This is a genomic window from Methylobacterium nodulans ORS 2060 (assembly GCF_000022085.1).
Lineage (GTDB): Bacteria > Pseudomonadota > Alphaproteobacteria > Rhizobiales > Beijerinckiaceae > Methylobacterium > Methylobacterium nodulans.
In genome coordinates this window covers 7194044-7250083 of record NC_011894.1, presented here as the reverse complement: position 1 = coordinate 7250083, position 56040 = coordinate 7194044, and the positions used below count along the sequence as shown (strand labels likewise).

Annotated in this window: 50 protein-coding genes (1 of these 50 running past the window's edge); 24 read left to right on the top strand and 26 right to left on the bottom strand. The window is 70.7% G+C overall.

Annotated elements, in window-relative coordinates; all coding sequences use genetic code 11:
* The 5 genes from MNOD_RS33855 to MNOD_RS33835 form a co-directional block, all read left to right on the top strand.
* On the top strand, positions 1-798 hold the 3' portion of the coding sequence (locus MNOD_RS33855) for a dienelactone hydrolase family protein (RefSeq protein ID WP_015933466.1). The gene continues 429 nt to the left of window position 1, outside the view; only the last 798 of its 1227 coding nucleotides appear in the window; its start codon lies beyond the left edge, outside the window; its stop codon occupies positions 796-798.
* A 101-nt stretch (positions 799-899) separates the two neighbouring features.
* Positions 900-1502, top strand: a complete 603-nt coding sequence (locus MNOD_RS33850; protein WP_015933465.1) for a glutathione S-transferase family protein — start codon at positions 900-902, stop codon at positions 1500-1502.
* A gap of 104 nt (positions 1503-1606) precedes the next feature.
* Positions 1607-1801 (top strand): hypothetical protein, encoded by a 195-nt coding sequence (locus MNOD_RS33845; RefSeq protein ID WP_015933464.1) that lies wholly within the window; start codon positions 1607-1609, stop codon positions 1799-1801.
* 197 nt (positions 1802-1998) lie between these two features.
* Positions 1999-2787, top strand: coding sequence for an SDR family NAD(P)-dependent oxidoreductase (locus MNOD_RS33840; RefSeq protein ID WP_015933463.1), 789 nt, complete (start codon positions 1999-2001; stop codon positions 2785-2787).
* Positions 2788-2940: 153 nt separating this feature from the next.
* The gene (locus MNOD_RS33835; RefSeq protein WP_015933462.1) at positions 2941-3681 is read left to right on the top strand and encodes a phosphorylase; all 741 of its coding nucleotides are present in this window, start codon (positions 2941-2943) and stop codon (positions 3679-3681) included.
* Here MNOD_RS33835 and hpnH read toward each other — a convergent pair.
* Both hpnH and ispH read right to left on the bottom strand, forming a co-directional pair.
* Positions 3604-4758, bottom strand: a complete 1155-nt coding sequence (gene hpnH / locus MNOD_RS33830; protein WP_015933461.1) for an adenosyl-hopene transferase HpnH — start codon at positions 4756-4758, stop codon at positions 3604-3606. The genes MNOD_RS33835 and hpnH overlap by 78 nt on opposite strands.
* 92 nt (positions 4759-4850) lie before the next feature.
* Positions 4851-5777: a 4-hydroxy-3-methylbut-2-enyl diphosphate reductase gene (gene ispH, locus MNOD_RS33825; RefSeq protein WP_043752846.1), complete on the bottom strand. Its 927-nt coding sequence runs from the start codon at positions 5775-5777 to the stop codon at positions 4851-4853.
* 419 nt (positions 5778-6196) lie between these two features.
* Here ispH and hpnN point away from each other — a divergent pair, with 419 nt between their 5' ends.
* Positions 6197-8845: a hopanoid transporter HpnN gene (hpnN, locus tag MNOD_RS33820; protein ID WP_015933459.1), complete on the top strand. Its 2649-nt coding sequence runs from the start codon at positions 6197-6199 to the stop codon at positions 8843-8845.
* Between the two features lie 325 nt (positions 8846-9170).
* Here hpnN and hpnK read toward each other — a convergent pair whose 3' ends face one another.
* From hpnK to MNOD_RS33795, 5 genes are all read right to left on the bottom strand, one after another.
* Positions 9171-10025, bottom strand: coding sequence for a hopanoid biosynthesis-associated protein HpnK (gene hpnK, locus MNOD_RS33815; RefSeq protein ID WP_015933458.1), 855 nt, complete (start codon positions 10023-10025; stop codon positions 9171-9173).
* A gap of 226 nt (positions 10026-10251) precedes the next feature.
* Positions 10252-11691, bottom strand: coding sequence for a hopanoid biosynthesis associated radical SAM protein HpnJ (hpnJ, locus tag MNOD_RS33810; protein ID WP_015933457.1), 1440 nt, complete (start codon positions 11689-11691; stop codon positions 10252-10254).
* A 47-nt stretch (positions 11692-11738) separates the two neighbouring features.
* Positions 11739-12926, bottom strand: a complete 1188-nt coding sequence (gene hpnI / locus MNOD_RS33805; RefSeq protein WP_015933456.1) for a bacteriohopanetetrol glucosamine biosynthesis glycosyltransferase HpnI — start codon at positions 12924-12926, stop codon at positions 11739-11741.
* A gap of 65 nt (positions 12927-12991) precedes the next feature.
* Entirely contained in the window at positions 12992-13681 is a 690-nt protein-coding gene (locus MNOD_RS33800; protein ID WP_015933455.1) for a Tgt2/MlaC family protein, read from the bottom strand.
* A gap of 5 nt (positions 13682-13686) precedes the next feature.
* Positions 13687-14772 carry a lysylphosphatidylglycerol synthase domain-containing protein gene (locus MNOD_RS33795; RefSeq protein WP_015933454.1) on the bottom strand — a complete coding sequence of 362 codons (1086 nt, stop codon included), beginning with the start codon at positions 14770-14772 and terminating at the stop codon, positions 13687-13689.
* A 426-nt stretch (positions 14773-15198) separates the two neighbouring features.
* On the opposite strand from MNOD_RS33795, the gene MNOD_RS33790 reads away from it, so the two are divergent.
* A complete protein-coding gene (locus tag MNOD_RS33790) occupies positions 15199-16263 on the top strand; it encodes an amidinotransferase (RefSeq protein WP_425277522.1) in 1065 nt (354 codons plus the stop codon).
* A gap of 57 nt (positions 16264-16320) precedes the next feature.
* Entirely contained in the window at positions 16321-16566 is a 246-nt protein-coding gene (locus tag MNOD_RS33785; RefSeq protein ID WP_015933452.1) for a hypothetical protein, read from the top strand.
* Between the two features lie 223 nt (positions 16567-16789).
* Here MNOD_RS33785 and MNOD_RS33780 read toward each other — a convergent pair whose 3' ends face one another.
* The 8 genes from MNOD_RS33780 to dxs form a co-directional block, all read right to left on the bottom strand.
* Complete coding sequence (locus MNOD_RS33780; protein WP_015933451.1) at positions 16790-17680, bottom strand: DUF3313 domain-containing protein; 891 nt, start codon at positions 17678-17680, stop codon at positions 16790-16792.
* A gap of 329 nt (positions 17681-18009) precedes the next feature.
* Positions 18010-19041, bottom strand: a complete 1032-nt coding sequence (locus tag MNOD_RS33775; RefSeq protein WP_015933450.1) for a TIGR03885 family FMN-dependent LLM class oxidoreductase — start codon at positions 19039-19041, stop codon at positions 18010-18012.
* A gap of 103 nt (positions 19042-19144) precedes the next feature.
* Entirely contained in the window at positions 19145-21109 is a 1965-nt protein-coding gene (gene shc, locus MNOD_RS33770) for a squalene--hopene cyclase (RefSeq protein WP_198157673.1), read from the bottom strand.
* Between the two features lie 144 nt (positions 21110-21253).
* Positions 21254-22570, bottom strand: a complete 1317-nt coding sequence (gene hpnE, locus MNOD_RS33765; protein WP_015933448.1) for a hydroxysqualene dehydroxylase HpnE — start codon at positions 22568-22570, stop codon at positions 21254-21256.
* Complete coding sequence (gene hpnD / locus MNOD_RS33760; protein WP_015933447.1) at positions 22570-23421, bottom strand: presqualene diphosphate synthase HpnD; 852 nt, start codon at positions 23419-23421, stop codon at positions 22570-22572. The genes hpnE and hpnD overlap by 1 nt, the downstream gene beginning before the upstream one ends.
* Entirely contained in the window at positions 23418-24302 is an 885-nt protein-coding gene (hpnC, locus tag MNOD_RS33755; RefSeq protein ID WP_015933446.1) for a squalene synthase HpnC, read from the bottom strand. Before hpnC ends, hpnD begins: the two co-directional genes overlap by 4 nt.
* Positions 24299-25342, bottom strand: coding sequence for a hopanoid-associated sugar epimerase (hpnA, locus tag MNOD_RS33750; RefSeq protein WP_015933445.1), 1044 nt, complete (start codon positions 25340-25342; stop codon positions 24299-24301). Before hpnA ends, hpnC begins: the two co-directional genes overlap by 4 nt.
* Positions 25343-25518: 176 nt before the next feature.
* A complete protein-coding gene (gene dxs / locus MNOD_RS33745; protein ID WP_015933444.1) occupies positions 25519-27483 on the bottom strand; it encodes a 1-deoxy-D-xylulose-5-phosphate synthase in 1965 nt (654 codons plus the stop codon).
* A 436-nt stretch (positions 27484-27919) separates the two neighbouring features.
* On the opposite strand from dxs, the gene MNOD_RS33740 reads away from it, so the two are divergent.
* From MNOD_RS33740 to MNOD_RS33720, 5 genes are all read left to right on the top strand, one after another.
* Positions 27920-28150, top strand: coding sequence for a hypothetical protein (locus MNOD_RS33740; protein WP_015933443.1), 231 nt, complete (start codon positions 27920-27922; stop codon positions 28148-28150).
* Between the two features lie 2 nt (positions 28151-28152).
* A complete protein-coding gene (locus tag MNOD_RS33735; protein WP_043749912.1) occupies positions 28153-29025 on the top strand; it encodes a DNA/RNA non-specific endonuclease in 873 nt (290 codons plus the stop codon).
* A gap of 22 nt (positions 29026-29047) precedes the next feature.
* Positions 29048-29314: a hypothetical protein gene (locus MNOD_RS33730; protein ID WP_015933441.1), complete on the top strand. Its 267-nt coding sequence runs from the start codon at positions 29048-29050 to the stop codon at positions 29312-29314.
* Positions 29315-29531: 217 nt separating this feature from the next.
* The gene (ettA, locus tag MNOD_RS33725; RefSeq protein WP_015933440.1) at positions 29532-31184 is read left to right on the top strand and encodes an energy-dependent translational throttle protein EttA; all 1653 of its coding nucleotides are present in this window, start codon (positions 29532-29534) and stop codon (positions 31182-31184) included.
* Between the two features lie 150 nt (positions 31185-31334).
* A complete protein-coding gene (locus MNOD_RS33720; protein WP_015933439.1) occupies positions 31335-32489 on the top strand; it encodes an IS110 family RNA-guided transposase in 1155 nt (384 codons plus the stop codon).
* Positions 32490-32925: 436 nt separating this feature from the next.
* Here MNOD_RS33720 and MNOD_RS33710 read toward each other — a convergent pair whose 3' ends face one another.
* Complete coding sequence (locus MNOD_RS33710; protein WP_015933438.1) at positions 32926-34095, bottom strand: polysaccharide biosynthesis/export family protein; 1170 nt, start codon at positions 34093-34095, stop codon at positions 32926-32928.
* Between the two features lie 235 nt (positions 34096-34330).
* Here MNOD_RS33710 and MNOD_RS33705 point away from each other — a divergent pair, with 235 nt between their 5' ends.
* Together MNOD_RS33705 and MNOD_RS33700 are read left to right on the top strand one after the other, a co-directional pair.
* A complete protein-coding gene (locus tag MNOD_RS33705) occupies positions 34331-35620 on the top strand; it encodes an alpha/beta hydrolase (RefSeq protein ID WP_015933437.1) in 1290 nt (429 codons plus the stop codon).
* Between the two features lies 1 nt (position 35621).
* The gene (locus tag MNOD_RS33700; protein ID WP_015933436.1) at positions 35622-36422 is read left to right on the top strand and encodes a Cof-type HAD-IIB family hydrolase; all 801 of its coding nucleotides are present in this window, start codon (positions 35622-35624) and stop codon (positions 36420-36422) included.
* A gap of 1 nt (position 36423) precedes the next feature.
* On the opposite strand, the gene MNOD_RS33695 is transcribed toward MNOD_RS33700, so the two are convergent.
* The gene (locus MNOD_RS33695) at positions 36424-37002 is read right to left on the bottom strand and encodes a tyrosine phosphatase family protein (protein WP_015933435.1); all 579 of its coding nucleotides are present in this window, start codon (positions 37000-37002) and stop codon (positions 36424-36426) included.
* 336 nt (positions 37003-37338) lie between these two features.
* Here MNOD_RS33695 and MNOD_RS33690 point away from each other — a divergent pair, with 336 nt between their 5' ends.
* Positions 37339-38418 (top strand): TRAP transporter substrate-binding protein, encoded by a 1080-nt coding sequence (locus MNOD_RS33690; RefSeq protein ID WP_015933434.1) that lies wholly within the window; start codon positions 37339-37341, stop codon positions 38416-38418.
* A 2-nt stretch (positions 38419-38420) separates the two neighbouring features.
* Here MNOD_RS33690 and MNOD_RS33685 read toward each other — a convergent pair whose 3' ends face one another.
* Together MNOD_RS33685 and MNOD_RS33680 are read right to left on the bottom strand one after the other, a co-directional pair.
* Positions 38421-38612, bottom strand: coding sequence for a hypothetical protein (locus tag MNOD_RS33685; protein ID WP_015933433.1), 192 nt, complete (start codon positions 38610-38612; stop codon positions 38421-38423).
* A gap of 927 nt (positions 38613-39539) precedes the next feature.
* Positions 39540-39797, bottom strand: coding sequence for a DUF2934 domain-containing protein (locus MNOD_RS33680; RefSeq protein ID WP_015933432.1), 258 nt, complete (start codon positions 39795-39797; stop codon positions 39540-39542).
* Between the two features lie 246 nt (positions 39798-40043).
* Between MNOD_RS33680 and MNOD_RS33675 the strand changes: the two genes are divergently transcribed.
* From MNOD_RS33675 to MNOD_RS33640, 8 genes are all read left to right on the top strand, one after another.
* A complete protein-coding gene (locus tag MNOD_RS33675; RefSeq protein ID WP_015933431.1) occupies positions 40044-40679 on the top strand; it encodes a cation diffusion facilitator family transporter in 636 nt (211 codons plus the stop codon).
* Between the two features lie 43 nt (positions 40680-40722).
* Positions 40723-42036, top strand: coding sequence for a replication-associated recombination protein A (locus MNOD_RS33670; RefSeq protein ID WP_015933430.1), 1314 nt, complete (start codon positions 40723-40725; stop codon positions 42034-42036).
* Positions 42037-42193: 157 nt separating this feature from the next.
* Positions 42194-42688: a ParA family protein gene (locus MNOD_RS49585; protein ID WP_015933429.1), complete on the top strand. Its 495-nt coding sequence runs from the start codon at positions 42194-42196 to the stop codon at positions 42686-42688.
* Positions 42688-43017, top strand: coding sequence for a hypothetical protein (locus MNOD_RS49580; RefSeq protein WP_015933428.1), 330 nt, complete (start codon positions 42688-42690; stop codon positions 43015-43017). Before MNOD_RS49585 ends, MNOD_RS49580 begins: the two co-directional genes overlap by 1 nt.
* Before the next feature lie 137 nt (positions 43018-43154).
* Positions 43155-44528: an RluA family pseudouridine synthase gene (locus tag MNOD_RS33655; RefSeq protein WP_015933427.1), complete on the top strand. Its 1374-nt coding sequence runs from the start codon at positions 43155-43157 to the stop codon at positions 44526-44528.
* A gap of 178 nt (positions 44529-44706) precedes the next feature.
* Positions 44707-45060, top strand: a complete 354-nt coding sequence (locus MNOD_RS33650) for a hypothetical protein (protein ID WP_043749910.1) — start codon at positions 44707-44709, stop codon at positions 45058-45060.
* A 32-nt stretch (positions 45061-45092) separates the two neighbouring features.
* Positions 45093-45752 carry an HAD-IA family hydrolase gene (locus MNOD_RS33645; RefSeq protein ID WP_015933425.1) on the top strand — a complete coding sequence of 220 codons (660 nt, stop codon included), beginning with the start codon at positions 45093-45095 and terminating at the stop codon, positions 45750-45752.
* Between the two features lie 49 nt (positions 45753-45801).
* Complete coding sequence (locus tag MNOD_RS33640) at positions 45802-46590, top strand: ATP12 family chaperone protein (protein WP_015933424.1); 789 nt, start codon at positions 45802-45804, stop codon at positions 46588-46590.
* Between the two features lie 784 nt (positions 46591-47374).
* Here the strand turns inward: MNOD_RS33640 and MNOD_RS33635 are convergent.
* The 7 genes from MNOD_RS33635 to MNOD_RS33605 form a co-directional block, all read right to left on the bottom strand.
* On the bottom strand, positions 47375-48349 hold the full coding sequence (locus MNOD_RS33635) for an HpcH/HpaI aldolase/citrate lyase family protein (protein WP_015933422.1): 975 nt from the start codon (positions 48347-48349) through the stop codon (positions 47375-47377).
* 35 nt (positions 48350-48384) lie between these two features.
* On the bottom strand, positions 48385-51147 hold the full coding sequence (locus MNOD_RS33630) for a phosphoenolpyruvate carboxylase (RefSeq protein WP_015933421.1): 2763 nt from the start codon (positions 51145-51147) through the stop codon (positions 48385-48387).
* Between the two features lie 85 nt (positions 51148-51232).
* The gene (gene sucD, locus MNOD_RS33625; RefSeq protein WP_015933420.1) at positions 51233-52126 is read right to left on the bottom strand and encodes a succinate--CoA ligase subunit alpha; all 894 of its coding nucleotides are present in this window, start codon (positions 52124-52126) and stop codon (positions 51233-51235) included.
* A gap of 23 nt (positions 52127-52149) precedes the next feature.
* A complete protein-coding gene (locus tag MNOD_RS33620) occupies positions 52150-53328 on the bottom strand; it encodes a malate--CoA ligase subunit beta (protein WP_015933419.1) in 1179 nt (392 codons plus the stop codon).
* Between the two features lie 128 nt (positions 53329-53456).
* Positions 53457-54080, bottom strand: coding sequence for a methenyltetrahydrofolate cyclohydrolase (gene fchA, locus MNOD_RS33615; RefSeq protein ID WP_015933418.1), 624 nt, complete (start codon positions 54078-54080; stop codon positions 53457-53459).
* The gene (locus MNOD_RS33610; protein WP_043749909.1) at positions 54080-54943 is read right to left on the bottom strand and encodes an NADP-dependent methylenetetrahydromethanopterin/methylenetetrahydrofolate dehydrogenase; all 864 of its coding nucleotides are present in this window, start codon (positions 54941-54943) and stop codon (positions 54080-54082) included. The genes fchA and MNOD_RS33610 overlap by 1 nt, the downstream gene beginning before the upstream one ends.
* Positions 54944-55052: 109 nt before the next feature.
* Positions 55053-55991: a D-2-hydroxyacid dehydrogenase gene (locus MNOD_RS33605; protein WP_015933416.1), complete on the bottom strand. Its 939-nt coding sequence runs from the start codon at positions 55989-55991 to the stop codon at positions 55053-55055.
* Positions 55992-56040 lie beyond the last annotated feature (49 nt).

Genomic DNA, 56040 nt, shown 5'->3' with positions numbered 1-56040 from the left:
GACCCTGCCCGGGTGGCGCTGATCGGCCATCTGGCGGGGGTGCCGATCGCCGCCAACCTCGCGGCCCATGCCCAGGAGACCGGGCTGCCCGTGCCCAAGCTCCTCTTCGGCGCGATGCCGGGCGGCATCGCCCGGGATGAGAAATCCCGCGGCATCGCCCTGCAGGATCTCGGCCGCATCGCCCCGGCAACGCTGATGATCACCATCATCGGCGACCGCGACGCGCGGGCGGCGGATCTCGCAGCCCGGCGCCTGATGCGCGAGAGCACGGCCGTTGCGCCCGAACGCAAGCTCCTGATGCGCGCCCTTTCGGACGATCACGGTTTCCCGGCGCTCTCCGCCACCCTGGCCTCGCCCGCAGGAACCAACCCGGCCTATGACGCGGCGGCGATCAAGCTGCCGCCCGAGCCGCCGAAAGACGCCAGGCAGAAGCCGCCGCCCTTCAAGTGGTCCGCCGACATGGCGCTCACCGGCGAGCAGACCACCCTGGTGGCCCAGATCAACGGGGCGGGCACCGACAGCCTCGACTATCTCGCCTACTGGAAGACGTTCGACATGGCGGCGGCCGCCGCCTTCGCGGGGCAGGACACCGCCGCCCTGAAGGCCAATCCCCGCTTCACCGACATGGAGCGGTGGAGCGACGGCTGGCCGGTGCGGCGCCTCTCGGCCGAGACCCCGCGTCCGCCGGCGGAGCGGCCCGCCGCCACCGCCGCGACGCCCAAGCCCGCCTCGGCCAAGCCCGCCTCGGCAAAGCAGGCTCCGGCGAGGCCGGCCGGAGCCTCGCGCCCGCGCTACTGAAGGAGGCGGGGACCCGCCATCCGGCCGAGGCTCCCCGCCACCCGATCACGTCTGTCGCCGAACCATGGGGCGCCTCGGCGCAGGAGGCTCAGGAGGTCCCGATGAAGCTCTACCACTCGGTCACGTCTCCCTTCGTGCGCAAGGTGATGGTGACGGCCCACGAACTCGGCCTCGTCGGCCGCCTGGAGCTGCTGCCGGCCGCGGCGCATCCGGTAAACCGGGACGGCGGCATCGTGGCGCATAACCCGCTCGGTCAGGTCCCGACCCTGATCCTCGACGATGGAACCGTGCTCGCCGACAGCCGGGTGATCTGCGAGTACCTGGACCATGTCGGGCAGGGTGGCCTGTTCCCGCGCAACTCGGACCGCTGGGGCGTTCTCGCGGCGCAATCCCTCGGCGACGGCCTGCTCGATGCGGCGCTCCTCGTCGTCTACGAGGGCCGGGTGCGGGCGGAGACCGAGCGCTCGGAGGCCTGGGTCGCGGGCCAGCGCGCCAAGATGGAGAGCGCGCTCCAGCGCATCGAGGCGGTGGCCCCCAGCCTGGGCGACCGGCTCGACATCGGCACCATCACCTTCGCCTGCGCCCTCGGCTACCTGGACCTTCGCTTCCCCGAGATCGACTGGCACGGCCGCTACCCGGCGGCGGATGCATGGTTCGCGCGCTTCAACGCCCGCCCGTCCATGCGGGCGACGATGCCGGCCTGACACCCTCCCGCGTTCCCTTCCCGCGTTCCTTCCCGCATTCTTGGCGCGGCCCTTGCACGCCTTCCCCGGTGCCTCATCCCTCCGATGCATCATCGGGTCACGCCATGAACGACTTCGTCGCGCTCCTCCTCGCCGCGCTCGCCTTCTGCCTCGGCTTCCTGGGGCTCGGGCTCGCCGTGCAGGTCGCGCTTCACTTCCGTCTCGGATCCCCCTTCCTCAGCGAGGGCAACTTCCTCCAGGTGGCGCTGGCTCTGGGCCTCGCCGTCGCGACCTGGCGCCGGGCCATGCGCGCCGCCTAGAGCAGGATCCGTTCACGGTGGACCGGATCCTGCTCCAGGTTTTTGATTGTGCCGCATTGTCTGCGACGAACCGGCATCCACTTCGTCGGAAAATGCTCTAAGGAGCCATGCGGGCGCCGGATGGCGGTCCTGCTCCGCGGCCCGTTGCATGACAATGGCATTTCTCGCGAGTCTCGCGGCACGGGAGAGATGCCGCCATGCCCGACCGCCTCATCGGAAAAGTCGCGATCGTCTTCGGCGCCGGCTCGGCGGGAACCGGCTGGGGCAACGGCAAGGCCGCGGCCGTGGCCTTCGCACGCGAGGGGGCGCGGGTCGTCTGCGTCGACCGGATCGCCGGGGCCGCCGAGGAAACCGCGCATCTCATCGGCGAGGAGGGGAACGAGGCCGAGGCCATCGCCGCCGACGTGACCGACAGCGAGGCGGTGGCGCGCGCAGTGGCCTTCACCGAACGGCGTTTCGGCGGGATCGACATCCTGCACAACAATGTCGGCCTCGCCGAACCGGGCGGCCCGGAGGATCTCGACGAGGCCGCGTGGCTTCGCGCGATCGAGATCAATGTCGGCGGCGTCTGGCGCACCTGCCGGGCGGTGCTGCCCGGGATGCGGGCGCGGCGCCGGGGCGCGGTCGTCAACATCTCGTCGGTGGCCTCGATCCGCTGCTCCGGCGCGCCGGTCTTCGCCTATGCGGCGGCCAAGGCTGCGGTGAACCAGGCGACGGTGGCGGTGGCGATACAATATGCCCGCGACGGCATCCGGGCGAACGCGATCCTGCCGGGCCTGCTCGACACCTCGCTGCGCGACGATTGCCGCACGGCCGGCACCCGCGATGCCGGGCGCGACCGCCTCGTGCCCCTCGGGCGGCTCGGCGAGGCCTGGGACATCGCGCATGCGGCGGTGTTCCTGGCCTCCGACGAGGCCCGCTTCATCACCGGGGTCTGCCTGCCCGTGGATGGCGGCCAAAGCTGCTGCATGGCGGCGCTGAGCTAAAGCCGGGTGCCGGCGGGGAGCCCGGCCTCCATCGCCTGCGCCACCGGCGCACCGTGGCCGATGCGCCACAGAGCGGCCATACACGCCCTGGTATGAAGGGTGCTTCGCGGAGTTCGTCCGCCGGTCCCCCCTTCATACAGGTCTCCTGCCCGCATGATCGTCGTCGAGGACACCACCGGCCCGGCCGGGCCGCATCCCGTGCTGGCCGTGACCGGTCTTGCCCGCGAGGCGCGCCTCGCCGCGGGGCCGGGCGTCGCCACTCTGGGCGCGGGCGGCGATCCGAAGCGGCTGCGGGAACTCCTGAAGGAGCGGGTCCGGCCCGGCTGCCGGGCGGTCATGAGCATCGGCATCGCGGGCGGGCTCGACCCGGACCTCGCCCCCGGCGACGTGGTGGTGGCGACCGGCGTCGTCGCGGCGGGCCACCGCCAGGCGGCCCATCCGGAGGTGGTCCGGGCCCTGGCCCTGCGCCTCGCCGATGCGCCGTTCCGGGTGGTGCGGTCGGATCTCGCGGGCGTCGACGCGGCCGTGCTGTCGCCCTACGCCAAGGCCACGCTGCGCACGGAGACGGGCGCCGCCGCCGTCGACATGGAATCCCACGTGGCGGCCGCCTTCGCGCAGGCGCACGGCCTGCCCTTCTGCGCGGTGCGGGTGGTGTGCGACCCCGCCGACCGGGCGCTGCCCGCCGCGATCGCCAAGGCCCTCAAGCCGAACGGCGAGCCCGATGTGCTCGCCGTCCTGTCGGCGCTGGCGCGCCGCTCCGCCAAGGTGGGCGGGCTGGTGCGCCTCGCCCGCGATTCCTCGGCGGCCTTCGCCTCGCTAGGCCGCTGTCGCGCGCTTCTTGGCTTCGGCCTCGGCGTTCCGGATTTCGGAGAGCTTCTGCGCGACGTTGCGTGAGAACACGAACTCCGCCGGCCGCTGATTCTCCAGCGAGATCTCGGGGGCCATCTCGCCCTCGGTCTTGATGCCCTTCAGGGCGAAGACCAGCGGCTTCCAGGGCTTGCGCACCGAATCGACCACCGAGGACGCCTCGTAGCCCGAGTGCACCATGCAGTCGGCGCATTTCTCGTAGTTGCCAGTGCCGTAGGCGTCCCAGTCGGTGGTCTCCATCAGCTCCTTGAAGGTCTTGGCATAGCCTTCGCCGAGCAGGTAGCAGGGCTTCTGCCAGCCGAAGACCGTCCGGGTCGGGTTGCCCCAGGGCGTGCAATGGTAGCTCTGGTTGCCGGCCAGGAAGTCGAGGAACAGGCCCGATTGCTGGAAGGTCCACTTCTCGCGGCCCTTCTGCTTGCCGAGGCGGAACACGCCGCGAAAAAGCTCCTTCGTGGCCTTGCGGTTGAGGAAGTGCTGCTGGTCGGGGGCGCGCTCGTAGGCGTAGCCGGGGGAGACGGTGATGCCGTCGATGCCCATCCGGGTCACGCTGTCGAAGAAGTCGGCGATCCGCTCGGCTTCCGAGTTGTTGAAGAAGGTGCAGTTGATCGTGACTCGGAAGCCGAGGTCCTTCGCCTTCTTGATCGCCGCCACCGCCTTGTCGTAGACGCCGCGCTGGCACACCGACTTGTCGTGCATCTCCTTGTCGCCATCCAGGTGGATCGACCAGGTGAAGTACGGGCTCGGCTTGTACTGCGAGATCTTCTTCTCGAGCAGCAGCGCATTGGTGCAGACGATCGCGAACTTCTTCTGCGCGATGATGCCTTCGACGATCTGCGGCAAGTCCTTGTGCAGCAGAGGCTCGCCGCCCGCGATGACGACGACGGGGGCGCCGCACTCGCGAACCGATTCGAGCGCCTCGTCGACCGGCAGACGCTTGTTCAGGATCTCGTCCGGATAGTCGATCTTCCCGCAGCCGGCGCAGGCCAGATTGCAGCGGAACAGCGGCTCCATCATCATCACGAGCGGATAGCGCTTGCGGCCCGTGAGGTGCTGCTTGAGGATGTAGCCGCCGATCTTCGCGACGTACCGTAGGGGGATGCCCAAGATCGAGGCTCCTTGTCTTGCTTGCAGGGGTGGAACCGCGGGTCCTTAACGCGAAAAGCGGCGGAATTCCAGCGACCTAGGTTCGAATGGCTCTAACCATGCCCCAAACCCGGCGGTAAGGCAAAGCTAACTCGCTCTTCGAGCCCCTCCAATGCCGAGATCGCAACCGGGGTGCGACGCTGCAGCGCAGCAATCACCTCCCGCACGACCGTTTCGGGGGTCGAGGCGCCGGCCGCGAGGCCGATGGTCCGGGCCTGCCCGAGATCGATTCGGTCGAGATCCTGCGCCCCCTCGACGAGGTGGCTCGGCCGTCCGGCCTCGCCGGCGATCTCGCGCAGGCGATTGCAGTTCGAGGAGTTGCGCGCGCCGACGACGAGGATGAGGTCGGCGATCTCGGCCAGCGCCCGGACCGCCGTCTGCCGGTTCTGGGTCGCGTAGCAGATGTCCCGCGTGTCGGGGCCCACAAGGTCGGGAAAGCGCGCCGCCAGGGCCGCGATGATCGCGCGCGTGTCGTCGACGCTGAGCGTGGTCTGGGTCACGTAGGCGACTGGGGTCTCGGGGCTCAGGTCGAGCGCCGCCACCTCCGCCACGCTGCCGACGAGATGGACCGGGCCGTCGACCTGGCCGAGCGTCCCCTCCACCTCGACATGGCCCGCATGCCCGATCAGCACCAGCACGCGCCCCTGCGCGGCGTAGCGTCGGGCCTCGGCGTGGACCTTGGCGACGAGCGGGCAGGTCGCATCGATCGTCGGCAGGCCGCGGGCCTCGGCTTCGGCCTCAACGGCGCGCGGCACCCCATGAGCGGAGAAGATGGTGAGGGCGCCGTCCGGCACCTCGTCGAGGGATTCGACGAAGCGGGCGCCCTTCGCCTTCAGATCCGCGACCACGCGTCCGTTGTGGACGATCTCATGGCGGACATAGACCGGGCCCGAGGACTGCGCCAGGGCCCGCTCCACGGTCTCGACGGCCCGCACCACCCCGGCGCAGAAGCCCCGCGGCTGGGCCAGGACGAGTCTCACGCCGGTCTGCTCGGGTCCTCCCGCCACCTCGAATCCCCGCCCGATGCGCCAGAACGGCCGCTTTGCGCCCGATCCGGCGCATGCGTGGCGCTGACGGGCCGTCTTAAGGCGGCGATCCTGCGCGAGTAAAGCTCAAGCTTGCCCCTGCGGCCATGGCTCCGCGCAGGCCGCTGCAACTCTCGCGTCCCGGACCCGTTTCGAGCCAATGCGTTGCAATCCCTCTTTCGGCCCACTACTTAGCGCGCCATCGTCCCGGAACGACCCAGGGGCCGCCCGGCTTGCCCGGAGGCTGCGCCCTCCGGCATCGTTCCCCGCCATGGATCGCGGTTCGCGGAGGCTCGGGATGCGGAATCGACGGGATCCGGGCAGGGCCGCGCCGTGCGGCCCGGGCACCTTCCCCCAACCGTAGGCAAGGCAACGTGATCGAACGGCTCGTCGCGCTCTCCGTCCGCCAGCGCTGGCTCGTCCTCGGGCTGGCGGTCGCCATCACCCTCGCCAGCGCCCTCACGGCCGCGCACCTGTTCCGGATCAACACCGACGTGGAGCGGCTGATCTCCCCGGATGTCAGCTGGCGCCAGGACGAGATCCAGTTCGAGCAGGCCTTCCCCCAGCGCAGCAACCTGCTGGTGGCGGTGATCGACGCCCGCACGCCCGAGCAGGCCGACGAGGCCGCCTCCCGCCTCGCCGAGGCCCTGTCCAAGCACAAGGACCGCCTGCCGGTCGTCTACCGCCCCGATGGCGGGCCCTTCTTCGACAAGAACGGCTTCCTGCTGATGTCGCAGAAGGAGCTTGAGCAGACGACGGAGCGGCTGGTGCAGCAGCAGGGCCTGCTCGGCCCGCTCGCGGCCGATCCGTCCCTGCGCGGCATCCTGCAGGCCATGGGGCTCGGCGCCCAGGGCGTGAAGGGCGGGCAGGCCAAGATCGAGGACCTGACGCAGCCGATCGGCCAGCTTAAGGACACCTTCGAGGCGGTGCTCAAGGGCGAGCCCGCCCGGCTCTCCTGGCAGCTCCTCCTCTCGGGCGGCAAGGCCGAGACCGGGGATCTGCGCCGCTTCGTCATCACCCAGCCCAAGCTCGATTTCGACGAGTTGCAGCCGGGAGCCGACGCCACCGCGCTCATCCGCCGCACGGCCCGCGAGCTGAACCTGACGCCGCAGAACGGCGTGACGGTGCGGCTCACCGGGCAGGTGGCGGTGGCGGACGACGAGTTCGCGACCCTCTCGGACGATGCGTTCCTCAACAACTCGGTCACGGTCGGGGCGATCGTCCTGTTCCTGTGGCTGGCGCTGCGCTCGCCCAGCCTCGTGGTCGCCGTGATGATCACGACCTTCGCGGGCCTCGTCGTCACGGCGGCGCTCGGGCTCCTGATGGTGCGCGAACTCAACCCGATCTCGGTCGCCTTCGCGGCCCTGTTCGTGGGGCTCGGCATCGATTTCGGCATCCAGTTCGCGGTGCGCTACCGGGCCGACCGGTTCACCCAGCCGGACCTTGCCAAGGCGATCCGCAAGGCGGCGCACGGCGTCGGCTGGTCGCTGACGCTGGCGGCGGTCTCGCTGCTCGCGGGCTTCTTCTCCTTCCTGCCCACCGATTTCCGCGGCGTGTCCGAACTCGGGCTGATCGCGGGCGTCGGCATGATCGTCGCCTATCTGTTCTCCCTCACGCTGCTCCCGGCCCTCATCGCCGTGATGAAGCCGCCGGGCGAGAAGGAGGAGGTCGGCACCGCCTCGCTCGCCAAGGTCGACCACTGGATCATCGACAACCGCAAGCTGGTGCTGGTGCTCACCGGGCTCGTCACGGTCGCGGGCCTGCCGCTCCTCTACTACCTGCCCTTCGATTCGAACCCGATGCACCTGCGCAGCTCGAAGGTGGAATCGGTCGCGACCTATCTCGACCTCGCCAAGGACCCGCAGACGAGCCCCAACACCATCGACGTGCTGGTGCCGAACCGCGATGCCGCCGCCCCGATGGCCGAGCGGCTGCGGGCGCTGCCGATCGTCGCGCGGGTCGTCGACATCAACACCTTCGTGCCACCCGACCAGGACCAGAAGCTCGCCACGATCGAGGATGCGGCGAGCGTGCTCGGGCCGGTCCTGAACCCGCCCCGCGTCGCGCCGCCCCCGAGCGACCGCGAGGTGGTGGCGGCGATCAAGTCGGCTTCGACGGCCCTGCGCGGCATCGCGGGCAACGGCGAGACCGGGCCCCAGAAGGAGATCGTCGCCTTCACGGAGACGCTCGACCGCCTCGCCAACGCCACGCCGGCCCTGCGCGAGGCCGCCGCCGCCGCGACCGTGCCGGACCTCAAGGGCCTGCTCGCGCGCCTGAGCGGCCTGCTCTCGCCCGAGAAGATCACCCTCGAGAACCTGCCGGAGCAGATCCGGTCCGAATGGATCGCCAAGGACGGCCGCGCGCGCCTGGAGGTCCAGCCCAAGGGCAACTCGAACGACAATGCGGTGCTGCACCGCTTCTCCAAGGAGGTGCTGAGCGTCGCCCCGCACGCCACCGGCGCACCGATCGCCACCACCCGGTCGAGCGGCACGATCCTGGGCTCCTTCATCGAGGCCGGCCTCCTAGCCCTCGCCTCGATCTTCATCATCCTGTCGGTGGCCCTGCGCCGGCCCTGGGACGTCGCCATGGCGCTCGGGCCGCTGGTGCTCGCGACGCTGTGGACGCTGGAGGCGCTCTATCTCATCGGCATGCCGCTCAACTTCGCCAACATCATCGCGATGCCGCTGATGCTGGCGGTGGGCGTGGCCTTCCACATCTACTACGTGATCGCGTGGCGGGCCGGCGTCGCCGACATGCTGGCCTCCAGCCTGACGCGGGCGATCTTCTTCTCGGCGCTGACCACCGGCACGGCCTTCGGGTCGCTCGTCCTGTCGAGCCATCCGGGCACGGCGAGCATGGGCAAGCTGCTCGCGCTCTCGCTGTTCTTCACCCTGCTGGCGGCCTTCTTCATCGTGCCGGCCTTCCTCGGCCCGCCGCCGAAGCCCGAGGAAAAGGGCGCGCCCGCCAAGGCGCGAAAGCGTGCTCGGGAGCCGGAAGGCGTGGTGGCGCGGCGAGCCGTGTAGCGCGCGCGCCGCCGACATCACAGGAACCCCTCTCCCGGGTGGGAGAGGGGATCCCGCGCGGACTCGTCTCGGAGGGAATCAACCGGAAGCCGTATGAAACCGGCTGATTGTGCGCTCCCGCCTGCGGCAGCCTCACCGGCACCTCAGCACGAGGAGCGGGGAGGCTTCCACTGAAGTCGGTTTCTCATCAGGGTCGCGGCGGCTCCGACGCGCGTCGGCTTGGCCCCTCTGGGCACAGCCATCTCCGGTTTCGACTTGGGAGCGGCTGCCGGGACCAGCGGGCCAGCGGTCCCGCTTCGGATGCCGCCTGCTCTACCCGGACTGACTATATGAGGAAGTCCGAGAAGCCGCCGAGCACCGCGCCCGAGGCGGCGAAGGCGGCCCGGCTCTCCGGCGCCGTGAGCGCTGCCAGCTCCTCCGCATAGGCGTAGCCCGGCGCCTCGCCCGGGAACCCGCCCGCCGTCGCCGGATGCGCATAGAGCTCGGTCAAGCCATCCGGCAGGTGCCGCAACAGGCCGGCAACCCGGGCCGGCGTCATCCGGCCGGACCAGGCGAGGCCGAGGACGCCGTCCGGCACGAGGAGCCCGGCGCGTCGCGCGCGGTGCCCGAGCCATGCGGCCCAGGGCGCCGTATCGAGGGCGAGTCCCGGCGAGACAGCGGGCTCCGCCCGGCGCAGCACCGCCCGGTCCTCGCGCGGCACGCGCAGGGCCCGCATGCCGTAATCCCGGCCGATCGCCAGAACGAGGCCCGCGATCACCGGATGCACATGGAAGTGCTTGTGCGCGTTGACGTGGTCGAGGGGGAGCCCGGTGGCCCGATAGGCCTCGAACTGGGCCCGGATCTCCGCCGCGAGCTGGCGGCGGGCGCGGGGCTTCACGGCGAGGTCGAGGCCGAGCCGCCCCATGTCGCGGCGCAGGAGACCGTCGGCATCCACGAGGTCGGGCAGCTCCGAGGCCGGCCGCAGCGGCCATGCCTCCACCATGACGAGATGCAGCCCGGTGCGCAGCGACGGCATCCGCTTCGCCCGCGCCACCGCGTCGGACGCGGCGGGGGCGGCCACCATCAGGCTCGCGGCCGAGAGGATCCCGGTCCGGTGCGCCGCCTCGACGGCCTCGTTCACCTGCGGCGACAGGCCGAAATCGTCCGAGGTGACGACGAGGCGCTTGGGGGATGCGGTCATGGAGGAAAGGGCCGGCGACAAATCATACCAACGGCCTGGGCTGCTGACGTAAGCCAAGTGCTGCCGCAGCGGGCCGTTGACCCACCTCGAATTGTCGATGCCAAGCCTTTGGCTCGGCGAAAATCCGAGAACGGAACCACCGGTCATTCTCAATGACCGTTGGGATCAGAACCCCTCTCCCGGACGGGAGAGGGGTTCCGTGTGCAACGGTCCCGAGGGCCAAGCGTTACGCGGCCTTGGCGGTGCCGCCCGCCTGCCGCTCCTTGAGGAAGCGGTAGAACTCGACGCCCTCGCGCAGACGGCGCTTCATCATCTCGGGCGAGCGCACCATCTCGCCGACGATCGAGGCGATCTTCGGAGCGCGGAAGTAGAACTTCCGGTAGAAATCCTCGACCGAGTTGAAGATCTCGGTGTGGGACAGGTGCGGATAGTGCAGCGGCGCGATCTGCACACCGTTCTCGTCCACGAGCTCGGCATTCGCCTCGTCGAGCCAGCCGTTCTCCACCGCCTGCTTGTACAGGAAGGTGCCCGGATAGGGCGCGGCGAGCGAGACCTGGATGGTGTGCGGGTTGATCCGGGTGGCGAACTTGATCGTCTCCTGGATCGTCTCCTTGGTCTCGCCCGGCAGGCCGAGGATGAAGGTGCCGTGGATGGCGATGCCGAGATCGTGGCAATCCTTGGTGAAGCGCTCGGCCACCTCGACCCGCATGCCCTTCTTGATGTTGTGCAGAATCTGCTGGTTGCCGGATTCGTAGCCGACCAGGAGCAGCCGCAGGCCGTTGTCGCGCAGCACCTTCAGGGTCTCGCGCGGCACATTCGCCTTGGCGTTGCACGACCAGGTCACGCCGAGCTTGCCGAGCTCGCGGGCGATTTCTTCCGCGCGGGGCAGGTTGTCCGTGAAGGTGTCGTCGTCGAAGAAGAATTCCTTCGTCTGCGGGAACGCCTTCAGGCAGTACTTGATCTCCTCGATCACGTGCCCGACCGACCGCGTCCGGTAGGTGTGGCCGCCGACCGTCTGCGGCCAGAGGCAGAAGGTGCAGCGCGACTTGCAGCCCCGGCCCGAATAGAACGAGATGTAGGGGTGCTTGAGGTAGCCGATGAAGTAGTTCTCCATCACCAGATCGCGCTTGTAGACGCTGGTGACGAAGGGCAGCTGGTCCATGTCCATCATCACCGGCCGGTCCTCGTTGTGCACGATGACGCCGGAAGCGTTGCGGTAGGACAGGCCCTTGATCTGCGACAGGTCGCGGCCCTCGGCGACCTCCTTGCAGGTGAAGTCGAACTCGTTGCGGGCCACGAAGTCGATGACCGGCGCCTTCTCGAGCGACCCCTGCGCATCCACCGCCACCTTGGCGCCGATGAGGCCGGCCTTGAGGTTGGGATTGGCCGCCTTCAGTGCCGCGACGGTGGCGACGTCCTGCTTGAAGGACGGCACCGAGGTGTGGAGGACGACGAGGTCGAAGTCCTTGGCCTGCGCCGTCACGTCCGCGAGCTTGAGGTTGTGCGGCGGCGCGTCGATGAGCTTGGAGTTCTCGACGAGGGCCGCCGGCTGGGCGAGCCAGGTCGGGTACCAGAACGACTTGATCTCGCGCTTGGCCTGATAGCGGGAGCCGGCGCCGCCGTCGAAACCGTCGAAGGTGGGGGCCTGAAGGAAGAGGGTGCGCATCGGGTTCGTCTCGCGATGGGGTTCGGGGCCGCGGGAGGGCGGCCGGATCAGGTCGAGCGGGCGCCGGATTCCTGCGCGAGGCCCGGCTCGGGGATGAGCGTGCCGTCAGCCACAACGCGATAATCGTGACCTTTCCAAGTCACCGCGCCGGAGACGAAGCACCACGCGAAGCCGGCAAAGGAGACCAAGTCGCGAATCGGCAGCAGCCAATAGGGATGGGGCGCGAGGCCGAAGGCGCGCTCCACGCACAGGCACAGGACGATGCGGCAGGTGAGGGCGAGCGCGGCGATCGCCAGCCCCTGCGGGCTCGTGTCCGGCATCAGGGCGCCGATGAGGGCGAGCGGGAAGGCATGCGTGACGAGGCTGCCCGCATAGCCCGCCGGATCGACGTTGCGGATGGTGCGGTTCCAGCGCGTCTCGTGCCGCCACAGGTCGGAGAGCGAGGTGTCGACGCAGGTATGGCCGATCGTGAAGTTCGGGATGGCGATGATTCCGCCGCCGGCGCCGCGCAGCGCCGCGCCGAGCGCATAATCGTCCGCGAGGTCGTCCTTCACGCGCTCGAACCCGCCGATCGCCGCGAGCGCCTCGGCCCGGAACGCGATGGTCGAGCCGAAACAGGGCTCGGCAAGGCGAAATCCGGTGCCGACCAGCACGTTCGGCAGGAATTGCGTGTCGATGGCCAGCGTCGAGAGCTGCGCCCAGACCGTCCGGTAGGCCGGCACCCCGTGATAGAGGCAGGTCACGCCGGCCACGCCGGGCTGCACCAGCTCCGCGACGATCCGCTCCAGGTAATCGGGCGCCACCACCATGTCGCTGTCGGCCAGCACCACGATCTCGTGGGCGATCAGCCCCGCCATGTTGATGAGGTTCGAGACCTTGCGGTTCGAGCCGTGCTGGCGGGGATCGATCACGAGATCGATGCGCAGGGCCGGGTGCTCCGCCCGCAGGCGGTTCACCACCGCGATGGCCGGATCGGCGGCGGTCTGGACACCGAAGATCAGCTGGATCGCGCCTGCGTAATCCTGGCGGCAGAAGGTCGTCAGGTTCTCGTAGAGGTTCGGCTCCGCCCCGCAGAGCGGCTTCATCAGCGTCACGGAAGGACGCGGCGCATTCGCCGCCAGCGCCGGCGCGCGCCTGCGCGCCGCGCGGCCCGCGAGCCACGCCGCCACGAGGGCATAGACGCAGCCGGCCACCGCGAGGCTGAGGAACAGGGTCGAGATCCAGGTGGAGTCCATGAGCGGTTCCGAGGACGCTGGCGGGCCGCGGGGGCGGCGAATCGGGGCCTCTCGACCCCGCGGGGTCAGGGCTTCGCGGCGCCGGGCTGGTCCGAGGCGCCGCCGACCGCGGCGTTCGGCGCCGAACCCGGATTCGGCGCCGGGGAGGGCGCCGCCAGCATCGTGGCGGTGGTCTTGCGCATGTATTCGAGGAGCGCGTCGGCCCCGCCGCTCTTGAGCGGATCGCTGAAGTTGGTCCGCAGGGTGCCGGCCTCGCTGATCGTGCCCTGCAGATAGACGTCGGTGATCTTGCCCTCGGCGTTGGTGATGTAGTCGACGGGCGATTCGTCCCCGCTCGCGTCGATGGCGGTGCTGCGCACGATGCGGCCGCTGCCGCGCGGCTCGCTCTTCGGCGGCACGCGGAAGCGTCCGCCCGCCGCCGCGGAGAGGCGGGTCGCGTAGGTGGCGGTGAGATAGGGACCGAAGGCCTCGATCAGGGCGGCCTGCTTGTCGGCCGGAATGTTCTTCCAGCGCGAGCCGATCGCCAGGCGGAGCATGGCGGGCAGGTCGAAGGACTCGGCCATGGGGGCCGTGAGCACGGCCACGCGGCCGCGCACGTCCGGGCTCTTGAGGGCCTCCTGGAACGCCTCGGTCATCCGCCGCACGGTCGCGACCGCCGGGTCGTCGGCGGCCCGGGCCGGCTGGAGTCCGAAGCCGACGGCCGCCAGGCCGGCCGTGACGAGGCCGGCGCGCAGGATCTCGCGTCGATTCCGCACGTGCGTCACTCCCCCCTTTTCGCGTCGGCAGCCGCCGCGACGGACGCCGCATAGCCGTAGGCCGGATCGAGGGGCGCCGGCATCGGCGCCGCCCCGAACACGCTGCGCAGAGACGAGCGGATTCCGGTCGCCTCTCCGCGCGCGCGATTCTCCAGAGCGTGCCAGAGGCCGAGGCTCGGCACCCCGACCAGCAGATCGGCCACCCGCTTGACGAGCGAGAGCGCGAGCGCCGCCTCCGCCGGGATGCCGAAGACGGCGCACAGCGCGATCAGCCCGCCCTCCTGGGCGCCGAGGGCGCCCGGCACCGCGAAGGCCGCGCCGCGCACGGCCTGCGCGAGGCTCTCGATGACCAGGGCCTCCAGGAAAGCCGTCCCGTATCCCATGAAGCGTAAGGCCACCCACACTTCGAGGGCACCGATCACCCAGCCGACGAGGTGCAGCCCGACGGCCGAGGCGACGCGGCGGGGCGCCCCGTAGAGCCCGCGCAGATGGGCGTAGAGCACGTCGACGGCGCCGAGCGCCCGCCACTCGCGCCCGCTGGCGAAGCGCCGCATGGCGGCCTGGAGGAGTCGGTGCCCGGAGCGCCGCTGCACGAGGTAGAAGGCGCCGAGCGCCGGCGCCGCGACCGCGAGGCCGACCGCCACGTAGCGCACGATCGGCCCGTCGCCCCCGAGCGCGACCAGGATGCCGAGCCCGATCACCGTGAACAGGAACTGGGTCAGCGCCTGGAGCATCAGGTCGACGAACATGCTCGCGCCCGCAAGCCCGCCCGCCACCTTCTGCAGCGTCAGGAGACGCGCGCCGATCAGGTCGCCGCCCACCTGCGCCACGGGCAGCAGCGTGTTGATGCCCTCGCGCACGAAGCGGATCGACACGCAGGCCCGCAGGGGCGGCCGCCCTTCGGCGGGGAAGACCACCCACCAGGCGAGGCCCGCCCAGGCCACCGCGATCACGCGGGCGAGCACCACGAGCGCAGCGCCCCAGCCCGCAGCCCAGGCCGCCTCCATCACGGCCTCGGGCCCGGAGGAAACGAACAGGCCGATCGCGGTGCACAGGCCTGCCGCCAGGGCCAGGGTGGTGAGACGCTTCATGGTCCTCTTTCTGTTGCCGCGGCCGCCTTCGGCCCCGGAATGCGCGCCATTCGTGCAACGGGTGCGGCGCAAAACATCAGCGTGCCGCCCGCGACGTTGCAGCTTCACCACGCCTTGTCTATCACCGCCCGGACACACTGCCGGGCAAACCGGAATTGCGGTCATCTCGACCCGATTCTTCGGAAGCCCTCGCAAGTGTTTGGCGCTGGGCGCTTTTTCCGGTCCGGGCGTCGAAACCGCCCCGATGCGGATGCGCCCCGGATGAGGCCGATTTGCAACGGCCAAAGGGGAGACACACAGGCTATGGACCGGGAGACGACCATCGATACGGGGCACGACGTGCTCGACGAGGCCGCCAGCCAGGACCTGCTCGCATTCAACGCCGCGTCGGCCCCGAACCGGGCCGTCTCTCCCCATTCTCCGGTGATGGCCTGGAACGAGTGGGATCCCCTCGAGGAGGTGATCGTCGGCAGCCTTGAGGGCGCGACCATCCCGACCCACCACCTGACGGTGATCTTCAACCTGCCGCGTGCCGCCCAGCCCTTCTACCGCTTCGCGTCGGGCTGGAAGTACCCGAAGTTCATGAAGAAGCTCGCCCAGGCCGAGCTCGACAACTTCATCGCCATCCTGGCGGGCGAGGGCGTCACGGTGCGCCGGCCCGACGCGGTCGACTTCTCGAAGAAGTACAAGGCGCCGCGCTGGTCCTCCCGGGGCTTCTGCGTCGCCTGCCCGCGCGACCCCTACCTCGTCATCGGCGACGAGATCATCGAATCGCCGATGTGCTGGCGCTCGCGCTACTTCGAGGGCGATGCCTATCGGTCGCTGTTCAAGGAGTATTTCCGGGCCGGCGCCCGCTGGACCTCGGCCCCGCGGCCCCAGCTCACCGACGACCTCTACAACTACGACTACCGGGTGCCGAACCTGAAGGCCGGCGAGCCGATGCGCTACACGGTCAACGAGTTCGAGCCGGTCTTCGACGCGGCCGATTTCGTGCGCTGCGGCCGCGATATCTTCGTCACCCGCTCCAATGTCACCAACCTGATGGGCATCGAGTGGCTGCGCCGTCACCTCGGCCCGGGCTTCCGCATCCACGAGATCGAGAGCCGCTGCCCGCAGCCGATGCACATCGACTCGTCGTTCATGCCGCTCGCGCCCGGCAAGGTGCTGGTCAACCCCGACTACATCGACGTCGAGCGCCTGCCCCCGATCCTCAAGAAGTGGGACGTGCTGATCGCCCCGCGCCCCGACCCCGTCGAGGGCTTCATGAGCAAGATCTCCATGTGCTCGCCCTGGACCTCGATCAACGTGCTGATGCTCGACGAGAAGAAGGTGGTGGTCGACGCGAGCCAGCCCACCCTGATCAAGGCGCTGAAGGACTGGGACTTCGATCCGATCCCGGCCCCCTTCCTGTCCTATGGTCCGTTCGGCGGCTCCTTCCACTGCGCCACGCTCGACGTGCGCCGGCGCGGGACGCTGAAGTCCTACTTCTGATCAGTCCACCAGCGGCCGGGCCGATCTGACGGATGAAACCGGCCGCAAGGGCGCCCCATGGCAGCCAACTCCGGCCCTCATGCTGAGATGCTGGCGATCGAAGATCGCACGGAGCCTCTGGCCGGCATCAGCCGGCACGCACGCCTGACCGCTGGTCCGAGCCTCTGGTGGGACGGGATCACCGCTCAGGGGTGCTTCGAGGCAGCCTGCGCGATCTTCGATCGCCTGTGCGATCTGCGATCGCCCGCGCCTCAGCAGGAGGAGCGGGGCGGCTGCCACGCAGGTCATACGGTTTCCGGTTGATCTGTTCGGAGACAAGAGGGCGGCGCGGGATCCCCTCTCCCGCACGGGAGAGGGGATCCCGCGCCGCCCTCTTGTCTCCGAACAGATCAACCGGAGACCGTATCAGTCTCAATTTCGAGTGGGGGAATGCGCGTCCGGCGCTCCCGGGTGAGGGCTTGAGGCCGGGGGCGCCCGGAGGCCGCAGGGAACCAGGCGCCGCCCGGCGGTCGGGCAGCGCGCAGGGTCAGCGCTGCGCGTCGAGCGGTCCCTTGTCGGTCCAGTCCGGCGGCAGGCCGATGACGTCGCCGATGATGCCGTCGACGCCGGGGGCACGGCCGAACACCTGGCAGTCGGGATCGAGCGGGGCCTCGCCCAGCATGGTGACGCGGATCCGGTCGTAGGTCGGAATGGTGGGTCCCGCCTGGAGGGGGTCCTCGCCGGTCGCGAGGAGATAGCCGAAATCCTGGCCGAAATCGCCGGCGAGGTCGTAGGCGTCGCTGCCGGCGGAGAAGCGGGCCGGGTTGGTGAAGGAATTGGCGGCGCCGGCCCAGATCATGGCGGCCCGCTGCTGGCGGCGGGCATCGACGGCCTCGGCCTCGACGGTCAGGTCCCCGAGCCCGATCGGCACGCGCGGGACCGGGATCCTGCCGATGGTTTCGGCGAAGCCGGCTCCCACCTGGGCAGCGATCGTGATGGCTGCGGAGGCGCCGATCGTGGCGCCTGCAGCCGGCACGTCGGTCAGGCCGACATGCGTGATGGCCGAGCGGACTGTCAGGTCGGCCTTGCCGGACGAGACCACGTCGTAGCGCAGGGACAATTCGTAGCAGAGGGCGCGGTCAGCCGCGTTGGCGATCAGCCGCCGCTCGCGCGGGGTGAGGGCGGATCCCGACACCGCCTCCGGGAAGGAGGTCGGGATGATGCGCACCGTCCGCATGCCCGCCAGGGCCGCCTTGTCGACGAAGAGCCGAGCCTTCGTGGCGGTCGCCTCGGTCGGCGCCAGGCGATCGTACCGGGAGATGAGGCCTGCCTCGGTCAGCAACGGCGTGCCGCAGCCTGCCGCCGAGACCATGAGGGTCGCTACGGCACCGAAACGGACGGCCCGTGCCTTCACGACAGCCTTGAGCAGCTTCCGCATTCACTCGCTTCCCGCGTCAGGAGGATGAGCGTCCGCGGGACCGCTCCATCCGGGCACGCGCCATCGGCCCAAAGCCGGACGCGGCAGTGATTGCGCAAGCCTAGCCGTTCCGCCTCGGGCCGAGAAGTCGCTCGCATCCGGGCCGGCTGCTTCCGCACGAGCTGTAACGATTGGGCCACATTCGGCCGGTGCGGCTCCCGGAGGACGGCCCCGATCCGCATCGCCATGCTACGCTCACAGTGCAGGCCGCAACCTGCGCGCGCAGTCGCGGGGCGCGATTCGCCGTGGCCCCGACAGAGAATCGGATCCCGCCGCTCCTGGAGCGGATTCTAGGCCCCCCGTGCCGTCGGCATCATCGCCATCGGATCGAAATCCGCCGCTGGGGCCCTGCGCGCGCGCAGGGCCGGCAGCACCCGCTCGCCGAAGACCTCGATGAAGGCGGCTTGGCTTCCGCCGACCTGATGCAGGTCGATGCTGTCGAAGCCCAAGCCCGCGCAGGCCGCGATGCGGTCGGTGATGGCCGCGAGGTCCGACGAGACGAGAACCTGTGCGTGCATGTCCTCGGGCCGCACGAAGCGGGCGGCGGCATCGAATTCCGCGGGGCTGCGCAGCTCCCAGGCGACCGGGCTGCCGAGCTGGTTGAAGCGCCACGCCGCATGCGCCTGGTGCAGCGCCTCGGCCGGGTCGCGGGCGAAGCTGAGGTCGAGCTTGAGAAAGATCGGCTTGTCGGCGCCGCCATTCTCCCGGAAGGCATCGACGATGCGCGCGAGCGCGTCCGGCCGGCAGCCCACGGTCAGGAGCCCGTCCGCCCAGGTGCCGAGCCAGGCGGCGGTCTCCTGGGTGGTTGCGGCGCCGACGAGGCGGGTCGGCGTCTCGGGGCGCGACCAGATCTTCGCGTCGAGCGCCGAGACGCGGCCGCGATGCGTCACGGTCTCGCCGGCGAGCAGAGCCCGCATGATCTCGGCGCCCTCGCGCAGGCGGGCATTGCGCTCGGCCCGGTCGGGCCAGGGCGCGCCGGTGACGGATTCGTTCAGGGCCTGCCCGCTGCCGAGCGCGACCCAGGGCAGGCGGCCCGGATACATCTGGCCGAGCGTCGCCACCGCCTGGGCCAGCACCGCCGGGTGGTAGCGCCAGCCGCCCGGCACCGTGATCACCCCGAAGGTCAGGCGCTGCGTCGCCTGCAGCGCCGCACCGAGCCAGGCCCAGGCGAAGCCGGACTGCCCCTGCGCAGGCGACCAGGGCTGGAGATGGTCGGAGGAGAAGGCCGCGTCGAAGCCCGCCTGCTCGGCCCGCTGCACGAGGCCGATGAGGTCGCGCGGGGCGACCTGCTCGTGCGAGGCGTGATAGCTGTAGAGCGTCATCGAGGACTCCCGCGCCGGCATCCTCCCAATGCACAAGGCCGGCCGGACCTGCCTGCGTCAGGATGTCCGTCTCATGCCAACGGCATTGAAAATGCCGTTGGCATCACATCCCGACGGCGACCCGACGGCTGTTGCTCTGCTGGAGGTTGCGGTAGCGGGCAAGCGCCCAGAGCGGGAAGAACTTCGCGTAGCCGTGATAGCGCAGGTAGAAGACGCGCGGGAACCCGGTCGCCGTATAGCGGTCCTCGGTCCAGAGCCCGTCCGCCCCCTGGCTGCGGGTCAGGTAGTTGATGCCTCGCGCCACTGCCGGGCTGTCCGCCTCGCCCGCGGCCATGAGCCCGAGGAGCGCCCAGGCGGTCTGCGAGGCGGTGCTCGGCGCCCGCTCGTAGCCGCGATATTCGAGCTTGTAGCTCGCCGCGTCCTCGCCCCAGCCGCCATCCGGGTTCTGGATGGTGGTGAGCCAGTTCACCGCCCGCCGCACCGGCTCCGAGGCCGGGTCGACCCCAGCGGCGTTCAGCGCGCAGAGCACCGACCAGGTGCCGTAGATGTAGTTCATGCCCCAGCGGCCATACCAGCTGCCATCCGCCTCCTGGTCGGCCAGCAGGTAGGCGACGCCCCGGTCGAGGGGCGGGCAGCTCTCGCGCGTCTCACCGAGCTGCGCCAGCATCGAGACGCAGCGCGCCGTCACGTCGGCGGTCGGCGGGTCGAGCAGCGCCCCGTGATCGGAGAACGGGATGTAGTTGAGGTAATGGTAGGTGTTGTCCGCGTCGAAGGCCGCCCAGCCGCCGTCGCGGCTCTGCAGGCCCTCGACCCATTCGCGCGCCCGCGCGATCGACTGACCGTAATCGGCCGCGTCCGGGCCGGGGCTGCGGCGCACCTGCGCCCGGTCCATCGCCATCACCACCACGGCGGTGTCGTCGAGGTCCGGATAATGCGGGTTGGCGTACTGGAAGGCCCAGCCGCCCGGCCGCACATTCGGCTTGGAGGCGGCCCAGTCGCCCTTGATGTCGAGCACCTGCAGGGGCTTGAGCCAGTCGAGGGCGCGCTTGGCGTGCCGCTCCGCCTCGACGCCGCCCGCCTCCATGAGCGCATGGGCCGAGAGCGCCGTGTCCCAGACCGGCGACAGGCAGGGCTGCACGTAGGCCTCGTGCTCCTTGACGGTGACGAGCTTCTCCACCGAGGAGCGGGCGGTCGCGACCAGGGGGTGATCTTCGGGGTAGCCGAGCGCCTCGTACATCAGCACCGCGTTGACCATCGCGGGGAAGATCGCGCCGAGCCCGTCCTCGCCGTTCAGGCGCTCGCTGACGAAGGCCACCGCCTTGTCGATCGCCCGGGCACGGGAGCCCGCCGGGAACGAGCCCTCGACCTTCTGCAGCACCTTGTCGATGGCGGCGAAGACCGGGCGCCACGGCGAGGATTCCTGCGGGCCGGCCGGCCAGCGTTTCACCCGCTCCGGCGGCTCGACGAACAGCTCCTGGATGCCGATGCCCCGCGGATTCCTGGCCCGCGGCTTCTTGGCCTGCAGCACGAAGAGCGGCACCATCACGGTGCGGGCCCAGTAGGACACCTTGTCGAGGTGGAAGGGGAACCACCGCGGCAGCAGCATCACCTCGACGGGCATTACCGGCACGGCGCTCCACGGCACCTCGCCGTAGAGGGCCAGAAGGGTCCGGGTGAAGACGTTGGCGTGCGCGGCGCCGCCCCGGCGCAGGATCGCCTCGCGGGCGCGGCGCATATGCGGCGCCTCGATCGAATCGCCGATCATCTTGAGGGCGAAATACGCCTTGACGGTCGCGCTCATGTCGAACGGGCCGTCATGGACGAGGGACCAGCCGTCGTGCTGCGCGCTCTGCGTGCGGCGCAGGTAATTGGCGATCTTGCCCTCGAGCTCCGCGGAGGGGATCGAGCCGCGGAAATGATGATAGAGAATGTACTCGGACGGGATGGTGGCGTCGGCCTCCAGCTCGAAGCACCAATGCCCGTCGGGGCCGGCGAGCCGCATCAGAGCCTTGGACGCGAGCGACACGCGCCGCTCGACATCGTCCAGCGTGATGTCCTGCGTGCTCATGCGGTGCAGCGTCTCGACCTTTCCCACGATTCTCTCGCCTTCTCCTGTTCGGGCGGCCCGCCCTGCCGCCGCTTTCGCCCCGATTCGCGGCGATGCAAAAAACGCCGCATATGCTCAAGCTGTTCCGATTGGCGCAGCGCCGCGTCAAGCGGCCCCGCGCTGCGCCTCTCTTGCCTGGGTCTCTCTTGCCTGGGTGAAGAGCGCCGCCGCCACCGCGCCGGACCGGATGGCGCCCTCGATGGTCGCCGGCAACCCCGTCGCCGTCCAATCTCCCGCAAGCGCCAAGTTTGCGAGGTGCGTTCGCGCACCTGGGCGCCGCGCCGCTTCCAGCGGCGTCGCCGCGAAGGTTGCGCGCTTCTCCTTGACGATCTGCCAACGGGGCAGCGGGGCTCCGGCCTGGCCGGTGAGACGCGCAACCTCGTCCCAGATTCGGTCCGCGAGTTCCTCTCGGGGCGTCTCCAGCAGCCGGTCGGCTCCGCTGATCGTCACCGAGAGCCGGTCCGGATAGGAGAACAGCCACTCGGTGAGGCCGCCGACGACGCCGAGCAGCAGGGGCGAGCCCGGCGGCGGCGGCACCGCGAAATGCGCGTTGACGATCGAGCGGTGCGCCTGCGGGGCCGCGAGCCCCGGGATCAGATCGGCGGCAACCCAGGCGGGCAGCGCCATCACGACGGCATCCTCCGGCCCCAGCGCCTCGGTCCCATCGCTGAAATCCAGGGCCGCGACGCGCTCGCCAGCGAGGCTCAGCGCCCGCAGGCGCCGGCCGAAGCGGATCTCCGCCCCGGCCCGCGCGAGGAAGGCGAGAGCCGGCTCCACGAAGGCCGCGGAGAGGCCCGCCACCGCCACGAGCGGACGGCAGGCCCGCCCGCCCGCACCGAGCGTCTCGCGCAGGATGGCGGCGGCGAGGCCCGCATCGCTCTCGCGCGGCTCGGTGTTGAGGGCGGCGAGCAGCACCGGGCGCCAGAGCCGGTCCCAGAGCAGCCCCTCGCAGGCCATGCTCTCGCCGATGGTCGCGGCCGAGGCCGCCTTCCGGCCCGGGGGGCGGGCGGTCGCCCGCAGGATGCCGAGCGGCGCGAGGTAGTCGCGGGCGCGGCTTCCAGGCACCCGGCGGCTCGCGTCGAGCACCCACCAGGGCAGGCGCCCGGCATTGGGGCGCAGGGTCCAGCGCTCGCCCGTCCGCAGATCAGCGAACGGGAAGGCGGCCTCGGCCGGTCCGGTGAGCGCATCGGCCGGCGCGCCGACCGCCTTCAGGAAATCGAGGGCGTCGCGGTTGCCCGACAGGAGCAGGTGGTTGCCGTTGTCGATGGTGAGGCCAAGCGCCGGGTCGAAATAGGAGCGGCAGCGACCGCCCGCCTGCTTGGCGGCCTCGTGCACGACGACGCGCCGGCCGCCGCGCGTCAGCTGCACCGCCGCCGAGAGCCCCGCGAGCCCCGCGCCGAGAACGTGGATAGTCCCCGCCATCACAGGATCCCGTGCCGCAGGAGGACGCCGATCAGCGCGAGCTTGCCGGGCTTCACCCGGGTGCGGGGCGCCGCCCAGCCGCGCGCGAGGAGCCCATCGAGGATCAGGTGATAGGCCGCCGCCATGATCCGGGGCGCCTTGGTGGCGCGCCGCGGCGCGGCGGCGATGATCCGCCAGGAAGCTTGGTAATGCGCCTCGGCCTCGGCGGCGAGCGCCGTGCAGACCTCGGCGAGACGCGGGTGGCGCAAGGCCGCCTCGGGCGTCGGGTGCGACAGGCCGATCGCCGCGAGGCGCTCGCGCGGCAGGTAGAGGCGCCCGCGCTCGGCATCCTCGTCGATGTCGCGCAGGATGTTGGTGAGCTGCAGCGCCCGGCCGAGATGGTGGGCGAGGGCGCGGCCCGGCTCCTCGGCGAGCCCGAAGATCCGCACCGAGAGCCGCCCCACCGCGCTCGCGACCCGGTCGCAGTAGAGGTCGAGGGTGGCAGCGTCGGGCGCCACGATATCGGCCTCGGCATCCATCGCCATGCCGTCGATGACCGCGAGAAAATCCTCGCGCTTCAGGCCGAAATCCCGGACCGGACCGGCGAGCGGGGCGAGGCGGGGCGCAGGGCGCCCGGCATAGAGGGCGTCGATGTCGGCCCGCCAGCGGTCGAGCTCGGCGGCGCGCTGGTCGCGCGCCCCGCCATCATCGGCGACGTCGTCCACCGCCCGGCAGAAGGCGTAGACCGCATACATGGCGTCGCGCTGCGCGGCCGGCAGCAGGCGCATCGCCGCGTAGAAGGACGAGCCCGCGGCCGGCAAGGCCGGGGATTCGGGGACGGAGGAAGGGGCGGGCGAGGCGAGGGCGGTCACGGGCGGGCTCCCCGCACATTGGGCAGCAGGCGCCGCCGGAAGGGCCGCCGCGCCAGGCAGGCGCCCGCGGCCGAGAGCGCGATGAGCGCGAAGGCGGCCTTGCCGTGGTGCACGGGCTCGCTCAGCGGGTCGCGCGCCGTGAGCCCGCGGGCCAGCGCCACCGCGAGACGGTGGATCGCCGCGATCTCCAGGGAGAGCCGCGTGTCCTCGATCAGGTCGGGGAGCGCCCTTCCCTCGTGCAGCAGGTCGAGGCAGCGATGGGCGAGGGTGCCGATCACCGCGCGCAAGGCCGGCGAGGCGCGCTCGGCGCCGAGCGCGGCCACATCGACGCCGTGCGTGGCGAGGAGATCCTGCGGCAGGTAGACCCGGTCGAGCTGGCGGAAATCCTTCCCGCAATCCTGCAGGTGATTGATGATCTGGAGCGCCGCGCAGATCGCGTCCGAGGCCGCCCAGGTCGCGGCCGGATCCTCGCCGTGCACGTCGAGGACGAAGCGCCCGACCGGCATCGCCGAGTAGCGGCAATAGTGCATCAGCTCGTCGAAGGTGGCGTAGCGCGACTTCCTCGCATCCATCCGGAAGGCGTCGAGGAGTTCGAGGGCGTGGCACGGGGGCAGGCCCCGCCCGGCCAGCGCCGCCTTCAGGGCGGCCGCCTCCGGATCGGCCGGACCGGCGCCGGTGAGCGCGTCCGCGAGCCCGTCGAGGAGCGCGATCTTGCGCTCGGGGCTTAAGTCCGAATGGTCGGCGACATCGTCCCCCGCGCGCACGAAATTGTAGAAGGCCAGGATCGGCCCCCGGTGCCGCGGATGGACCAGGTGCGACGCGACCGGGAAGTTCTCGTCGCGATGCGACTTGCCGGAGCGCGCCTCGGTCGCGGTGGTCATCGGATGTATCCTGCCTGACGGAACCATGCGACGGCATCCTCGAGGCCCTGGCGATAGGGCCGCGCGGAGTAGCCGAGTTCGGCCCGTGCCTTGGCGTCGGAGAAGAACATCCGGTAGCGGGACATCCGGATGCCGTCGAGGGTGGCCAGCGGCGCCCGGCCCGTGACGCGGGCGGCGAGTTCGGAGACGAAGGCGACCGGATAGACCGCCGCGCGGGGCAGGCGGAGGGTCGGGGCTTTGCGCCCCACGATCCCGGCGATGTCCGCGAGCATCCGCGACAGGAGCACATTCTCGCCGCCCAGGATGTAGCGCTCGCCGATGCGCCCGCGGCGCAACGCCAGCAGGTGGCCGGCCGCCACATCGTCCACATGGGCGAGGTTGAGGCCGGTATCGACGAAGGCCGGCAACCTGCCGTTCGCCGCCTCCACGATGATGCGGCCGGTGGGCGTCGGCTTGACGTCGCGCGGGCCGATCGGCGTCGAGGGGTTGACGATGACAGCGGGCAGCCGGTCGCGGGCCACCATCTCCTCGACCACGCGCTCGGCCACGACCTTGCTGCGCTTGTAGGCGCCGATCGCGGTCTCGGGGGTGAGCGGACGGGTCTCGTCGGCGGGCGTGCCGTCGTCATGCGGTTTGATCGTCGCGACGCTCGACGTGTAGACGATCCGCTCCACGCCCGCATCGAGGGCGGCGCGCATCAGCACCCGGGTGCCGTCGCGGTTGGTGCGCACGATCTCCTCCGGGTCGGGCGCCCAGAGGCGGTAATCGGCGGCGGCATGCACGAGGTAGCGCATGCCCGCCATGGCCGAGGCGACCGCGGCGGGATCGCGCATGTCGCCCTCCGCCACGGCGACGTCGGGCCAGGTCAGGTTGGTGCGCGGGCTCGTCGCCCGCACCAGGATGCGCACCGGGAAGCCGGCGCCCCGGAAGACGTCGACCAGCGCCGAGCCGAGAAAGCCGCTCGCGCCGGTGATCAGCACCGGGCCGACCTCCGGCCGGGCATCAGACGGGGGGCGGTCCGAGGCCTCGATCATGCTCATGCCGTGGGTTCAGGGATCACCGCCGCGCCCGCGGCGACGGCGGCAGGCGGCGGGGCCAAAGGCCCGCCGCTTCTGCCATTTCGGGGCCCGGCCGACAAGGCGACGAGGCCCGCGAAGGCGTCGCGGCGCGGAACGCGTGCGGTTCCGCGGACAGCGTGGCGTTCCGGCACCACCGGTCAGACGCGCCGCAGGCGCGTCCGCTCCTTGCGCTCTTCGGGCAGCAGGTCGGTGACGGTGCGGACGATGGCAGGCGCGTCGAGGCCGGCCTGGGCGTACATGCGCTCGGGGCTGTCGTGGTCCTGGTACACGTCCGGCAGCGTCAGGGTGCGCACCCGCACCGTGCCCGCATCCAGCGCCCCCCGCGCCGCGAGCAGATGCAGCACCATCGCCCCAAAGCCCCCGGTCGAGCCCTCCTCCAGCGTCACCAGCACCTCATGGCTCCCCGCCAGATCCAGGATCAGCGCCTCGTCCAGCGGCTTGGCAAAGCGCGCATCCGCCACCGTCACCCCGATCCCGCTCTCCTCCAGGCGGTCCGCCGCCTTCAGCGCCTCCGCCAGCCGCGTGCCCAGGCTCAGAAGCGCCACCCGCGCCCCTGGCGGCCGCCGCAGCACCCGGCCCTTGCCGATCGCCAGCACCTCGCCCCGCTCCGGCAGGTCCACCCCCACGCCTTCGCCGCGCGGATAGCGCAACGCGATCGGGCCGGCATCATGCGCATGCGCGGTCGCCACCATGTGCACCAGCTCCGCCTCGTCCGCCGCCGCCATCACCGTCAGGTTCGGCAGGCAGCACAGATAGGCCAGGTCGAACGCCCCCGCATGCGTCGCCCCGTCCGCCCCCACCAGCCCCGCCCGGTCGAGCGCAAACCGCACCGGCAGGTTCTGGATCGCCACGTCGTGCACCACCTGGTCGTAGGCCCGCTGCAGGAAGGTCGAGTAGATCGCGCAGAACGGCCGGAACCCCTCCGCCGCCAGACCGGCCGCAAACGTCACCGCGTGCTGCTCGGCGATCCCCACATCGAAGGTGCGCTCCGGATGCGCCTTGGCGAAAATATCCACCCCGGTGCCCGACGGCATCGCCGCGGTGATCGCCACCACCGTCTCGTCCGCAGCCGCCGCCTTGACCAGGCTCTCCCCGAACACCCGGGTGTAGCTCGGCGCATTCGGCTTGGCCTTCACCTGCTGGCCCGAGAGCACGTCGAACTTCACCACCGCGTGGCCGCGGTCGGCGGCGGCTTCCGCCGGGGCGTAGCCCTTGCCCTTCTGGGTCACCACATGCACCAGCACCGGGCCCTCGGGCGCGTCGCGCACGTTCTTGAGCACCGGCAGCAGATGGTCGAGATTGTGCCCGTCGATCGGCCCGACATAGTGGAAGCCGAGCTCCTCGAACATGGTGCCGCCGCCCGCCAGGATGCCGCGGGCGTATTCCTCGGCCCGCGCCGCGGTGTCGTAGAGGGCCTTGGGCAGCAGCCGGCCGAACTGCTTGGCGGTGTCGCGCAAGGAGCGGTAGGTGTCGCCCGAGACCAGCCGGGCCAGATAGGCCGACATCGCCCCGACCGGGGGGGCGATCGACATGTCGTTGTCGTTGAGGATCACGATCAGGCGCGAGCGCAGCGCCCCGGCATTGTTCATCGCCTCGTAGGCCATGCCGGCCGAGATCGAGCCGTCGCCGATCACCGCCACCACGTTGCGCCGCGCCGGCGTCTCGCCGCGGGCGCGCGCCGCCGCCTCGGCCAGATCGCGGGCGATCGCCATGCCGAGCCCGGCCGAGATCGAGGTGGAGGAATGGGCCGCCCCGAACGGATCGTAGGGGCTCTCGGCCCGCTTGGTGAAGCCGGACAACCCGCCGCCCTGGCGCAGGGTGCGGATGCGGTCGCGCCGGCCGGTCAGGATCTTGTGCGGATAGGCCTGGTGGCCGACATCCCAGATCAGGCGGTCGTCGGGGGTGGTGAAGACGTAGTGCAGCGCCACCGTGAGTTCGACCACCCCCAGGCCGGCCCCGAGATGGCCGCCGGTGACCGACACCGCGTCGATGGTCTCGGCGCGCAACTCGTCCGCGAGCTGGCGCAGGTCGCTCTCCGGCAGGGCGCGGAGATCCGCCGGATCACGGACGCGATCGAGGAGGGGGAGAACCAGTGCTGACAAGATCGTACACCCGTGGTTGAAGCGTTGCGACAGCCCTGCTCGGCGTGCTGAGGGATTCAGCGAGGAATTTCAATATCATCCGGCGCAGGGCGGACAGCCTCGCATCGAACGCCCTTTATAGCCGATCAGGGCTGGGTTGCCATTCTGATGTCATGATCATCGTGGCCGCGGCGGTGCGGTGTGTAACAAGTCTTAATAACATTCTGAACCCCTGCTGAATCGGATCCGGCGCCGACGCCTGGGACGGCTTTCCTGGCGTGGGTTAGAATCTGTCCAGGGGCAGGGACACCATTTCGCCGTCCGGACATCCGATCCATCAATGCCTTGGAGTCCATCGGGCGCTTCAAAAAGGGTCCGACGGACTCTAGAACGCGATCACGCCGGACGATCCGGCGTGAGGGCCTGTCCCCAGGGTGAAGTGCGGATGCGAGCGCGGATGAGAGCCTGGCTTGCGGCGGGCGGCTTCCTGATGGGGGCCGCCGCCGGGCAGGCCGCGGATGCGCCCCGGCCGGCCGTGCCGCCGCCGAACGCTCCCGCCTCGGCCCCCGGCGGAACCACCTGCGACCTTTTCCTGCACTGCGTCTGGAACCCGCTCTACCGGCCACCCTGCGCATGGCGCTGGCGCCCGACGCCGGAGGGGCCGCGCAAGGTGCGGGTCTGCTTCTGAGCATGGCCGCGCGTCTGCTTCCCGTCCTGCTGCTGCTCGCCGCGAGCCCGGCGCTGGCCGATTCCTGCCCGGAGCAGTTCGCGGGCGGAAAGCCGCCGGTGCTCGCCAATCCGCGGCTCGCCGCCGACGCGACGCTCCTCTGCTACCAGGCCTTCGCGGTGCTGCATTCGGGCCTGTCGCGCACGCCGCTCTACGCCGCCGAGCGGCTCGACCGCGCCCGGGTCGAGGCCGCCCGCCGGGTCGACCGCGTCGACGCTTTCCACGATGAGGCGCGCCTGCCCGTATCCGAGCGGGCCGACCTGTCGGACTACGTGGGCAGCGGCTACGACCGGGGCCATCTGGCGCCCTCGGGCGACATGCCGGACCCGGATTCGCAGGCGGAATCCTTCAGCCTCGCCAATATCGTGCCGCAGAATCCGGACCTGAACCGGCACCTCTGGGCCGGGATCGAGAGCGCCGTGCGGGCACTCGCGGCCGAGCGGGGCGAGCTCTTCGTCGTCACCGGCCCGACCTTCGAGGGCGGCAACGTCCAGGCGCTGAAGGGCCGCGTTCTCGTCCCGACGCGGCTGTTCAAGGCGGTCTACGATCCACGCCGGGGTGAGGCGGGCGTCTACCTGGCGCGCAATGCCGAGAATGCCGGCTGGGAGGCGGTCTCGCCGGCCCGGCTCGCCGAGATCGCCGGGATCGTGGTGTTTCCGAGCCTGCCCGAGGCGGCCCGCAGCCGCGTGATGCCCCTGCCGGAGCCCCGCCGCGACGAGTTCGCCGGCGGCCACCGCCCGCGCAGGCCGGAACCCTCGTTCCTCGACTGGCTCGCCGCCGAGTTGACCCGGATGGCCAAGCGCGCGCTGCGCGAGGCGATCCGCTCGCTGTTCTAAAGGATTGTCGGGAGGACCGACCATGTCCGCTTCGCCCCGCACGCTGATCCCCTTCGCCGACGACGCAACCGTGCAGACCCTCGGCCCGCTCACGGTCGAGAACGGCACCGAGCGCGTGGTCCTGCACGGCTCCCTCGAACTCGCCCGCGACCGGCTGAGCCTGGAGCGGGCGCGGGCGCTCAGGCGGATCCTCGACGCGGTGGTGACGGCGCTCGAAGGGCAGGACCTGCCCGAGGAGGCGCCGAGGCCAGAGGGGCGGACGCAGAGCGTGAAGAACCCGTTCGGGTAGTGGAGCCGGCGCCGTGCGGTCCGGCCCGGAGGAGCGTGGTCCCCCCGCTCCGCCCGCCCGGCCCGCCTTGCACCCCCCCGGCCGCCCTGGTATCGCGGAGGGCACCCCATTTCATCGCGCGGACGCCCGCGCCGGCGCCCGTCACGGTCGGCCCGGCGCATCGGCACTGCGGGACCGCGCCGCTCGACCCAAGAATCGCCTCATCAAGGATCGCCTCATGGCCCGTGAGTTCATCTACCACATGCGGGGTCTCACCAAGACCTACGCGGGCGGCAAGAAGGTGCTCGACAACGTGCACCTCTCCTTCTACCCGGACGCCAAGATCGGCGTGCTCGGCGTCAACGGCGCCGGCAAGTCGACCCTGCTGCGCATCATGGCGGGCATCGACACGGATTATACCGGCGAGGGCTTCGTCGCCGAGGGCGCGCGGGTCGGCTACCTGCCGCAGGAGCCGCAGCTCGACCCCACCAAGACCGTGCGCGAGAACGTCATGGAGGGGGTCGCCGAGAGCCGCGCCATCCTCGACCGCTACAACGACCTCGCGATGAACTATTCCGAGGAGACGGCGGACGAGATGACCCGTCTGCAGGACGAGATCGAGGCCAAGGGCCTGTGGGATCTCGATTCCAAGGTCGATCAGGCGATGGACGCCCTGCGCTGTCCCGGCGACGAGGTCGCGGTGGAGACGCTCTCGGGCGGCGAGCGCCGCCGCGTCGCCCTGTGCCGGCTGCTCCTGTGGCAGCCCGATCTCCTGCTCCTCGACGAGCCCACCAACCACCTCGACGCCGAGACCGTGGCCTGGCTCGAAGGGCATCTGCGCTCCTATCCGGGCGCGATCCTGATCGTCACCCACGACCGCTACTTCCTCGACAACGTCACGGGCTGGATCCTGGAGCTCGACCGCGGCCGGGGCATCCCCTACGAGGGCAACTATTCCTCGTGGCTGGTGCAGAAGCAGAAGCGGCTCGCCCAGGAGGGCCGCGAGGAGGAGGCGCGCCAGCGCACCATCGAGCGCGAGCAGCAATGGGTGGCGGCCTCGCCGAAGGCCCGGCAGGCCAAGTCCAAGGCCCGCATCGCCCGCTACGAGGAACTCGTGGCGAAGTCGCAGGAGAAGGGGCCGAGCACCGCCCAGATCGTCATCCCGATCGCCGAGCGGCTCGGCAACAACGTCATCGAGTTCGAGGGGCTCGGCAAGGCCTTCGGCGACCGCCTGCTCATCGACGACCTCACCTTCAAGCTGCCGCCGGGCGGCATCGTCGGCGTGATCGGGCCGAACGGCGCCGGCAAGACCACCCTGTTCCGGATGATCACCGGCCAGGAGAAGCCCGATGCGGGCACGATCCGCATCGGCGAGAGCGTCAAGCTCGGCTATGTCGACCAGTCGCGCGACACGCTCAACCCCGACGCCACCGTCTGGCAGGAGATCTCGGGGGGCAACGACGTCCTCTATCTCGGCAAGCGCGAGATCAACTCCCGGGCCTATTGCGGCGCCTTCAACTTCAAGGGCTCGGACCAACAGAAGAAGGTCGGCGTCCTGTCGGGCGGCGAGCGCAACCGGGTGCACCTCGCCAAGATCCTGAAGAGCGGCGCCAACGTGCTGCTCCTCGACGAGCCGACGAACGACCTCGACGTCGACACCTTGCGGGCGCTGGAGGAGGCGCTGGAGGATTACGCCGGCTGCGCGGTGATCATCAGCCACGACCGCTGGTTCCTCGACCGCATCGCCACCCACATCCTCGCCTTCGAGGGCGACAGCCACGTGGAGTGGTTCGAGGGCAACTTCGCGGATTACGAGGAGGACAAGAAGCGCCGGCTCGGCGTCGATTCCACGATTCCCCACCGGATCAAGTACAAGAAGTTCAGCCGCTGAAGGGTCCTGCCGGGGCCCGCGCCGGCGGGCCCCTCGGCCGGAACGGATCCGGCCAACGGGGTGTGTGGTGAACGAAAAAGATCCCATGCGGGTGGACGGCAGCTGGTCTTGGTAGGCTGAGGCTGCCAGGCATCAGCATGAGATCGACCGATGATCGACCAACCTTCGACCGGGGCTGCCGTCCGAGATCAGGCTAACACGCTCTTCATCTCGCTCGAACTCAGTAAGGCGCGCTGGATGCTGACCGTGAGCGCGCCGGGAGCCGAGAAGATCTCGCGGCACTCCGTGAGCGGTGGAAACGCAGAGGCGCTGCTGGAGGTGATCGCGCGATTACAGGCATCGGCTGCCAAGCGTCGCAGCGCCGCTGTCCCCGTGGTGGTGATCCAGGAGGCAGGGCTCGACGGGTTCTGGATCCATCGTCTGCTCACGGGCCGCGGGATCACGAGCCACGTTGTTGATCCGGCCTCGATCGCGGTGAACCGGCGGCATCGGCGGGCCAAGACCGATGCCCTCGACGGCGAGACGCTGCTGCGCACACTCATGGCGTGGTCGCGCGGCGAGCGTCAGGTCTGCTCGATGGTGCAGCCGCCCACCCCTGAAGCGGAAGATCGTCGCCGGCTGGCGCGCGAGCGCGGCCGGCTCATCAAGGAGCGCATTCAGCACTCAAACCGGATTAAGGGTTTGCTGGCCAGCCAGGGCGTGAGCGCGTACGAACCTCTGCGCCAGGACAGACGGGCGCGGCTGGATGCGCTTACGACCGGCGACGGCCGTCCCATCCCCGAGCGCCTCAGAGCCGAGATCGTGCGAGAGATCGAGCGGCTCGAACTCGTTCTCTCGCAGATTGCGGCCGTCGAGCGCGAGCGCGATGCGCTCCTGGCCGAGGCGGCTGCAGCCGATCGGGATGCCGTGCCTGCTGCCTTGCTGCGCCTGCGGGGGATCGGACCGGAGCTGGCCTCGCTTCTCTGGCTCGAAGGGCTCTTCCGCCGCTTCGGCAATCGTCGGCAGCTGGCGGCGTATGCGGGTCTGGCGCCGAGCCCGTGGCAGAGTGGCGGCCTGGAGCGCGAGCAAGGCATCGCCAAATCCGGCAACCCGCGGCTGCGGCACGCCATGATCGAGCTGGCGTGGTTCTGGACCCGCCATCAGCCCGGCTCGGCCTTGAGCCGCTGGTTTGCCGAGCGGGTCGGTGCGGCGCGTGGCCGGGTGCGGCGCATCGCCATCGTGGCGCTCGCGCGCAAGCTGCTTGTCGCTCTCTGGCGCTACGTGACTGACGGCATTGTCCCGCAGGGCGCGGTCTTCAAGGCCTGAGGGATCACACGGATCCCGCGGCCTGGCTCGCGACCGGGCGCGGGATGCGGGCGAGCGGCGACCGCGCATGCCCCCTGGCGTCCATCAACGCCGTGAAAAAGGATGGTCCCGCTCTTCCGAGCCGACGCCCTCAAGCAGGAGGGATCAGGGTGCAGGCGCCAGTGCGCGCCGACCGGATGTGAGGTGATGCGGTCGTTGCGGCTGCATGAGAGACAGGCTCGGACCGCGATCGTCGAGAACTGGGTAAATCACGAGGGAGGCACCCTTGACCTGAACCACCCCATGTGAGGGGTCCCGGACGGGACCCCTTTTTCGATTGGCCGAACCGATCGCTCTAGAGCCGTGCCCGTTTCGGTTGAGACGGCCACGGCTCTCAAGCTCTTGATATGACGCGCTCCCTTGCGCCGAACCGGCCTCCACTTCGGCGGGGAGCGCTCTAGCGGGTCGACTGGTAGAGCGAGGCGCCGGCGGTGACAGGGGCGGTGATCGCCGAGAAGACGCTGAGCACCTTCTGGACTTCGGTGAAGGGCGCGTTCGAGACGTAGACGAGATCGCGGTTGCGCATCCGGAAGGCCTGGGTGATGAACAGGCTGTTCGGGTCGCGCATGTTGACGCGGTAGACCACCGGAACCTGGGGCGCGCCGAGAAGCGGGCTGTTGGGGCGCAGGCGGCGCACCACGGAGGCCGGCTCGAACCGGAACAGGAACACGCCCGCCGGATCGGCCTGGAAATCGCGCAGGCCGCCGGCCTTGGCGAGCGCCTGGGCGAGGGTGATGCCCTCCGCCTGGAACGGGATCTCGAAATTCGCCCCCGTCGCGCCCGTTGCCAGGAAGGTCTGCGGGTCGCGCACCAGGGTGAGCGTGTCGCCCGGGCGCAGATAGATGTTCTCGCGCGGGTTCGACACCACGGCGGTGAGCGGCACGGTGGCGGTGGTCCGGCCGCGGGAGAGGCGCACGAAGGTCTCGCTCACCGGGGCGCGCACGCCGCCGGCCGACGCGATCACGTCGAGGAGACGGTCGCCCTTGGTGGAGAGCGGGATGCGAGCCCCCGCCGTCACCTCGCCCGTCACCGTCACGACGGTGCTGGCGGGCTGGGTCACCGTGACGATGACCTGCGGCTCGATGGCCTTGCCGGCGAGTTCCTGCTCGATCTGCGCCTGCACCTCCTGCACGCGCTTGCCCGCAACCTGGATCCGGCCCGCATAGGGCATCGTGATCGCCCCGTCGCGAGTGACGACCTGCGGCGGGATGGTCGCGGATTTCGAGCCAGCCGAGAAGCGGTCGGGGAGGAGGGAGCCGGAGAACAGGCCGCCGGTGCTCGCCTCCCAGATCGTCACCGTGATCACATCGCCGACGCCGATCACCGGCTCGACCGAGGGCCGGCGGTCGCCGAAGGAGGCGAGCAGGCTGTCGAGGGGGCGGCCGCGCAGGGCCTCGACCACGGCGGGGTTGACGTCGATGATCTCGTAGCGGGCCAGCAGGCCCTGGTCGGTGGCGACGTCCGCGCCCTCGGTCACGGCGCTGGTGGACGGCCCGGCTGCGGGCAGAATCGCGCTGCAGCCGGACACCGCGAGCGCGGCGCAGAGAGCGATCGGCAGGGGGCGCATCCGTTCCTGGCTCGTCCTTATCCGCGTGAGCTTGGCTCCTATCCCAGTCCGGACGGGCTGTCCGTGGCCAAGGTGTCACAGTGCCGAGGGGAGCCGGACGGCTCCCCATACTTCCCGCTGCTCACAGGCGCGATGACGCAGCGGAAACCGGACCTTAACCTCTGCGCGCAGCGCGGCGATTGGACCCGCCCGCCCCGGCAGGGTAAGACCCGGCCTCGCGGAGGTTGGGGAGCGCATGGCAGGACAGATCGGCTTCACGCCCCCCGACCTTCCGGCGCGGGCGGGCGGTGCGGTGCGGCGGCGGCTCGTCTTCTATCTCCCGGGCTACGACCCGGAGGCGAAAAAGCGCTACCGGGCGTTGTTCGTGCGCGAGCTGTCGCGCTACGGGCGACGCTTCGATCTGCCGCGCCGACGCGTCACACCCGCGCGCACCAGCCCGGACGGGCTGGTGCAGAGCTGGACGGTCGAAGCGGGCCGGGATGCAGGCCAGGATGCAGGCCAGGATTCTTGGGAGACGCACACCACCTACGAGGTGCTGCTCTGGGACGACCTCGTGCGCCGCGACTTCCGCCGCCCACTGCCGCTGTCGATGCTGCTCCTGACCCTGGGCATCCTGCACGGGATCGTGACCGGCAAGCTGTTCCGCCTCTACGGCCTCAACTGGAAGTACGGAAACGTCATCCTGTACCCGTTCGTGATGACGCTCCTGCTCGTGGCCCTCGGCTTAGGCGCCGGCCTCGGCCTGGGCGCCGGCCTCGGCCGCGCCGCCGGGTCGCTTCCGGGATGGGTGAGCGCGGGGCTCGGCCTCGCGGGCGGGCTCGGGGCGGTGATCGCCGCAACCCCGCTCCTCGACCGCATCTTTCTGCGCCAGCTCATCAACGACTGGGTCTTCAACTGGCAGCACAGCAACGGCTGGCGGCCCGATTACGAGGCGCGACTCGCCTCCTTCGCCGACCATGTGGCGGGGCGTCTGGCGGCGAGCGAGGCCGACGAGGTGATGTTCGTCGGGCATTCGTCCGGGGCGCTCACCGCCGTCGAGCTCACGGCCCGGGTGCTGGCGCGGAGGCCGGAGCGGGAGCTTTCCCTGCTCACCCTCGGCGCGGGCCTGCCCCTGGTCGCGATCAACCCGCGGGCGGTGCGGGTGCGGGCCGAGATCGCCGCCCTGGTGGCGAGCGAGCGGGTGGTGTGGGCCGATTATCAGGCGCCGCAGGACTGGATGAACTTCCCGGGCTTCAATCCGGCGCGCGACCTCGCCCTGCCGCCCGGAGCCCGCATCGCCAACCCGCTGATCCGCTCGGCGAAGTTCCGCGAGCTGATCGACCCGGCGGTCTACCCGAGGATCAGCAGCCGGCCGTTCCGGATGCATTTCCAGTTCCTGATGTCGAACGATCTGCCGGGCGAGTACGACTACTTCGCCCTCACGCTCGGCCCCCAGCGCCTGCGCGACCGGGTGCTGGCGCCGCAGATCGTGCCGCCGCGCGCCGACGCCCCCGCCGAGCCGGTCTCGGCCCACCGGGAGATCTGACATGCCCGTCCGCCTCGTGGTCTCGGACGTCGACGGCACGCTGGTGACGCCGGACAAGAGGCTGACGCCGGCCACGATCGCAGCGGTCGGGCGGCTGCGGGAGCGGGGCATCGCCTTCACGGTGGCATCGAGCCGCCCGCCGATCGGGCTGCGCCCCCTCGTCGCGGCGCTCGGGCTCACCCTGCCGATGGGCGCCTTCAACGGCTCGACCGTGGCGACGCCGGACCTCGCGGTGCTCGCCGAGGCGCAGGTGCCGGAAGCGGCGGCCCGGATTGCCGCCGCGCGCTTCGCGGAGCGGGGCATCGACCTCTGGGTCTTCGCCGACGGGGCGTGGCTCCTGCGCGACCCGGAGGCGCCCTACACGGACCTGGAGCGCCGCACGATTCAGGCCGGGCCGCGGGTGGTGCCGGACCTCGCGCCCTTCCTCGGCCGGGCCGCCAAGCTTGTCGGCGTGAGCCGGGACGAAGCCGGGCTCGCCGCCTGCGAGGCGGCCCTGGCGGCGGAACTCGGGGACCGGGCCGCGGTCCACCGCTCGCAGCCCTACTACCTCGACGTGACCCCGCCCGGCGCCGACAAGGGCCGCTTCGTGGGGCGGATCCGGCGGGAACTTGGCATCGCCCGCGAGGAGGTCGCGACGCTCGGCGACATGGCGAACGACGTGGCGATGTTCGCCGAAAGCGGGCTCGGCATCGCGATGGGCAACGCGGCGGACGGGGTGAAGCGGGCCGCGACAATGGTGACCGCGGCGAACGATGCCGACGGGTTCGCGCAGGCGATCGAGCGCTACGTTCTGGCGGGCTGACTCAGCCCGCCAGCGCCGCGTCCACTTCCCGCCCGCGCCCGAGCTCGCGCATCAGCCCGTCGAGATGCGGGCGCACCCGCAGCTGCAGGGCATGCAGCCGGCGCACGGCCTCGGAGAGGCGGCCCTTGCGGCCGAGCGCCTCGTCCGCGAAGGCGATCATGCGGGCGTTGGGCCAAGCCTTCTCGCGCAGGTCGTGCACCCGGGCGACCACCACCGCCTCGTCGAGGTCGGGATGCGCCTGGGCGAGCAGCATCGTCATCGCGGCGGTCGAGCGCGAGATGCCGGCATGGCAGTGAATCAGCAGATGGATCTTGTCCCGCCGCTCGCCCGAGAGATCGCGCCCGAAGGTCAGGATCGCCGCCACATCCTCCGGCTCCGGCAGAATCTGGCCGGGGATCGGGTCGATGATGTCGTGGAAACGCAGGGTCGTGCGGCGATGCGCGTCGTAGGACCCGAACGCGTCGGGCTCCGGCCAGCCGGGATCGAGAATCGAAAGGACATGCGTCACGCCCCGGGTCGAGTGGTGCCCCAGCTCTTCCAGGCCGCAGACGGTGTGGAGGGAGATCGGTTCGGGTTTCATGGCCCCGGGCTAGAGCATTTTCCGACGAAGTGGATGCCGGTTCGTCGGAGAAAATGCGGCAAAATCAAAAAGCTAGAGCGGCATCCGGTCACGTTGGAACGGATGCCGCTCTAGCACAGGCGGGCGCTCCGGGGGAGCGCGTTCTCGGCACGGGGGCGATGCGCCCCGCGGAGATCGGCGCCGCGGGTCCCTCGGGCGCTTCCATCAGCGCCCGAGGGACTTTAGAGCCCTTGTCGTACCGCGCTCTTTTAACGCCAAACCGGCGTCCACTTCGGCGGGAGAGCGCCCTAGGTGTCACGGCGGCCCGCGGGGGCGGAGCGGTTCCGGGGAGAGAGCATGAAACGTCGCGACGTCCTGACGGCCGGCTTCGGGTTGGCGGGCGCCGGTCTCGCGGCTCCGGCCGTGGCGCAATCGGCGCCCGCGCTGCGCTGGCGCCTGCACTCGGCCTTCCCGCGCAACCTCGATGCGCTCTACGGCGCGGCCGAGCTCTTCGCGCGGATCGTGGGCGAGGCGAGCGACGGGCGCTTCCAGGTCGAGGTCGTACCCGCCGCGGGCGGTGAGCCGGCGCTCCTCGATGCGATCGGCGCAGGGACGGTCGAGATCGGCTATTCCGCCGCCTATTACGAGGTCGGCCGCGACCCGACCTTCGCGCTCGCCACCGCGGCGCCCTTCGGGCTCAACGCCCGCCAGCAGAATGCCTGGATGGTCCAGGGCGGGGCGCTGGACCTGTTCAACGAGATCTTCGCGCGCCAGCGCCTCTACGCGCTGCCGGGGGGCAATACCGGTACCCAGATGGGCGGCTGGTTCCGGCGCGAGATCAAGAGCGTCGCCGACCTGCAGGGATTGCGCTTCCGCATCGCCGGGCTCGGAGCCCAGGTGCTGGCCAAGCTCGGCGTCGTGCCCCAGTCCCTCGCCGGCCCCGACCTCTACGCGGCGCTCGAATCCAAGTCCCTCGATGCGGCCGAGTGGATCGGCCCCTACGACGACGAGAAGCTCGGCCTCAACAAGGTGGCGCCCTTCTACTACTACCCCGGCTTCTGGGAGGGCGGGGCGATGCTGCACTTCTGGTTCAATGCCCAGAAATGGAGCGAATTGCCCAAATCCTACAAGGCGATTGCCCAAAGTGCAGCCGCCCAGGTCAACACGGACCTGCAGGCGAAGTACGACGCACGCAATCCCGGCGCGCTGCGGCGCCTGGTCGGCGGGGGGGCGCAGCTCAAGCCCTTCCCGCAGGACGTGATGGAAGCCGCGCTCAAGGCCGCCAACGAGATCTACGCCGAGATCTCGGCCAAGAACCCCGACTTCAAGCGGGTCTACGACTCCCTGAAGAGCTTCCGCAACGAGGAATATCTCTGGTTCCAGGTGGCCGAATACACTTACGACAACTTCATGATCCGAGCCCGGGCGCGGGGTTGAGGCTATTCCGCCGCCTCCTCGCCGGGCCGGGCGCCGCGGCTTTCCTCGCGGGTCAGGGCCTCGATCAGGCTCGGCACCGCCTGCAGGGCACCGTCGAGGGTCTCGTCGGCGACGAACAGGCTCTTGATCTCCGGGCTGGTGATGCAGACGAGGCCGGTCCCGGTCTGCTCGATCCGCAGGGTGAAGGGCTGCATCTCGCCTCCGTCCATGTCCCGCCCCACCAATGCACGCGGCGGGCCAGGGCGGAGCGGAAACGCGGCAGTCGCCCGCCGGATCGGACAGCGCGCAGAAAAAAGGCCGCACACGCGGTGCGGCCCAAGTCTAGGGAGGAAACGCCCAAGGAGGGCAGCGGGACCGCGACGCCATCGCGATCCCGCACTGCAACAAGATAGGATGCCGAGCCCGGAACGCAAGCCGCGATTATTGGCAACGCTGCCGATTTTTGTCGCATGGGTGGCCGAGGCGCCGGATCGGCGGACATCTGCCCGAAGGGAAGGGTGGCTGGCGATCCGGGCGGCGCGGATCCGGGCGCTCACCGGCGCCGAGCGGCCGCCATCGAGGAGGCGGACCGGCTCGCGCTGCGAATGGTGGGGTTTGATGGTCCTGACGAGGCCGCCCCTTTCCGGAGGTCAAAGCCTGCCGCGACGCCTTCCAGCTCCAGGGGCTCGCTCAGGGCGGGCTGGAGCGCCGCAGCATCGCCTTGGTGTTGCGCCGCACAGCCGGCCGCGACCGCCGGGCGCTCGGCGCCACTGCTTGGTCCTGCGTGGAAGCCGCCCGCTCCTCATGCTGAGGCAGCGATCGAAGATCGCATCGGCAGCCGGCGCGCACCCTGGACCGCTGGTCCGAGACGCGGGCGAATGGGACGGGCGGTCAGGCGTGCTTCGAGGCTGAGCGATCTTCGATCGCCAGCCCCTCAGCATGAGGGTCGGTGAGGCTGCCCCAGGCGGGAGCGCTCAGTCAGCCGGCTTCATCTCTCAGGGTCGGCGAAGGCCGATGGTGAACCGATACGACTGGCCCTGGGGCCGGCGGCCGATTTTCGGCACCGTCGGGGACAGTCGACGCGGGAGCCTATCTGCGCGGCGTCGAAGCGCTCTGCGCCGCGGAGGGTTGAGCCCGCCGCCTCACGGGGCGGCGGCACCCTCGGCGGCCGTGCGGCGGCGACGCGGAGCGGCCTTCGCGGCGGCGGCTGCCTTGCTGGACGCCTTCGCGGGGGCCTTGGCGCGCGGCGTCCGGACCGGCGCCGGCTCCGCCGCAGGGGCCGCCTGGCGCAGCTCCTGCTCGGCGAGCGTCCAGTAATACTCGTCCCGGCCCAGGGCGCAGCCGTCGCGCTCCCAGAGCGCATAGGCCCGCTCACGAATGCTGTGCTCGAAGTGATCCATGCTCACCTCCTCTCTCGATCGCTGACGACGATGGGTGGCGATGGTTAAGGAAACGCTAATCCGCCGGCCCGCGACCGATCCGGCCGGATCTCGGCACCGAGACACCGATGCCGAACAGGGTCGGCCGGACGGCCTTTAGCCAGTTCGACCGCGACCATCAGCGCTCCGGCGCCGGCCAAGCCGCCTCAATTCAGTCAATCCGGCCGGGTTTGCTCGCGACATCGTGGCAGCACCGGGACTGTAGGAATGGATCGGACCGAAGCGCCGGCGGGCGAAGGCCGGTCGGACTACACGCGGCGCATCTGGGCCATTGCCGCCATGACGCTCGTCGCGGCGCTCGGCGAGGCGCTGATCGCCCGCCAGAGCGGGTCGCGGTCGCTCCTCGCGGAGGCGGGCTCCTTCGGCTACGACATCGCGCTCAACGTGGTGGCGGCCCTGGCCTTCGGCCGCGGCGCGCGGATCGAGCGGCTCTCGGCCCTGGTCATTGCGGGCATTCTGGCGGCGACGGGTATCGACGGGCTGACGGATTTCCTCGCGGACCTGCACGAGCCGGCCGGCGAGGGCGTGAGCGAGATCGTCACCGCAAACCTGATGGCGACCCTGGTGGCCTGCCTTGCCGCCATCACCCTCCTGCGCTTCCGCGCCGACGACAACCCGCTGATCCGCGCGACCTGGCTCAACGCCCGCAACGACGCCGTCGCCACCGTCACCACCGCGGGGCTCGGGCTCCTCGCCACCCTGGCGCCGGCCCGCTGGCCGGGTGCGCTGCTCGACCTTGCGGGGGTGATCTTCTCGTTCCAGGCGGCCGCGAGCGTGCTGTGGGCGGCGTGGCGCGAGATGCGGCCCGCGCCCACCCCAGACCCGGTCGGCCTCGGATCCTAACACGACCCTTGCGGCGAGGCGGCCCGCCGGTGTTGATGCGGGCATGTCCGACCTCTTCGCCTCCGCCGGGCTTTCCGCCGACGCGCCCCGGCCGCTCGCCGACCGCCTGCGCCCGACCAGCCTCGCCGAGGTGGTGGGCCAGGAGCACCTGACCGGGGAGGGCGGGGCGCTCACCCGCCTCCTGCGGGGACGAAATCTCGGCTCGCTGATCCTCTGGGGACCGCCCGGCACCGGCAAGACCACGGTGGCGCGGCTGCTCGCCCGCGAGACCGCACTGCATTTCGAGCAGATCTCGGCGATCTTCTCGGGCGTGGCGGAGCTGCGCAAGGTGTTCGACGCCGCCCGCGCCCGTCGGGCCGCGGGGCAGGGCACGCTGCTCTTCGTGGACGAGATCCACCGCTTCAACCGCGCCCAGCTCGACGCCTTCCTGCCGGTGACCGAGGACGGGACCGTGACCCTCGTCGGCGCCACGACGGAGAACCCGTCCTTCGAGCTCAACGCCGCGCTCCTGTCGCGCGCCCGGGTGCTGGTCTTCCGCGCCCTCGACGAGGCGGCGATCGAAAAACTCCTGGCCCGCGCGGAGGCCGCCACCGGCCGGCCGCTCCCCCTCGACGAGGCGGCGCGGGCCGCGCTGCTGCGCATGGCGGACGGCGACGGGCGCGCCGCGCTGACTCTCGCCGAGGAGATCTGGCGCTCGACGGATGCAGACGAGGTGCTGAGCCCCGAGGCGCTCCAGGAGCTGATCCAGCGCCGCGCCCCCGTCTACGACAAGGCGCAGGAGGGCCACTACAACCTGATCAGCGCCCTGCACAAGACGATCCGCGGCTCGGACCCGGACGCGGCCCTCTACTATCTCTGCCGGATGCTCGATGCCGGGGAGGACCGGCTGTTCATCGCCCGCCGGCTGGTGCGCGCTGCGGTCGAGGATGTGGGCCTTGCCGACCCGCAGGCGCTTGCGGTCGCCAACGCCGCCAAGGAGGCCTTCGACTTCCTGGGCTCGCCGGAGGGCGAGCTCGCCCTGGCGCAGGCCACGGTCTACCTCGCCACCGCGCCGAAATCGAACGCCGTCTACACGGCCTGGAAGGCTGCGACCCGCGCCGCCAAGGAGCACGGCTCGCTCCCGCCGCCTCGCACCATCCTGAACGCGCCGACGAAGCTGATGCGCAAGCTCGGCTACGGCGAGGGCTACCGCTACGACCACGACGAGCCCGAGGCCTTCTCGGGCCAGGATTACTGGCCCGAGCGGCTCGGCCGCCAGCGCTTCTACACGCCGACCGAGCGGGGCTTCGAGCGCCGGATCGCGGAGCGGCTCGACTGGTGGGAGGCCGAGCGCGCACGGCGGCGGGAGGAGGGCTGAAGGCCCATCCGACGAACCTGCAAATGTGACGAATTTGTAAACCATTCTGGTTTACGAAGTCGACCTTCGGGCCTCCGCAGCGTCAGGATGGCGTCACGATGGTCGAATCCAGAGAAGAACAGGCGCGCCACTGCGCGGCGCGCATGGTCCCCGTGTCATGACCGCCTGCGTCCTCTCGATCGCTAACTGCAAGGGCGGCACCGGGAAATCGACCACTGCGGTGAATGTCGCGGCCGATCTCGCGGCCGAGCACTTCCGGGTGCTGGTGGTGGATCTCGATCCGCAGGGCCATGCGGGCCTCGGCTTCGGGCTGGCGGCCCGGCTCGGCTCGGCCAACGCCCATGCGCCGCTTCGCGGCCGGCGGGGGGATCTCCGGGAGGCGGTGCTGCGCAGCCCGGAGGACGGGGTCGACCTGCTGCCCGCCGACCGCAGCTTCGACGGGCAGATCTCGGGCGCGGGCATCCGCTGCCTCGCGGAGGCGCTGGAGCCGCTGCGGCCCGACTACGACCTGATGCTCCTCGACGTGCCGCCCGCCGCCGCGGCGCTCACGATCTGCGCCCTGATGGCGAGCGACGGCGTCATCATCCCCACCACCCTGATCCGCTCGGCCTGGAGGGCGTCCGGCAATTCGCCCGCTCCTATCACGGCCTGATGCTCCAGCACGGGGCGGCGGAGCAGGGCTTCGCCATCGCGCCGATGCGCATCGACCTGCGCTCGAACGTCGAGAAGGAGGTGCTCGGCCAGCTGCGCACGAGCTTCGGCCCGGGGCAGATGATCCGCGGCGTGCGCACCGACGTGGCGGTGAGCGAGGCCTTCGCCCGCCGCCGACCGGTGCGGCGCCACCGCGCCCGCGCCCGGGCGGTGGAGGATTTCCGGGGCGTCGCGGCCGACATCGTCCGCCGCTTCGGCGTCGAGGCGCAGGAGGCGCGGCCCGTCGCCCGGGGCCGGATCGAGGGCTTCGTGCGCACGCCCTGGCTGTGAGTTTGCGGAGGCCAAGGCCCGATGCTAGAGCAGCATCCGTTCCGGGTGACCGGGTGCCGCTCTAGGCCCTTGAGTTTGCCGCATTTTCTGCGGTGACCGGCATCCGTTCCGCCCGCACAGGCTTTGGGAAGCGCCGCATGACCGCAAAACCTCCCTCCCGCGGCGGCCGCTCGCAATCCGGCCCGGCCGGGCGCCGGCCCGCCCGGCCGCCGGCGCGGGCGCGCACGGGGCCGCGCAACACCGCACGGGATGCCGCCCAGCGCGCCGCCGGCGGCCGCGATCTGAGCGACGCCGCGCCCTGGGCACGGGACGAGGAGGGCAGGGCACCCGGCCCCGCCGCCAAGCAGAACCCGGCCAAGCCAAACCCGGCCAAGCCGAATCGCGGCAAGCCCAGCCCTGACAAGCCCGCCCGCCAGCCGGCCGCCTCCCGGGCCGCCCCGGCCCGGCCGCCGCGGCCGGCCCCCGCAACCGGACCGACGCGCCGGGAGATGCGGGAGGCGACTGCGGCAGCGCTTGCAACCGGCGTGCAGATGCTGGAGGTGACGCCCGACGAGGCCGGGATGCGCATCGACCGCTTCCTGTCCGCACGCTTCCCGCAGCTGCCCTTCACCCGCATCCAGAGCCTGGTGCGCAAGGGGGAATTGCGGGTCAACGGCAAGCGGGCCAAGGCCGCCGACCGGGTCGAGCCCGGCGCGAGCGTGCGCGTACCGCCGCTCAAGCTCGATGCGCCGCCGTCTAGCCCCAGCCCCGCCAGGGCGGAGAGCGACCTCGCCTTCCTGCGCTCCCTGGTGCTCTACGAGGACCAGGACATGATGGTGCTCAACAAGCCCTTCGGCCTCGCGGTCCAGGGCGGCTCGGGCACGAAGCGGCATGTGGACGGGCTGCTTGAGGCTCTGCGCACGCCGGACGGCCAGAAGCCACGGCTCGTCCACCGCCTCGACAAGGACACGGCGGGCTGCCTCGTCGTCGCCAAGTCCCGCCTCGCCGCCGCGACTTTGGCCAAGACCTTCCGGTCGCGCGCGGCGCGCAAGATCTACTGGGCGCTCGCCGCGGGCGTGCCGCGGGTGCGCCAGGGGCGGATCTCCACCTATCTCGCCAAGGAGGAGATGGGCGATGCGGATGCCCGGATGCGGGTCGCCCAGCACGGGGACGAGGGGGCGAGCCACGCGCTCACCTACTACGCGGTCGTCGATCAGGCAGGCCAGAAGCTCTCCTGGCTGTCGCTGAAGCCGGTCACCGGGCGCACGCACCAGCTGCGCGCGCACGCCGCCCATATCGGGCACCCGCTCGTCGGCGACCCGAAATATTTCGACATCGAGAACTGGGAGCTGCCGGGGGGCCTGCAGAACCGCCTGCACCTGCTCGCCCGCCGCATCGTCATCCCGCATCCGCGCACCAACAAGCCCGTGGACGTGACCGCGCCGCTGCCGCCGCACATGGCTCAGAGCTGGAACCTGCTCGGCTTCGACGCCAGCCGCTACGACCCGATCGTCGAGGCGCCCGAGAGTTAGAGTCCGTCCGGAGACGTGGACATCCGTCAGCGCCCGACGAGGCGATGCCGCAGGGCGGGAGGCCGGGCCTTGGCAGGATCCCGCGGCGCCTTATCTTCTCAAGCGGTGCCGTCGCGCGGTTCCGCGGCCTGTCGATCTTGTCCGGAAAGAGAGCCTCACGCCCATGCGACCCGGCCCGATGAGATCCGTCGCGCTCGCCTGCCTTGGCCTTCTCGGGTTCGCCGCGGCGGCGCTGCCGCCGGCCGTCTCCCTGGCTCAGGCGCCGCCTCCGGCGCCCCCGGCCGCGGCTCCCGCCACGCCGCCCCAGGCCGAGACGACCCAGGCCGCCCCGCAGCCGGGCACCGGTCCCGCCGCGAAGCCCGACGGACGCGGCGCAGGGCGGGCGAAGCGCCGCATCACCTACGCCGCCTGCAACCGTGCCGCCCTGCGGCGCAATCTGAAGGGTGGGGCACGGCGCCGCTTCCTGATCCGCTGCCGCCTGGGCTATGAGCGGATCCACCAGCCGGGGAGCCCCGCCCGCACGCGGCCCTGAACGGGGAGGCCCGGCCGAACGGACCGGCGCGCGTGATCCTCATCGTCTTCGATGTCGACGGCACCCTCGTCGACAGCCAGCACCTGATCGTCGCCGCGCAGCGCGCGGCCTTCGCGGCCGTCGGCCTGCCTGCGCCGAGCCGCGAGCGGTCGCTCTCGGTGGTGGGCCTGTCGCTGCCCCAGGCCTTCACGGCGCTCGTCGGCTCGGACGGCCCGGTGACGGCGCTCGCGGCCCATTACAAGGAGGCCTTCGGCCGCCTGCGCGCCGAGGCGGCCCTGCGCGAGCCGCTGTTCCCGGGCGCCGCCGACCTCATCGCGCGGCTGCACCGGTCGCCGGAGGTGCTGCTCGGCATCGCCACCGGCAAATCGCGCCGCGGCGTCGAGCACCTCGTGCAGGCCTATGGCTGGGAGGGCTGGTTCTCCACGGTCCAGACCGCCGACGACGCGCCCTCGAAACCGCATCCGGCGATGCTGCATCAGGCAATGGACGAGGTCGGCCTCGGACCCGCCGACACGCTGATGATCGGCGACACCACCTACGACATGGTGATGGCCCGCGGCGCACAGGTGCTGCCGATCGGCGTCGCCTGGGGCTACCACACCGCCGAGGCGCTCACCGCGGCCGGCGCCCAGCAGGTCGTCGACACCTATGCGGAACTCGGCGCCGTGCTGGAGGAGCGGCTGAGGACGTGATGCGGTCGCACGCCTCGCATCGCGTCCCGCGACACCCTATCTGGCATCCATGAGCGACGACCCCCTCCGCGACTGGCTGGGCCAGACCGAGCAGAACCCCGATCCCCTCCGCGCCGCCCGGCAGGCGAGCCGGCCCGCCCTGCCCAAGCGGTTCTACGCCGAGGCCGGCGTTGCGGCGGCGGAGGACGGGCACCGGCTCGTTCTCGACGGGCGCCCGGCCCGCACCCCCGGCCGCCGGATGCTCGCGGTGCCACAGGCCGCCGTGGCGCAGGCGCTCGCGGAGGAGTGGGGGGCGCAAGGCGAGGAGATCGATCCCGCCCGCATGCCGCTGACGCGCCTCGTCAACACCGCCCTCGACGGGGTGGCGGACCGACGCGCGGCGGTGGCCGAGGACATCGCGGCTTACGCGGGCTCCGACCTCCTGGCCTACCGGGCGGGCGACCCGGCCCGGCTGGTGGCGAGCCAGTCGGCGGCCTGGGACCCGGTGCTGGACTGGGCGCGCAGCGAACTCGGCGCCCGCTTCATGCTGGCCGAGGGGGTGATGCACGTCCCGCAGCCGGAGGAGTCGCTTCAGGCGGTGCGCCGGGCGGTCGAGGCGGTGGAGAGCCCGCTCGCGCTCACGGGCCTCCACGTCATGACGACGCTCACCGGCTCGGTGCTCCTCGCCCTCGCGGTGCTGCACGGGCGCCTCACGGCCGAGGAGGCCTGGGCGGCGGCGCATGTCGACGAGATCTTCCAGGCGAGCGTCTGGGGCCGCGACGAGGAGGCGGAGGCGCGCCGCGCGCTCCGCTGGGAGGAATTCGCGGCGGCGGCACGCCTGGTGGCGCTCACCGTTTGACCGGACGGTCGGTTCGGAGACCGGATCACAGGTTCTCCGCCCTTTCCCCGCTCTCTCTTTCCCGGACGACTGGAGCGCCAGAGGACGGAGATCCGGGACCCAGCACAGTGAGTTGCCGCGCAGCGGCTCCGTTTTCCTCCACCGTGGCTGACAAGTAGTCGCTGCGCGACTTTTCGTGCTGGGTCCCGGGTCGCATTCCGCTGACGCTGCATGCGCCCGGGAAAGGGAGAGCGGGTGAGCCGATCCTCGATCGTCGCCGGACGCGTCAGGCGGACATCGTCGCGTGGGCTGACATGAGCCTGAGTGCGTGGAAGCCGCCCCGCTCCTCCATGCTGAGGCGCTGGCGATCGAAGACCGCGCAGGCTGCCTCGAAGCACGCCTGACCGCTCATCCCATCCACCGGAGCCTCGGACCATCGTTCAGGGGTGCTTCGAGGGCCGGCTCCGCCGGCCACCTCAGCATGAGGGCCGGGGTTGGCTGCCACGGGAGGGAGCGCTCGGTCAGCCGGTTTCATCCCCCCAGGGTCGGCAATGACCGTTGGTTCCGCTCTCGAATTGTCGCCAAGCCTTTTGGCTTGGCATCGGCAATTCGAGATGGGTCAACGGCCCGATGCGTGAGCATGCGCGTCAGCACCCGCTGCGGCAGCAGCCGGGGCCGTTGGGATGATCCGGTGTCCGGACGGTCGGTTCGGACACCGGATCATCAAGCCCGTGCGGACCTCGGCTCCGCGCCCCCTTAAGCGAAGCCTCGATCCGCATGGTGCGGCAAGCAGCCGGATGGCGGCTCAGACCTTCGCCATGGCGTCGGCCTTCTCGATCAGCGCCTCGGCCATGCGGATCGAGGCGATGTCGATGAGGCGGCCGTCGAGGGAGACGGCGCCGCGGCCGGCCTTGGCGGCCTCCTCCATGGCCTGCAGGATGCGGCGGGCCTTGGTCACCTCGGCCTCGGTCGGCGTGAAGACCTCGTTGGCGAGCTCAATCTGCGAGGGGTGGATCGCCCACTTGCCCTCGAAGCCCAGAACCGCGCAGCGCTTGGCCGCCGCCCGGAAGCCATCCGGGTCGCTGAAGTCGCCGAAGGGGCCGTCGATCGGGCGAAGGCCGTAGGCGCGGCAGGCGACCAGCATGCGGTTCTGGGCGAAGAGCCACGGATCGGCCCAGTGGGTCTCGCGCCGGCCCTCCGCATCCTTGTCGGTCAGCACCGCGTAATCCGGGTTGACGCCGCCGATCACGGTGGAGCGGGCCCGGGTCGAGGCCGCGTAGTCGGCCACCCCGAAGGACATCGCCTCCAGGCGCTTCGACGATTGCGCGATCGCCTCCACGTTCGCCATGCCGAGGGCCGTCTCGATCAGCACCTCGAAGCCGATCTTCTTCTCACGCTTCTTGGCCTGCTCGATCTGCGTCACCAGCACGTCGATCGCGTAGACGTCCGCCGGCACGCCGACCTTGGGGATCAGGATCATGTCGAGGCGCGGGCAAGCCTCCACGATGTCGACCACGTCCCGGTACATGTAGTGGGTGTCGAGACCATTGATGCGGATCATCATGGTCTTGTTGCCCCAGTCGATCTCGTTGAGCGCCTGGATGATGTTCTTGCGGGCCTGCTCCTTGTCGTCCGGCGCGACCGCATCCTCGAGGTCGAGGAAGATGACGTCCGCCGCCGACTGGGCCGACTTCTCCATGAAGGTCGGGTTCGAGCCCGGCACCGCGAGTTCGGAGCGGTGGAGACGGGCCTTGGCCTGCGGGATCAGGGTGAAGCTCATTCGGTTTCCTCCTCAAAGGGTCAAGGGTGCAGCGGTCAGCCGGTGGCGCCGAAGCCGACCGCGATGCAGTTGATGGAGAGCAGGAGCGCCGACTTGAACGTCTCCCGCCTCACCTCGTCGGTCTCGCCGCGGAAGCGGCGCAGCAACTCCACCTGCTCGCGGCTGACCTGGTTGATCACCGGCAGCCGCTCGGCGAGGCGGCCCCGGAATTGCGGGAAGCGCTCGGCCACCTCGGCGTCGCCGCTCACCCGCACCACCATCTCGCGGGTGAGCCGGTACTCGGCCGCGATCATCGAGAAGATCTCGTCGCGCACGGCAACGTCCGGCACCAGGCTGGCGAAGTCGCGGGCGATGTCGAGATCGACAGTGAGCAGCGTCTTCTCCACCTCGTCGAGGACGAGGCGGAACAGGCGCGACTCGGCGAACATCCGGCGCAGCAGCGCCCCGCCGGCTTCCCCGCGCACGTCGAGGAAGCTCTTGAGGCCGCTGCCCACCCCGTACCAGCCGGTGATGACGTGGCGGTTCTGCGACCACGCGAAGACCCACGGAATGGCGCGCAGATCCGCGAGGCTGCGCGCCCCGAAGCGCCGGGCCGGGCGCGAGCCGATGTTGAGGAGCGCGATCTCGTCGAGCGGGCTCGCCGCGCCGAAATAGGTCACGAGGTCCGGATGCGACACGAGCTTGACGTAGGCCGCCCGGGAGGCCCCGGACAGGGCCTCCATGGCGTCGTCGAATTCGGGCTTGGGCGCAAAGGAGGGGTCGCGCTCGGAATTGAGCGCATGCGCGAAGACCGAGGAGGCGAGGAGCTCCATCTGGTAGGCGGCGGTGCCGCGGTTGGCGTATTTGAACGACACCACCTCGCCCTGCTCGGTGGTGCGGAAGCGCCCGCGGATCGAGCCCGGCGGCTGGGCGGCGATGGCCCGGCCGGTCGGTGCGCCGCCGCGGCTCACCGAGCCGCCGCGGCCGTGGAAGAAGGCGATCGGCACGCCGGCCGCCTTGCCGATCTCGGTGAGCTTCGCCTGCGCCTTGGCCAATTCCCAGTTCGACGACACGAAGCCGCCGTCCTTGTTCGAGTCGGAATAGCCGATCATCACCTCCTGCACGCCGCCCTGCCAGCGGGTCGAGCGGCGCACCACCGGAATCTGCAGGAGCTCCTTCATGATCGTGGGCGCGGCGCGCAGGTCGTCGATGGTCTCGAACAGCGGCACGATCGGCAGCGGGCAGATCTCGATGCCCGCCGCATCCAGGAACAGGCCGGCCTCCTTGGCGAGCAGGTAGACGCCGAGGATGTCCGGCACCGAATGGGTCATCGACAGCACGAAGCTGCCGAACGCCTCGCGGTCGAGCTGGCTGCGCATCTCGCCGACGAGCCGGAAGGTCTCCAGCGTCTCGCGGGCCTCGTCGGGCAGGGACTGGAACGAGCGCTGGCCTTCGAGGGGGCGCGCCAGCTCTTCCAGGAGCCACTCCTTCCAGGCCGGGGAATCGACCTCGGGCGGGGCGGCATCGTCGCCGCGGCCCTGTGCCCAGAGCGCATGCAGCGCCCGCGTGGTGCGGGTGGTGTTCTCGCGGATGTCGAGACGCACCGTCGAGAACCGGAAGATCTCGACCATGCGCCGCACCGGCCGCACCAGATCGACCGCGAGCGAGGGGCACTTGGCCTCGATGAGGCCCTGCTCCAGCACGCGCAGGTCGTTGATGAGGTCGTCCGCGTCCGAATAGTCCGGCGCGCCCGTGATCGCGTCGCCCTCGTTGCGGGCGATCGTGGCTTCCAGCTTGCGCAGGATGCAGGTGAGATACTGCCGGTAGAGCTCGCCCGGGTTGCGCCGCTCGATGCCGCGCGCGTCGCCGCTCGCGGCGAGCTGGCGCGCCAGCTCGGCCTTGAAGGAGGCGGGGGCGGGCAGCGAGCGCTCGCTGATCGAGAGCATGCGGCCGAGATGGACGACGCCGTCCCGGTAGCGGCGCATGCTGGCGAGCGCGTTGCGGCGCAGGGTGGCGCGGGTGACGGAAGCGGTGACGAAGGGGTTGCCGTCGCGGTCGCCGCCGATCCAGGAGCCGAACTGGAAGAAGGCCGGCACCTCGAAGGTCTCGTCCGGAAAATACTCGCGAAGGCTCTCTTCCAGCGAGACCATCACCTCCGGCAGCATCTCGAACAGCGTCTCGTCGAAGAAGTGCAGGCCCCAGGCCACCTCCTGCTCGACGGTCGGCTTCTCCAGGTGCAGCTCGCCCGTCATCCAGACGAGCTCGATCTGGTCGCGCAGGTCGGCCATCAGGCCGTTGCGCTCGCGCTCGGTCCAGCGCGGCAGTTCGAGCTCGCGCAGGAGCAGGTAGATGCGCCGGAACTTCTCCAGCACGGTGACGCGCTTGCCCTCGGTCGGATGCGCCGTCAGGGTCGGGCGGATGCGCAGGTCCTTGAGGAGCGCGTGGATCTCGCGGGCCGGGATGCGGTTCTGCACCGCCTCGGCCAGCACCGCGCTGAACGAGCCGCGCAGCGCGTGCCGCCCGCTCGTCCGCTCCACGTGGCGGCGGCGGCGCATGGCCGTGTTCTGCTCGGCGATGGAGATGAGCTGGAACCAGATGCCCTGCACCTGGAGGGCGCGGGCCATCAGCTCCGGCGAGAAATCCGAGATGTTGGCGTTGCCGTGGAGCACGGATTCGAGTTCCGGCTCGTGGCGGCGGCAGACGTCCAGCAGCGAGTGGAACAGGATGTCGGTCGCCTCGCGGGACGAGGTGCCGGTGATCACGGGCGGCGCGAACGATTGGTCGGTCGCGCCCGCGGGGACGGATAGCGCAAGGGTCATCGTCGGCCTCATCCAGTCGGGGGTCCGGGGCCTGCGGCCCCGGCGGGTTCAGGGCGGAGCCCTGATGGGTTCGGGCAAAGCCCGATCAGGCCGCGCGGCTCTCCATGACGCGCGCCATGGTGGCGCCGAACTCGCCGGGGCTCGGGGCGACGGTGAGGCCGTAGGAGCGCATGATCTCGGCCTTCTCGGCCGCGCTGTCGCCGGCTGCCGAGATGATCGCGCCCGCATGCCCCATGCGGCGGCCCTTCGGGGCGGTGAGGCCCGCGACGAAGCCCACCACGGGCTTGGACATGTTCTCCTTGATCCAGGCCGCGGCCTCGGCCTCCTGCGGGCCGCCGATCTCGCCGATCATCAGCACCGCATCGGTCTCCGGATCCTGCTCGAACAGGGCGAGGTGGTCGAGGAAGGACGAGCCGTTGATCGGGTCGCCGCCGATGCCGACCGAGGTCGAGATGCCGAGGCCCACGGCCTTCATCTGCGAGGCGGCCTCGTAGCCGAGGGTGCCCGAGCGCGAGATCACCCCGACATTGCCCTTGAGGTAGATGTGGCCGGGCATGATGCCGAGCATCGACTTGCCGGGCGAGATGATGCCGGCGCAGTTCGGGCCCACCACCATGGAGCGGCGCTCCTTGGGGTAGCGCTTCAGGTAGCGCTTCACCCGCATCATGTCCTGGGCCGGGATGCCGTCGGTGATCGAGCAGATCAGCCGGATGCCCGCATCCGCCGCCTCCATGATGGCGTCCGCCGCGAAGGGCGGGGCCACGAAGGTGATGCTGGCAGTGGCGCCGGTCTGCTTCACCGCGTCCTTGACGGTGTCGAAGACCGGGATGCCGAGATGGCTGCGGCCGCCCTTGCCGGGCGTCACGCCGCCGACGACGTTCGAGCCGTACTCGATCATCTCCTTGGCGTGGAAGCTGCCCTTGTCCCCGGTGATGCCCTGGATGAGGATCGGGGTCTTCTCGTCGATTAGGATGCTCATTGACGTGTCTCCGAAACTCGGGGTCAGGCCGCCGCGCGGGCGCCCTTGACGGCCTGCACGGCCTTCTCGGCGGCTTCCGTCAGGGTGTCGGCGGTGATGAGGTTGAGCCCGCTCTTCTCCAGGATCGCCTTGCCGGCCTCGACGTTGGTGCCGGCGAGCCGCACCACGAGCGGCACGGTGATCTGCACCTCCTGGGCGGCCTGGATGACGCCTTGCGCGATCCAGTCGCAGCGGTTGATGCCGGCGAAGATGTTGACGAGGATCGCCTTCACGTTCGGGTCCGAGAGGACGAGCCGGAAGGCGGTGGCGACGCGCTGGGGCGAGGCGCCGCCGCCGACATCGAGGAAGTTCGCCGGCTCGCCGCCCGCGTGCTTGATCATGTCCATCGTCGCCATGGCGAGGCCGGCGCCGTTGACGATGCAGCCGATCTCGCCCTCGAGGCCAATGTAGTTGAGGTTGTGCTCGGAGGCCTGGGCCTCGCGCGGATCGCTCTGCGAGGGGTCGTACATGTCGGCGATGTTGCGGCGCCGGAACAGCGCGTTGTCGTCGAACGACATCTTGGCGTCGAGGGCCAGAATCCGGTCGTCCTTGGTGACGACGAGCGGGTTGATCTCCAGCATGGTGGCGTCGCAGTCGCGGAAGGCGCGATAGGCGCTCATGATGGTCTTCACCGCGCCGCCGACCTGCTTGATGTTGAGGCCGAGCTGGAAGGCGAGTTCCCGCGCCTCGAATTGCTGCAGGCCCACCGCCGGCTCGACCACGACCTGGAGCAGCGCCTCCGGATCGGTGGCGGCGATCTCCTCAATGTCCATGCCGCCGCGCTGCGAGGCGATGACGCGCACGCGCTCGGCCTTCCGGTCGAGGACGAAGCCGAGATAGAGCTCGCGCTCGAACGGGTCGGCGGTCTCGATGTAGACGCGCTGGACCGGCTTGCCCTCGGGGCCGGTCTGGTGGGTGACGAGCCGCTTGCCGAGCAGGTCCTTGGCCGCGTCGCGCACCTCGTTGTAGGTCTTGCAGAGGCGGATGCCGCCGGCCTTGCCGCGGGCGCCCGCATGGATCTGGGCCTTCACGGCCCAGTGCCAGCCGCCGAGTTCGGTGGCGGCGTAGACCGCCTGGTCGGGGCTGAAGGCGACGGCACCCTTCGGGATCGGCACGCCGAAGCTCGCCAGCAATTCCTTGGCTTGGTACTCGTGGACGTCCATGGTTGCCTCCTCGGGTCGGTGTTCGGGCATGATTTCCCGTTCCGGGAGCGCGGCCCGCTCCCGGTCGGTGGTGTCCCGCCTTGCCGTTCGGGAAACCGCTCCCGGTCGGCCCGGGAGCGGCCCCTCAGCTAAAGCTTCGTCTTGACGACGTCGTATGTCTTCTCGGTCAGGGCTTCGGCCCCGGAGAGAAGAGCTTCGAGTTCGCTCAGGCGCGACCCCGCGAAATCGCGGTCGGCGATGGCCTTGGCGTTGACGTAGACGTTCAGGGCGGCGCTGCGCAGGCCCGCATAGGCCGACAGGACCGCGACGCCCGCGTCGCTGATCACGTTGAGGTTGCCCTTGTCGGCGGTCACCGCCGCGAGGTCGATGACCGCGCGGCAGGCGCGGCAGCAGGCGAGGGGAACGTCCGTCGCCTGGCGGAGCGCGACCTGGATCGCCTCCGTGCGCGCGGTCTTCTCCTCCTCGGTCGCCTTGGGCAGGCCGTAGGCGCCCATCACGGCATCGAAGGCGGCGACGTCCTCGGCGATCATGCCGGTGAGGGTGGCGCGCAGGGCTTCCGCCCTCTGGCGGATCCCTTTGAGCTCCTCCTCGACCTCGGCGTATTTCTTCTTGCCGATGGTGAGGTTGCAGACCATGGAGACGAGGGCCGCCCCCATGGCGCCGGAGATCGCCGCCGCCCCGCCGCCGCCGGGCGTCGGCTGCTCGCTCGCGAGCCCGTCCAGGAAGCGGGCGATCGTCTCGTTCTCGGCCATCACGCCATCTCTTTCGCCAGGGCGTAGATCTCTTCCGCGTCGAGGAGCGCCTCGGTGCTCTCGAACAGCTTGCCCACGCAGGCGCGGTGCAGCTTGAGCTTCAGGCCGCCGATGCCGAGGGCGCCGAAGACCTTCTTGCCGTGCCGCTCCTTGCCCTTGTCCATGGCGTCGATGCTGCCGAAGCCGAGCGGGGGCTGGGCGTTGTAGTCGGCGAGGAACGCGATGCTCGCCTCGTCCCGCCAAGCCGCCTCGGGGAGGAGTTCGAGGCCGATGGCGCCGGCCGAGAAGACGACGTTCGCGCCCTTCACGGCCGCCGCGCGGGCGGCGGCGTCCGGGGTCTCGAGCGCCTGGATGGCAACGCCGAAGCGGCTCTCGATGGCGCGCGCCGATTCCTCGGTCTTGGCCTTGGAGCGGCCGGTCAGCACCACCTCGGCGCCCTCGCGGGCGAGCAGAGCCGCCGAGCGCATGCCGACCGGGCCGGTGCCGGCGAGCACCACGGCGCGGCTTCCTTTCAGCGATCCCGCCGCCTTGGCGACGAGGGCGACGCCCGCCGCCGCAGTGGTGTTGGAGCCGTTCGAGTCCAGCATCGAGGAGACGCGGAAGGGGCCGAAGAAGCGCTTCTTCACCGCCTCGAACACCGCCTCGCCGGCCGCCATGCTGCCGCCGCCGACGAAGATCGCGGTCGACTTCTTCTCCGAACCGCCGCGGGTATAGATCGTCCCGTCGACGAGCGCGCCCACGTTCTCGGGGGTCACGTTGCCGTAGCCCGTGATGTTGTCGGCGCCGCCGTCGTAGCCGACGACCGTGTCGAACACGCTCGGCATCGGATCGGTGTCGAACTGGAACAGAAGCTTCTTCATCATCCACCCTCTGGCCGCGGCTGCGGCTTCGCGTTTCCTCCGAGACGTCGCCGGGCCGCCCATGTGCCCGGCCCGCCCCGGCCCCTTGGTCTTCTAGCGCGGCGCGCTCGGCCTATTCGACCACGTTCTGCGGCTTGCCGGCCACGAAGGCCTCGATGTTGTCGACGAGTTGGTCGGAGAGGATCTGCATCGCCTCCTTGCTCGCCCAGGCCACATGGGGCGTGACGATCAGGTTCGGCAGGTCGAGGTCGAGCAGGATGTTGCCGTTCACCGGCGGCTCGGTGGTGAGCACGTCGAAGCCCGCGCCCGCGATGGTGCCGTTCTGGAGCGCCTCGGCCAGCGCCGCCTCGTCCACCAGCCCGCCGCGGGCGGTGTTGATGAGGATCGCGTCGCGCTTCATCTTGGCGAGTTCGGCCCGCCCGATCATGTTGCGGGTCTCAGGGGTGAGCGGCGCGTGCAGCGTGATGACGTCGCTCTCGCGCAGGATCGTCTCGAAATCGACGAGCCCCTCCTGCGGGAAGACGTCGTAGGCGATCACCGTCATGCCGAGCGCCTCGGCCCGCTTGGCGATCGACTTGCCGAGCGCCCCGTAGCCGACGATGCCGAGCGTCGAGCCGGCGATGTCGCGGATCGGGTAGTCGAAGTAGCAGAACTGCCGCGACTTGTTCCAATCGCCCCGCCGGGTCGAGTTGGCGTAGGGCACGATCGCTCGCCGCAACGCGAAGATCAGCGCGATGACGTGCTCCGGCACGGTGTTGAAGGCGTAGTTGCGGATGTTGACGACCGTAATGCCCTGCTGTTTGGCCACGGCCTTGTCGACGATGTCGGTGCCGGTCGCCGCCACTGCGATCAGCTTCAGCTTGGGCAGCTGGCGCAGGGAGTCGGCCCGCAGCGGCACCTTGTTGACGATCGCGATCTCGGCGTCCCTCAGGCGCTCGACGATCTGGTCCGGCGCGGTGACGTCATATTCCTTGTACGTGTGCGGAAAGCTGAATTCGCGCACGTGAGCGTCGAGCGTCTCGCGGTCGAGGAAGACGATCGTGTGAGGCATCGTTCTGATCTCCGGGCTGGCCTTGCGCGGGGAAGCGGGGCCGCGGGCC

What these genes read in the sequence shown, in the direction of transcription:
- shc (WP_198157673.1), bottom strand. Translation starts at nt 21,109, where the DNA reads ATGAGCACGCAGGACATCACGCTGGACGATGTCGAGCGGCGCGTGTCG.
- MNOD_RS33620 (WP_015933419.1), bottom strand. Translation starts at nt 53,328, where the DNA reads ATGGACGTCCACGAGTACCAAGCCAAGGAATTGCTGGCGAGCTTCGGC.
- MNOD_RS33700 (WP_015933436.1), top strand. Translation starts at nt 35,622, where the DNA reads ATGCCCGTCCGCCTCGTGGTCTCGGACGTCGACGGCACGCTGGTGACG.
- MNOD_RS33680 (WP_015933432.1), bottom strand. Translation starts at nt 39,797, where the DNA reads ATGGATCACTTCGAGCACAGCATTCGTGAGCGGGCCTATGCGCTCTGG.
- MNOD_RS33785 (WP_015933452.1), top strand. Translation starts at nt 16,321, where the DNA reads ATGGCAGCCAACTCCGGCCCTCATGCTGAGATGCTGGCGATCGAAGAT.
- hpnK (WP_015933458.1), bottom strand. Translation starts at nt 10,025, where the DNA reads ATGACCGCATCCCCCAAGCGCCTCGTCGTCACCTCGGACGATTTCGGC.
- MNOD_RS33675 (WP_015933431.1), top strand. Translation starts at nt 40,044, where the DNA reads ATGGATCGGACCGAAGCGCCGGCGGGCGAAGGCCGGTCGGACTACACG.
- MNOD_RS33690 (WP_015933434.1), top strand. Translation starts at nt 37,339, where the DNA reads ATGAAACGTCGCGACGTCCTGACGGCCGGCTTCGGGTTGGCGGGCGCC.
- MNOD_RS33850 (WP_015933465.1), top strand. Translation starts at nt 900, where the DNA reads ATGAAGCTCTACCACTCGGTCACGTCTCCCTTCGTGCGCAAGGTGATG.
- hpnJ (WP_015933457.1), bottom strand. Translation starts at nt 11,691, where the DNA reads ATGCGCACCCTCTTCCTTCAGGCCCCCACCTTCGACGGTTTCGACGGC.
- MNOD_RS33735 (WP_043749912.1), top strand. Translation starts at nt 28,153, where the DNA reads ATGGCCGCGCGTCTGCTTCCCGTCCTGCTGCTGCTCGCCGCGAGCCCG.
- MNOD_RS33775 (WP_015933450.1), bottom strand. Translation starts at nt 19,041, where the DNA reads ATGACGCTCTACAGCTATCACGCCTCGCACGAGCAGGTCGCCCCGCGC.
- ettA (WP_015933440.1), top strand. Translation starts at nt 29,532, where the DNA reads ATGGCCCGTGAGTTCATCTACCACATGCGGGGTCTCACCAAGACCTAC.
- MNOD_RS33695 (WP_015933435.1), bottom strand. Translation starts at nt 37,002, where the DNA reads ATGAAACCCGAACCGATCTCCCTCCACACCGTCTGCGGCCTGGAAGAG.
- MNOD_RS33670 (WP_015933430.1), top strand. Translation starts at nt 40,723, where the DNA reads ATGTCCGACCTCTTCGCCTCCGCCGGGCTTTCCGCCGACGCGCCCCGG.
- MNOD_RS33790 (WP_425277522.1), top strand. Translation starts at nt 15,199, where the DNA reads ATGGCCTGGAACGAGTGGGATCCCCTCGAGGAGGTGATCGTCGGCAGC.
- MNOD_RS33705 (WP_015933437.1), top strand. Translation starts at nt 34,331, where the DNA reads ATGGCAGGACAGATCGGCTTCACGCCCCCCGACCTTCCGGCGCGGGCG.
- MNOD_RS33730 (WP_015933441.1), top strand. Translation starts at nt 29,048, where the DNA reads ATGTCCGCTTCGCCCCGCACGCTGATCCCCTTCGCCGACGACGCAACC.
- hpnI (WP_015933456.1), bottom strand. Translation starts at nt 12,926, where the DNA reads ATGGACTCCACCTGGATCTCGACCCTGTTCCTCAGCCTCGCGGTGGCC.
- MNOD_RS33780 (WP_015933451.1), bottom strand. Translation starts at nt 17,680, where the DNA reads ATGCGGAAGCTGCTCAAGGCTGTCGTGAAGGCACGGGCCGTCCGTTTC.
- MNOD_RS33710 (WP_015933438.1), bottom strand. Translation starts at nt 34,095, where the DNA reads ATGCGCCCCCTGCCGATCGCTCTCTGCGCCGCGCTCGCGGTGTCCGGC.
- MNOD_RS33720 (WP_015933439.1), top strand. Translation starts at nt 31,335, where the DNA reads ATGATCGACCAACCTTCGACCGGGGCTGCCGTCCGAGATCAGGCTAAC.
- MNOD_RS49580 (WP_015933428.1), top strand. Translation starts at nt 42,688, where the DNA reads ATGCTCCAGCACGGGGCGGCGGAGCAGGGCTTCGCCATCGCGCCGATG.
- MNOD_RS33740 (WP_015933443.1), top strand. Translation starts at nt 27,920, where the DNA reads ATGAGAGCCTGGCTTGCGGCGGGCGGCTTCCTGATGGGGGCCGCCGCC.
- hpnC (WP_015933446.1), bottom strand. Translation starts at nt 24,302, where the DNA reads ATGACCACCGCGACCGAGGCGCGCTCCGGCAAGTCGCATCGCGACGAG.
- MNOD_RS33840 (WP_015933463.1), top strand. Translation starts at nt 1,999, where the DNA reads ATGCCCGACCGCCTCATCGGAAAAGTCGCGATCGTCTTCGGCGCCGGC.
- MNOD_RS33630 (WP_015933421.1), bottom strand. Translation starts at nt 51,147, where the DNA reads ATGACCCTTGCGCTATCCGTCCCCGCGGGCGCGACCGACCAATCGTTC.
- sucD (WP_015933420.1), bottom strand. Translation starts at nt 52,126, where the DNA reads ATGAGCATCCTAATCGACGAGAAGACCCCGATCCTCATCCAGGGCATC.
- MNOD_RS33835 (WP_015933462.1), top strand. Translation starts at nt 2,941, where the DNA reads ATGATCGTCGTCGAGGACACCACCGGCCCGGCCGGGCCGCATCCCGTG.
- MNOD_RS33685 (WP_015933433.1), bottom strand. Translation starts at nt 38,612, where the DNA reads ATGCAGCCCTTCACCCTGCGGATCGAGCAGACCGGGACCGGCCTCGTC.
- MNOD_RS33605 (WP_015933416.1), bottom strand. Translation starts at nt 55,991, where the DNA reads ATGCCTCACACGATCGTCTTCCTCGACCGCGAGACGCTCGACGCTCAC.
- MNOD_RS33635 (WP_015933422.1), bottom strand. Translation starts at nt 48,349, where the DNA reads ATGAGCTTCACCCTGATCCCGCAGGCCAAGGCCCGTCTCCACCGCTCC.
- MNOD_RS33795 (WP_015933454.1), bottom strand. Translation starts at nt 14,772, where the DNA reads ATGAAGCGTCTCACCACCCTGGCCCTGGCGGCAGGCCTGTGCACCGCG.
- MNOD_RS49585 (WP_015933429.1), top strand. Translation starts at nt 42,194, where the DNA reads ATGACCGCCTGCGTCCTCTCGATCGCTAACTGCAAGGGCGGCACCGGG.
- MNOD_RS33655 (WP_015933427.1), top strand. Translation starts at nt 43,155, where the DNA reads ATGACCGCAAAACCTCCCTCCCGCGGCGGCCGCTCGCAATCCGGCCCG.
- MNOD_RS33650 (WP_043749910.1), top strand. Translation starts at nt 44,707, where the DNA reads ATGAGATCCGTCGCGCTCGCCTGCCTTGGCCTTCTCGGGTTCGCCGCG.
- fchA (WP_015933418.1), bottom strand. Translation starts at nt 54,080, where the DNA reads ATGGCCGAGAACGAGACGATCGCCCGCTTCCTGGACGGGCTCGCGAGC.
- hpnA (WP_015933445.1), bottom strand. Translation starts at nt 25,342, where the DNA reads ATGAGCATGATCGAGGCCTCGGACCGCCCCCCGTCTGATGCCCGGCCG.
- MNOD_RS33640 (WP_015933424.1), top strand. Translation starts at nt 45,802, where the DNA reads ATGAGCGACGACCCCCTCCGCGACTGGCTGGGCCAGACCGAGCAGAAC.
- MNOD_RS33610 (WP_043749909.1), bottom strand. Translation starts at nt 54,943, where the DNA reads ATGATGAAGAAGCTTCTGTTCCAGTTCGACACCGATCCGATGCCGAGC.
- MNOD_RS33845 (WP_015933464.1), top strand. Translation starts at nt 1,607, where the DNA reads ATGAACGACTTCGTCGCGCTCCTCCTCGCCGCGCTCGCCTTCTGCCTC.
- hpnE (WP_015933448.1), bottom strand. Translation starts at nt 22,570, where the DNA reads ATGGCGGGGACTATCCACGTTCTCGGCGCGGGGCTCGCGGGGCTCTCG.